Annotated in this window: 48 protein-coding genes and 2 tRNA genes (2 of these 50 cut by a window edge); 21 read left to right on the top strand and 29 right to left on the bottom strand. The window is 44.9% G+C overall.

Features of this window, described 5'->3' with window-relative positions; genetic code table 11:
- The 6 genes from AC1DFM_RS30955 to AC1DFM_RS30930 form a co-directional block, all read right to left on the bottom strand.
- On the bottom strand, positions 1 to 1,048 hold the 5' portion of the coding sequence (locus AC1DFM_RS30955; protein WP_477080655.1) for an MFS transporter. The gene continues 227 nt to the left of window position 1, outside the view; 1,048 of the gene's 1,275 nt are visible here — the first part of the coding sequence; the start codon lies at positions 1,046 to 1,048; its stop codon lies off the left edge, out of view.
- A gap of 157 nt (positions 1,049 to 1,205) precedes the next feature.
- A complete protein-coding gene (locus AC1DFM_RS30950; RefSeq protein ID WP_477080654.1) occupies positions 1,206 to 1,832 on the bottom strand; it encodes an ABC transporter ATP-binding protein in 627 nt (208 codons plus the stop codon).
- On the bottom strand, positions 1,816 to 2,619 hold the full coding sequence (gene lpxA, locus AC1DFM_RS30945) for an acyl-ACP--UDP-N-acetylglucosamine O-acyltransferase (protein WP_477080653.1): 804 nt from the start codon (positions 2,617 to 2,619) through the stop codon (positions 1,816 to 1,818). Before lpxA ends, AC1DFM_RS30950 begins: the two co-directional genes overlap by 17 nt.
- A 5-nt stretch (positions 2,620 to 2,624) precedes the next feature.
- Positions 2,625 to 4,040: a bifunctional UDP-3-O-[3-hydroxymyristoyl] N-acetylglucosamine deacetylase/3-hydroxyacyl-ACP dehydratase gene (locus AC1DFM_RS30940; protein WP_477080652.1), complete on the bottom strand. Its 1,416-nt coding sequence runs from the start codon at positions 4,038 to 4,040 to the stop codon at positions 2,625 to 2,627.
- A gap of 42 nt (positions 4,041 to 4,082) precedes the next feature.
- Complete coding sequence (gene lpxD / locus AC1DFM_RS30935) at positions 4,083 to 5,132, bottom strand: UDP-3-O-(3-hydroxymyristoyl)glucosamine N-acyltransferase (protein ID WP_291928564.1); 1,050 nt, start codon at positions 5,130 to 5,132, stop codon at positions 4,083 to 4,085.
- Positions 5,133 to 5,199: 67 nt separating this feature from the next.
- A complete protein-coding gene (locus tag AC1DFM_RS30930) occupies positions 5,200 to 6,444 on the bottom strand; it encodes an HD domain-containing protein (protein ID WP_477080651.1) in 1,245 nt (414 codons plus the stop codon).
- A gap of 345 nt (positions 6,445 to 6,789) precedes the next feature.
- On the opposite strand from AC1DFM_RS30930, the gene porX reads away from it, so the two are divergent.
- From porX to AC1DFM_RS30900, 6 genes are all read left to right on the top strand, one after another.
- Positions 6,790 to 8,343 carry a T9SS response regulator signal transducer PorX gene (gene porX, locus AC1DFM_RS30925; protein WP_477080650.1) on the top strand — a complete coding sequence of 518 codons (1,554 nt, stop codon included), beginning with the start codon at positions 6,790 to 6,792 and terminating at the stop codon, positions 8,341 to 8,343.
- Positions 8,344 to 8,454: 111 nt separating this feature from the next.
- Entirely contained in the window at positions 8,455 to 8,799 is a 345-nt protein-coding gene (locus AC1DFM_RS30920) for a hypothetical protein (RefSeq protein WP_477080649.1), read from the top strand.
- Between the two features lie 24 nt (positions 8,800 to 8,823).
- A complete protein-coding gene (locus AC1DFM_RS30915) occupies positions 8,824 to 9,585 on the top strand; it encodes an MBL fold metallo-hydrolase (RefSeq protein ID WP_477080648.1) in 762 nt (253 codons plus the stop codon).
- Between the two features lie 72 nt (positions 9,586 to 9,657).
- Positions 9,658 to 10,626, top strand: a complete 969-nt coding sequence (locus AC1DFM_RS30910) for a ComEA family DNA-binding protein (protein WP_477080647.1) — start codon at positions 9,658 to 9,660, stop codon at positions 10,624 to 10,626.
- A gap of 12 nt (positions 10,627 to 10,638) precedes the next feature.
- Positions 10,639 to 11,778 carry an acyl-CoA dehydrogenase gene (locus tag AC1DFM_RS30905; RefSeq protein WP_477080646.1) on the top strand — a complete coding sequence of 380 codons (1,140 nt, stop codon included), beginning with the start codon at positions 10,639 to 10,641 and terminating at the stop codon, positions 11,776 to 11,778.
- 526 nt (positions 11,779 to 12,304) lie between these two features.
- The gene (locus AC1DFM_RS30900; protein WP_477080645.1) at positions 12,305 to 13,078 is read left to right on the top strand and encodes a c-type cytochrome; all 774 of its coding nucleotides are present in this window, start codon (positions 12,305 to 12,307) and stop codon (positions 13,076 to 13,078) included.
- A 118-nt stretch (positions 13,079 to 13,196) separates the two neighbouring features.
- Here AC1DFM_RS30900 and AC1DFM_RS30895 read toward each other — a convergent pair whose 3' ends face one another.
- The 11 genes from AC1DFM_RS30895 to AC1DFM_RS30845 form a co-directional block, all read right to left on the bottom strand.
- A complete protein-coding gene (locus AC1DFM_RS30895) occupies positions 13,197 to 13,484 on the bottom strand; it encodes a hypothetical protein (RefSeq protein ID WP_477080644.1) in 288 nt (95 codons plus the stop codon).
- Between the two features lie 55 nt (positions 13,485 to 13,539).
- Entirely contained in the window at positions 13,540 to 14,784 is a 1,245-nt protein-coding gene (gene clpX, locus AC1DFM_RS30890) for an ATP-dependent Clp protease ATP-binding subunit ClpX (protein WP_477080643.1), read from the bottom strand.
- Positions 14,785 to 15,132: 348 nt separating this feature from the next.
- Positions 15,133 to 15,837 (bottom strand): ATP-dependent Clp endopeptidase proteolytic subunit ClpP, encoded by a 705-nt coding sequence (gene clpP / locus AC1DFM_RS30885; protein ID WP_291928596.1) that lies wholly within the window; start codon positions 15,835 to 15,837, stop codon positions 15,133 to 15,135.
- Entirely contained in the window at positions 15,827 to 17,206 is a 1,380-nt protein-coding gene (gene tig / locus AC1DFM_RS30880; RefSeq protein WP_477080642.1) for a trigger factor, read from the bottom strand. Before tig ends, clpP begins: the two co-directional genes overlap by 11 nt.
- Before the next feature lie 510 nt (positions 17,207 to 17,716).
- Complete coding sequence (locus tag AC1DFM_RS30875; RefSeq protein WP_477080641.1) at positions 17,717 to 19,063, bottom strand: DUF1565 domain-containing protein; 1,347 nt, start codon at positions 19,061 to 19,063, stop codon at positions 17,717 to 17,719.
- Positions 19,064 to 19,136: 73 nt separating this feature from the next.
- Positions 19,137 to 20,435, bottom strand: coding sequence for an IPT/TIG domain-containing protein (locus AC1DFM_RS30870; protein ID WP_477080640.1), 1,299 nt, complete (start codon positions 20,433 to 20,435; stop codon positions 19,137 to 19,139).
- 31 nt (positions 20,436 to 20,466) lie between these two features.
- The gene (locus AC1DFM_RS30865; RefSeq protein WP_477080639.1) at positions 20,467 to 22,296 is read right to left on the bottom strand and encodes a RagB/SusD family nutrient uptake outer membrane protein; all 1,830 of its coding nucleotides are present in this window, start codon (positions 22,294 to 22,296) and stop codon (positions 20,467 to 20,469) included.
- 28 nt (positions 22,297 to 22,324) lie between these two features.
- Positions 22,325 to 25,705 (bottom strand): SusC/RagA family TonB-linked outer membrane protein, encoded by a 3,381-nt coding sequence (locus AC1DFM_RS30860; RefSeq protein ID WP_477080638.1) that lies wholly within the window; start codon positions 25,703 to 25,705, stop codon positions 22,325 to 22,327.
- 283 nt (positions 25,706 to 25,988) lie between these two features.
- Positions 25,989 to 26,984 carry a FecR family protein gene (locus AC1DFM_RS30855; RefSeq protein WP_477080637.1) on the bottom strand — a complete coding sequence of 332 codons (996 nt, stop codon included), beginning with the start codon at positions 26,982 to 26,984 and terminating at the stop codon, positions 25,989 to 25,991.
- An 80-nt stretch (positions 26,985 to 27,064) separates the two neighbouring features.
- On the bottom strand, positions 27,065 to 27,610 hold the full coding sequence (locus AC1DFM_RS30850) for an RNA polymerase sigma factor (RefSeq protein WP_477080636.1): 546 nt from the start codon (positions 27,608 to 27,610) through the stop codon (positions 27,065 to 27,067).
- Between the two features lie 170 nt (positions 27,611 to 27,780).
- Positions 27,781 to 27,862: transfer RNA gene (locus tag AC1DFM_RS30845), tRNA-Leu, on the bottom strand.
- 206 nt (positions 27,863 to 28,068) lie between these two features.
- Between AC1DFM_RS30845 and AC1DFM_RS30840 the strand changes: the two genes are divergently transcribed.
- Entirely contained in the window at positions 28,069 to 29,292 is a 1,224-nt protein-coding gene (locus AC1DFM_RS30840; RefSeq protein ID WP_477080635.1) for an ROK family transcriptional regulator, read from the top strand.
- A 74-nt stretch (positions 29,293 to 29,366) separates the two neighbouring features.
- Positions 29,367 to 29,789 carry a VOC family protein gene (locus AC1DFM_RS30835; RefSeq protein ID WP_477080634.1) on the top strand — a complete coding sequence of 141 codons (423 nt, stop codon included), beginning with the start codon at positions 29,367 to 29,369 and terminating at the stop codon, positions 29,787 to 29,789.
- A gap of 108 nt (positions 29,790 to 29,897) precedes the next feature.
- Here the strand turns inward: AC1DFM_RS30835 and AC1DFM_RS30830 are convergent, their stop codons facing one another.
- Positions 29,898 to 32,186 (bottom strand): tetratricopeptide repeat protein, encoded by a 2,289-nt coding sequence (locus AC1DFM_RS30830; protein ID WP_477080633.1) that lies wholly within the window; start codon positions 32,184 to 32,186, stop codon positions 29,898 to 29,900.
- Between the two features lie 119 nt (positions 32,187 to 32,305).
- On the opposite strand from AC1DFM_RS30830, the gene AC1DFM_RS30825 reads away from it, so the two are divergent.
- Entirely contained in the window at positions 32,306 to 33,694 is a 1,389-nt protein-coding gene (locus AC1DFM_RS30825) for a S41 family peptidase (RefSeq protein WP_477080632.1), read from the top strand.
- 152 nt (positions 33,695 to 33,846) lie between these two features.
- On the opposite strand, the gene AC1DFM_RS30820 is transcribed toward AC1DFM_RS30825, so the two are convergent.
- Positions 33,847 to 34,269 carry a response regulator gene (locus AC1DFM_RS30820; RefSeq protein ID WP_477080631.1) on the bottom strand — a complete coding sequence of 141 codons (423 nt, stop codon included), beginning with the start codon at positions 34,267 to 34,269 and terminating at the stop codon, positions 33,847 to 33,849.
- Between the two features lie 136 nt (positions 34,270 to 34,405).
- On the opposite strand from AC1DFM_RS30820, the gene AC1DFM_RS30815 reads away from it, so the two are divergent.
- Genes AC1DFM_RS30815 through AC1DFM_RS30795 form a run of 5 tightly spaced genes read left to right on the top strand, consistent with a single transcriptional unit; the run spans position 34,406 to position 41,518 of the window.
- Positions 34,406 to 38,419, top strand: a complete 4,014-nt coding sequence (locus tag AC1DFM_RS30815) for a response regulator (RefSeq protein ID WP_477080630.1) — start codon at positions 34,406 to 34,408, stop codon at positions 38,417 to 38,419.
- A 4-nt stretch (positions 38,420 to 38,423) separates the two neighbouring features.
- On the top strand, positions 38,424 to 38,798 hold the full coding sequence (locus tag AC1DFM_RS30810) for a response regulator (protein ID WP_477080629.1): 375 nt from the start codon (positions 38,424 to 38,426) through the stop codon (positions 38,796 to 38,798).
- Positions 38,795 to 39,628 (top strand): CheR family methyltransferase, encoded by an 834-nt coding sequence (locus AC1DFM_RS30805; RefSeq protein ID WP_477080628.1) that lies wholly within the window; start codon positions 38,795 to 38,797, stop codon positions 39,626 to 39,628. The genes AC1DFM_RS30810 and AC1DFM_RS30805 overlap by 4 nt, the downstream gene beginning before the upstream one ends.
- Positions 39,629 to 39,647: 19 nt before the next feature.
- On the top strand, positions 39,648 to 40,220 hold the full coding sequence (locus tag AC1DFM_RS30800) for a chemotaxis protein CheB (RefSeq protein ID WP_477080627.1): 573 nt from the start codon (positions 39,648 to 39,650) through the stop codon (positions 40,218 to 40,220).
- A gap of 35 nt (positions 40,221 to 40,255) precedes the next feature.
- Positions 40,256 to 41,518 (top strand): hybrid sensor histidine kinase/response regulator, encoded by a 1,263-nt coding sequence (locus AC1DFM_RS30795; RefSeq protein WP_477080626.1) that lies wholly within the window; start codon positions 40,256 to 40,258, stop codon positions 41,516 to 41,518.
- Positions 41,519 to 41,554: 36 nt separating this feature from the next.
- On the opposite strand, the gene AC1DFM_RS30790 is transcribed toward AC1DFM_RS30795, so the two are convergent.
- From AC1DFM_RS30790 to AC1DFM_RS30765, 6 genes are all read right to left on the bottom strand, one after another.
- Positions 41,555 to 41,630, bottom strand: a tRNA-Ala gene (locus tag AC1DFM_RS30790).
- Positions 41,631 to 41,692: 62 nt separating this feature from the next.
- Positions 41,693 to 42,112 carry a response regulator gene (locus AC1DFM_RS30785; protein ID WP_477080625.1) on the bottom strand — a complete coding sequence of 140 codons (420 nt, stop codon included), beginning with the start codon at positions 42,110 to 42,112 and terminating at the stop codon, positions 41,693 to 41,695.
- On the bottom strand, positions 42,096 to 43,193 hold the full coding sequence (locus AC1DFM_RS30780; RefSeq protein ID WP_477080624.1) for a sensor histidine kinase: 1,098 nt from the start codon (positions 43,191 to 43,193) through the stop codon (positions 42,096 to 42,098). The genes AC1DFM_RS30785 and AC1DFM_RS30780 overlap by 17 nt, the downstream gene beginning before the upstream one ends.
- Before the next feature lie 19 nt (positions 43,194 to 43,212).
- The gene (locus AC1DFM_RS30775; RefSeq protein ID WP_477080623.1) at positions 43,213 to 45,342 is read right to left on the bottom strand and encodes a sensor histidine kinase; all 2,130 of its coding nucleotides are present in this window, start codon (positions 45,340 to 45,342) and stop codon (positions 43,213 to 43,215) included.
- 74 nt (positions 45,343 to 45,416) lie between these two features.
- Positions 45,417 to 46,067 (bottom strand): hypothetical protein, encoded by a 651-nt coding sequence (locus AC1DFM_RS30770; RefSeq protein WP_477080622.1) that lies wholly within the window; start codon positions 46,065 to 46,067, stop codon positions 45,417 to 45,419.
- Between the two features lie 86 nt (positions 46,068 to 46,153).
- Entirely contained in the window at positions 46,154 to 47,251 is a 1,098-nt protein-coding gene (locus tag AC1DFM_RS30765; RefSeq protein ID WP_477080621.1) for a ThiF family adenylyltransferase, read from the bottom strand.
- Positions 47,252 to 47,700: 449 nt separating this feature from the next.
- Between AC1DFM_RS30765 and AC1DFM_RS30760 the strand changes: the two genes are divergently transcribed.
- The gene (locus tag AC1DFM_RS30760; protein ID WP_477080620.1) at positions 47,701 to 48,435 is read left to right on the top strand and encodes a superoxide dismutase; all 735 of its coding nucleotides are present in this window, start codon (positions 47,701 to 47,703) and stop codon (positions 48,433 to 48,435) included.
- A 76-nt stretch (positions 48,436 to 48,511) separates the two neighbouring features.
- Here the strand turns inward: AC1DFM_RS30760 and AC1DFM_RS30755 are convergent, their stop codons facing one another.
- The 3 genes from AC1DFM_RS30755 to AC1DFM_RS30745 all read right to left on the bottom strand — a co-directional run bounded on the left by AC1DFM_RS30755 (position 48,512) and on the right by AC1DFM_RS30745 (position 52,382).
- Positions 48,512 to 50,134 carry an ArnT family glycosyltransferase gene (locus AC1DFM_RS30755; protein WP_477080619.1) on the bottom strand — a complete coding sequence of 541 codons (1,623 nt, stop codon included), beginning with the start codon at positions 50,132 to 50,134 and terminating at the stop codon, positions 48,512 to 48,514.
- Positions 50,135 to 50,271: 137 nt separating this feature from the next.
- Entirely contained in the window at positions 50,272 to 50,940 is a 669-nt protein-coding gene (locus AC1DFM_RS30750; RefSeq protein ID WP_477080618.1) for a phosphatase PAP2 family protein, read from the bottom strand.
- 11 nt (positions 50,941 to 50,951) lie between these two features.
- Positions 50,952 to 52,382 (bottom strand): LptF/LptG family permease, encoded by a 1,431-nt coding sequence (locus AC1DFM_RS30745; RefSeq protein WP_477080617.1) that lies wholly within the window; start codon positions 52,380 to 52,382, stop codon positions 50,952 to 50,954.
- 133 nt (positions 52,383 to 52,515) lie between these two features.
- On the opposite strand from AC1DFM_RS30745, the gene AC1DFM_RS30740 reads away from it, so the two are divergent.
- Positions 52,516 to 53,133, top strand: a complete 618-nt coding sequence (locus tag AC1DFM_RS30740; protein ID WP_477080616.1) for a hypothetical protein — start codon at positions 52,516 to 52,518, stop codon at positions 53,131 to 53,133.
- Here the strand turns inward: AC1DFM_RS30740 and AC1DFM_RS30735 are convergent.
- Positions 53,130 to 53,510, bottom strand: a complete 381-nt coding sequence (locus tag AC1DFM_RS30735; protein WP_477080615.1) for an START-like domain-containing protein — start codon at positions 53,508 to 53,510, stop codon at positions 53,130 to 53,132. The two genes, AC1DFM_RS30740 and AC1DFM_RS30735, sit on opposite strands and share 4 nt — an antisense overlap.
- A 363-nt stretch (positions 53,511 to 53,873) precedes the next feature.
- Between AC1DFM_RS30735 and AC1DFM_RS30730 the strand changes: the two genes are divergently transcribed.
- The 5 genes from AC1DFM_RS30730 to trmD form a co-directional block, all read left to right on the top strand.
- Complete coding sequence (locus tag AC1DFM_RS30730; protein ID WP_079473598.1) at positions 53,874 to 54,740, top strand: sigma-70 family RNA polymerase sigma factor; 867 nt, start codon at positions 53,874 to 53,876, stop codon at positions 54,738 to 54,740.
- A 171-nt stretch (positions 54,741 to 54,911) separates the two neighbouring features.
- On the top strand, positions 54,912 to 56,237 hold the full coding sequence (ffh, locus tag AC1DFM_RS30725; protein ID WP_477080614.1) for a signal recognition particle protein: 1,326 nt from the start codon (positions 54,912 to 54,914) through the stop codon (positions 56,235 to 56,237).
- Between the two features lie 109 nt (positions 56,238 to 56,346).
- On the top strand, positions 56,347 to 56,808 hold the full coding sequence (gene rpsP, locus AC1DFM_RS30720; protein WP_477080613.1) for a 30S ribosomal protein S16: 462 nt from the start codon (positions 56,347 to 56,349) through the stop codon (positions 56,806 to 56,808).
- A 159-nt stretch (positions 56,809 to 56,967) separates the two neighbouring features.
- Positions 56,968 to 57,492, top strand: coding sequence for a ribosome maturation factor RimM (gene rimM / locus AC1DFM_RS30715; RefSeq protein ID WP_477080612.1), 525 nt, complete (start codon positions 56,968 to 56,970; stop codon positions 57,490 to 57,492).
- Between the two features lie 79 nt (positions 57,493 to 57,571).
- Positions 57,572 to 57,671, top strand: partial view of a tRNA (guanosine(37)-N1)-methyltransferase TrmD gene (trmD, locus tag AC1DFM_RS30710; RefSeq protein WP_477080611.1) — the start only. 572 nt of this gene lie beyond the right edge of the window; the window shows 100 of its 672 coding nt (coding positions 1-100); the start codon lies at positions 57,572 to 57,574; its stop codon lies beyond the right edge, outside the window.

The raw sequence follows: 57,671 nt of genomic DNA, 5'->3' as shown, positions 1-57,671 counted from the left end.
GACTGAGAGACTGAATTCCACCCATTACCAGCCCAACGGCAGTAGCCAGTAGATAGAAATGCATCGCAGTTTGCATTTTATAACCTGCTATACAGATACCGATCCAGAGCAGTATAACGCCAATTATTACACGTAGATTTCCAAAGCGGGTAGAAAGACGGGCCATACTCCAGGCGCCGGCAATGGCTACAATCTGGATAATCACCACGGTAACAATCAGCATGGAGGCTTCGAGGTGTAATACTTTGCTGCCAAAAATAGTAGCGGCCATCATCACTGTTTGTACGCCCATACTATAGAAGAAGAAGCCACGCAGGAATCTCTTCAGCACTGGTAACTGTTTTACCTGTGCATATACTTTACGTAATTCGGAAAATCCTTCTGTTAATGCGCCTGCGCTATGCTTACTCATGGTAGCCACGCTGTCGGGAAGGCGGGCAAAGGTAATCAGCGCAAAACCGAACCACCAGAAACCTACCAGCAAAAAGGTTAAGCGTACCGGCAAGCTCTCATCCATGCCAAGTTTGGGGCCCAATACCACCAGCCCAAAGCCGATCAGTTGTAACAATACGCTCCCGATATATCCCATGCTGAAACCTCTCGCACTGATTCTGTCCCTATCTTCCGGAGCGGCAATTTCGGGGAGATAGGAATTATAAAATACCAGTCCGCCGCAATAACCTATGGTCGATAGCATGAAACAAATTACGCCCAACAACAGATTGTTGCTGTTGAAGAAAAAAAGCAAACTACAGGACAGCGATCCCAGTATCGTAAAGAAACGTAGGAAATTCTTTTTATTTCCCCTGGTATCTGCAATGGAAGATAGGATAGGAGAGGTAATGGCCACCAGCAGATAAGCCGCTGCCATGGTGTAATTGTACAAAGCGGAATTGACGAAATTCATTCCCAGAAAGGAAACGTGTTCTTTGGTCACCGCTAAAAAATAGATAGGGAAAAAAGTGGTAGTGATCACGAGGTTGTACACGGAGTTGGCCCAGTCGTACATAGCCCAGCCATTGATCACTTTGTTACTGGCAGTCTTCATATAGCGTATTTAGCTTTGTACGAAGATAATTGTCGTAGAGCAGAAAGCATAAAGCGGAAAGCAAAAAGCTATTAAAGCGAATAATGAACAGGAAAGAGCTGCACGGAAATAGTATCCCGCTCAGGTCACTCGCGACAATAGCTTTATGCTTTCGCCTTTATGCTTTTTGCTTATAATCCTGGATGTGAATATGTTCTTTGCACATAAAATACTCCTGTTCATCATTGGAGCTAACAATGATCAGGCGGTTGCCACCGTATTCGGTGATGAGTTGCTGATATACGGCAACGCCGGCGGCGTCAAGATTGGTACAGGGTTCATCGAGCAGTAATACGGGTCCATCGGAAAGGATGGCCAGGGCCAGCTTAATACGTTGCTTCATACCAGAGGAGAAGTTGCGTATTTGCTTGTGGGCGGCTTTTTCCAGTCCTACCATTTGCATGGCTTTCGCCGGGGTAATGCCGGGAAGGAAATTTTTAAACTGCTGATGAAATTCAATAATTTCTGTGAGGGTAAATTCTTCGATCAGCTCCAGGTAAGGAGCTGCGATGGTGCAATACCGGAAAAACGCATCAGGAGCGATGGGTTTTTCCGGTGTGCTATAAGTAACGGTGCCTTCATTGTGTTGAATGGCACCGCTGATTACTTGTAATAATGTTGACTTTCCTGAACCATTGGGCCCCAGAATGGCATAACGTTGTCCTTCACTAAAGGTGAGGGTTACACGCCGGAAGATCCAGTCGTAGTTAAAACGCTTACCTGCCTGGTTAAGAGATATCATCATTGTTGGTGCGGGAAGTATAGCCTCTCATAATACCACGTCCTGATTCACGGATGAACGACAGGATTTCATCTCTCTCATCGGTGGCAGGGAATTCTGCTTCAATGATGTTAACCGCTTTGGATAATTTAAAGCCTTTTACAAAGATGACGCGATAGATATCCAGGATAGAGTTGATTTTTTCCAGGGAAAATCCTCTTCTCTTTAATCCAACGGAGTTCACGCCAACATATGATAATGGTTCGCGGGCAGCTTTTACAAAGGGAGGTACATCTTTACGCACCATGGAACCACCGGTTACAAAGGCGTGATCACCTACTTTACAAAACTGCTGGATGGCTACCATTCCGGCCAGTACTACGTGATCGCCCACAGTGATGTGTCCGGCCAGGGTAGTGTTATTGGAAAATACGCAGTAGTTACCTACTTCGCAATCGTGTGCAATGTGGCTGTACGCCATAATCAGGCAGTTATTGCCGATTACGGTTTTCCATTTGTCTTTGGTACCGCGGTTAATAGTTACGTATTCACGGATAGTGGTGTTATCACCTATTTCCACGGTTGTTTCTTCGCCCGCATATTTTAAATCCTGAGGGATGGCAGAAATAACAGCGCCTGGAAAAATACGGCAATTTTTGCCGATGCGGGCTCCTTCCATAATAGTTACGTTGGAACCTATCCAGGTACCATCACCGATTTCTACATTTTTATGTATAACGGTAAATGGATCAATTTTTACATTAGGCGCAACTTTGGCGTCCGGATGTATGTATGTTAGCGGGTGAATCATTGCTATTATTTGCCTTCTCTTGTTTTTACAATTTGTGCGATCATGTCGGCCTCAGTAGCTACCTTATTACCGATAAATACTGTCCCCCGCATTTCTACAAGACCTCTCCGGATTGGGCTAAGCAACTCCATTTTCAGGATCATGGTGTCGCCTGGCACTACCTTCGATTTAAATTTACAGTTATCTATTTTCAGGAAATAAGTGTCGTAGTTTTCCGGATCTGGTACACGGTTCAGCGCCAGGATACCACCTACCTGTGCCAGTGCTTCCAGTTGCAATACACCGGGCATTACCGGATTGCCAGGGAAGTGGCCCTGGAAGAAGCCTTCGTTGAAGGTAACGTTCTTGACACCTACTACTTTTTCTTCACCCAGTTCAATGATCTTATCTACCAGCAGCATCGGATAACGATGCGGCAGCGTTCTTTCGATACGTGGGGTATCGAACACCGGTGGCTGATTTGGATCGTAAACAGGCACATCTTTATTGTGCTTGTTCTTTTTGATATACTCTTTGATTTTACGCGCAAACTCTACATTGGATGAGTGGCCCGGACGGGTAGCAATGATGTGTGCATTAATTGGATAACCAATCAGTGCCAGATCACCTACTACGTCCAACAGCTTGTGACGCGCCGGTTCGTTCGGGAAACGTAATTCAATATTATTCAGGATACCTTCTTTCTGTACAGAGATGGTTTCCCGGTTAAATACTTTGGCTAAACGGCTCAGTTCTTCTTCTGTTACCGGCTTGTCAACTACCACAATGGCATTGTTGATATCGCCACCTTTGATCAGGTTAAGCGACAGCTGGTATTCCAGTTCATGTAAGAAGCAGAAGGTACGGCAAGGGGCAATCTCTGTTTTGAACTCTTCAATACCCTTCATCTTAGCGTGCTGGGTGCCCAGTACCGGGGAGTTGAAGTCGATCAAACAGGTAATGCGATAATCTACCGCAGGCATCGCCACCATTTCTACCTTTTTCTTCTCATCATAATAACTGATGTTGGTATCAATAGTATAGTATACTTTTTTAGCATCCTGGTTTTGCAGGCCAATGTTTTCAATCGCTTCAATGAATGCGTAAGCGCTACCATCCATGATAGGAATTTCGCCACCATCCAGTTCTATCAGCACGTTATCCACACCTGTTCCCGCCAGTGCAGCCATGATATGCTCAATAGTACTTACTCTGGCGCCATTATGCTCCAGGGTAGTGCTACGGGTTGTTTCAACTACATAATCCACATCTGCTTTGACGATAGGTTGTCCTGGCAGGTCTACACGCTGAAATTTAATACCATGGCCGGGTGTTGCCGGCTTGAGTGTCATATTAACATAGGCACCTGTGTGCAAGCCAATGCCTGATAAGGTAATTTCGCCTTTCAGGGTATGTTGGTATTGCAACTGTTGATTTTCCATAATAAGCTAACTAATATGTAACTATTTGACTAGTAATCAATTTTATACACCTGCTCTTTCCTGCAGCAGCTGTTTTACCATCTCTTCCAGCTCTTTCACGCGCTTTTCAAGGTCCGGCAAATTTCTAAAAATTGCCTGACTTTTCAGCGAACTTTTATAGTCATACGCCGGAGAGCCTGTGAGAGAGGAGTTAGGAACGGTAATTGACTTCGACAAACCACTCTGTGCGTTGATTTTGGTACCATCTGCAATATGGATATGGCCTACCATACCTACCTGGCCGCCTATTACGCAGTTCTGGCCGATTTTGGTACTGCCGGAAACGCCGGTTTGAGCCGCAATAACGGTGTTGGTGCCAATGTCTACGTTGTGGGCTACCTGAATCAGGTTATCCAGTTTCACACCCTGACGGATCACGGTGCTACCCATGGTGGCTCTGTCGATAGTCGTGTTGGCGCCTATTTCCACATCATCATGGATGACTACGTTACCGATTTGAGGTACTTTTTTGTAGGAGCTGTCCGGCTGAGGGGCAAAGCCGAAGCCATCGCCACCAATTACGCAACCGGCATGCAGCATTACGCGGCTGCCTACAATACAGTTGTCGTATACTTTTACACCAGGATACAGGATGGAGTCGTTGTTAACGATCACATTATCCCCCAGGTATACGCCAGGATATATCTTTACGTTGTTACCCAGCACCACGTTTTCGCCCAGATAAGCGAAAGCGCCTACAAACACGTTTTCTCCCATTTTCACGGAAGCGGGCACATGAGAAGGCTGCTGAATACCGGACTTGTTACCAGTCAGGTATCTGTATTGCTCCAATAACAGGGCAAAGCTGCTGTAGGCATCTTTTACCCGTATCAGCGTCGACTTAATCGGACGTTCGATTACCAGGCTCTCATTCACAATCAGAATGGACGCGTTGGTAGTATATATGAATTCTTCATATTTAGGATTGGCAATGAAACTGAGCATGCCCTCGCCGGCTTCTTCAATTTTGGCGATGTTGCTCACCTTTACGTCCGGATTTCCCTCCAGCTTACCATCTAACATGGTAGCTAATTGTAATGCGCTAAACTGCATAGTTTAAAATTGTAATGTTTTCCAGGCTACACCGGATAGTATGAACTTATTCTTTAACATTTTATGTCTATAAAACGTTGTTAGCCTGAATTTTTGGATGACAAATGTAGAATTTTTTTACCGGTATCGCCAGAGTATGGCTAATCAGTGCATTGTCGATGGAGGAAATGTCTTTTACAGTTCCGTCTTTAAATAGGATATTAATCTTCTCGTCGTTAACGTTATAAGCCCTCAGCGTGGCTGCTCCGGAAAAAACAAAGTAATCCAGGTCAGCGCCTTCAATGCCCCACTTCTGTTTTACCTGTTCCTGCAATAATTGCTCCGCACTGCCATCAAATGCCTGGTTACTTAATACTACTTTTAGCAAGTTCCTGTTTATCAACCATTTACACAAAAGGGACAAAACTTTGTCCTCATGTGTTGCCCAAACTTTTATTGCGCCCATGATATCATAGTCGTCCAACAAACAAAATAACCGCAAACAATCCGGCTCCCGCTCAAAATTGTCTTTGGTCACTGTGTTATATAGGAAATAAGACAATGCCGGCGAACAAAACAGCTCTTTCCCTTCCTGGGCCAGCGCCTTGGCGCGGCTCAGAATCTTTACCAGCATGTTTTCCGCGCTCAGCACCGTTTTATGCAGATATACCTGCCAGTACATCAGCCGCCGTGCTATGATAAACTTCTCAATAGAATAAATTCCCTTTTCTTCCACCATCAGCTCCCCATTGTGAACCGTCAGCATTTTGATAATGCGGTCGTATCCAATGGTACCTTCCGCCACTCCCGTGAAGAAACTATCCCTGTTCAGATAATCCATCCTGTCTACATCCAGTTGGCTCGACACCAGCTGATGCAGGAATTTTTTATGATATCGTCCGTTAAAAATATCAAGTGTAAGTGTCAGGGCGCCATCCATCTGCTTGTTCAGGTCTTCCATCAGCCACTGGGAAATCTCTTCATGAGATACCCCCTCAATAATGCCATTCTCCAGGGCATGGGAATAGGGGCCATGTCCAATGTCATGTAGTAAAATGGCCATTTTAGCGGCTACCTCTTCTTCCGGGGTAATATCCGCGCCCTTGCTCCGGAGTTCCTGCAAGGCCATACACATCAGATGATAAGCACCCAGGCTATGATGAAATCGCGTATGCATAGCACCAGGATACACCAGTTGCGCCAGCGCCATCTGATGTATGCGGCGAAGCCGCTGGTAATATGGATGTGAAATGAGGTTAAAAATCAACGGGTGATCTATGGTAATAAAGCCATACACCGGATCATTAACAATTTTTCGCTTGCGTTCGGTCATTGCATTTAATTATACCTTTCAAACAAGGGGTATCCAAGCCTGAAATCCCTGGTGAGGGTGTGCAAAACTACACCATGAATTAATTATATGTAAATTTTTTACTTATAATGACGCTCTCCGTCCACGAAACCCCTATGACAGTAAAAAACAATTGGTAGGTTACAGGTAATTAAATGTTATGGACGCGAAGGTAAATAACTTTATCAGCCCGTTCGCTTTTTACTGCCATCATTTTACCCTGATCAGCTGTTTTTAACATATAATTACCGGCAAATGATTGACAGGGAACGATTTTTGCCAAAAAATAGGGGTAAATTTCTTTTTTATGGAACCTTAAATCTTACTATGAGCCAGATAAATATACTATGGGTAGACGACGAAATAGAGTCGCTAAAATCACAGATTATTTTTTTAGAAAGCAAAGGTTACAAAGTATCCGCCCTCACCAATGGGTACGATGCGCTTGAATTTCTGAAAGACCAGGTAGTAGATGTTGTGTTGCTGGATGAATCTATGCCCGGTATCACCGGCCTGGAAACTCTGGGTAAAATCAAGGAAATAGACCAGCAGATCCCGGTAGTAATGATCACCAAAAATGAGGCGGAAGATGTAATGGACGATGCCATCGGCTCCCAGATCACCGACTACCTCATCAAACCGGTAAATCCCAATCAGGTATTATTATCTCTCAAAAAAATAATTGATAACAAAAGACTGGTGGCCGAAAAAACCACCAACGCCTACCAGCAGGAGTTCCGCAGCCTATTCATGGCCCTCAGCTCTAACCCGGATTACAACGAATGGATGGACATCTACAAAAAACTCGTGTACTGGGAAATGGAGATGACCAAAGCCAACAGCCCGGAAATGCTGGAAGTATTCAACGCCCAGAAAACGGAGGCCAACAACGAATTCTCCAAATTTATCAGCCGTAATTACGGCGACTGGCTCCATCCCAAAGCGAAAGAGGCGCCGGTGATGTCGCACACCTTGTTCCGCGATAAGGTGGTACCTAACCTGGACCCCAATGTTCCCAACGTATTTTTGCTCATCGATAACCTGCGCTACGACCAGTGGAAGGCGATTCTACCTACTTTCCAGGAGTCGTTCCGCCTGGTAGAGGAGGAGTCTTTTTACAGCATTTTACCTACCAGTACCCAATACAGCCGTAATGCCATCTTTGCTGGCATGTTGCCCATAGATATTGAACATCGCTTCCCCCAGGAATGGAAAAACGATGACGAGGAAGGCGGGAAAAACATGTACGAAGAACATTTCTTTGCCGCCCAGCTGAAGCAACTGAAAATGGACCCGCGGTTTTCGTATACCAAGGTGACCAATCACGCTGACGCACAAACGATGCTCAACAATATCCACAATATGCTGGATTATCCACTGAGCGTAATTGTATACAACTTTGTGGATATGCTCAGTCATGCCCGCACAGAAATGGAAGTACTAAAGGAATTAGCCGGTGATGAGGCGTCTTACCGCTCTATAACCGCCAGCTGGTTTGAGCATAGTCCGCTGCATCAGGCCCTGAAACGAATCAGCGATAAGAAAATAAACCTGATCATTGCTACCGACCATGGCAGCGTACGGGTGAAAACACCGGTAAAAGTGATCGGAGATAAACAAACCACCACCAATCTTCGCTATAAACACGGCCGTAATCTGAACTACGAAGCCAAAGAAGTATTGGCCTTCAGAGATCCCCGCGATGCTGGCTTACCTAAGCCTAACGTCAATTCTTCCTATATTTTTGCCAAGGGAGATGGGTACCTCTGCTATCCAAACAACTACAATTACTTTGTAAACTACTACCGTAATACCTTCCAGCATGGCGGCATTTCCCTGGAGGAAATGATTGTGCCGTTCGCGAGAATGGTGACGAAATAGCAGAAAGTAAAAAGCTATTGTCCCGGAGATATAAGCGGATGAAATTTGCACCCATCAATCGCGACAATAGCTTTTTGCTTTCCGCTTTCTGCTTTTTGCTATTTTTGCTGCATGAACCTAAAGATTACTCCAAACAACCTGACCAAGCTGGAAAAGATTTTTGAGGAAGCCAAATATGTGCTGCGCTTTGAAAAAGGTAGTTTCCTTTCCGGTTACTGCATCCTGGAACATAAGAAGGTGGTAGTGATCAATAAGTTCCTGAATCTGGAAGGCCGTATCAATACCCTCATTGATATTTTAACCACATTACCACTCGATGAAGAAATACTGACGGCAGAGTCACACAAACTGTACAAGCAAATTCAGTCCAGCAGACCGGTTCCGGAAGCAGGGACTGATGAGCCGGAAACACCGCAAACACCGGAATCACCGGAATCCGAACAAACAGCAGAATAGGTTAAACAGTCAAATGATTTTGGGATGAAAGTTACATTCTTAGGTACAGGTACATCGCAGGGAGTTCCCGTTATAGCTTGTGGTTGTGAAGTGTGCGCCTCGCCGGATAAAAAAGATAAACGTTTAAGAAGTAGTATCCTGATTACTGCGCCCGCAGGCAATATTGTAGTGGATACCACACCCGATTTCCGTTACCAGATGCTCCGCGAAAAAGTAGGACACCTGGAAGCGGTGCTGATCACCCATTCCCATAAAGATCATATTGCCGGCATGGATGATATCCGCGCCTTTAATTATTTTCAGCAAACAGCTATTAATATATACGCCACTGAGTTTTCCCAAAGCGTGATCAAACGGGAGTTTGCCTATGCATTTGCGGATTTTAAATATCCCGGCATTCCGGAAATAAACCTGCGCACCATTGGCAGCGAGCCTTTCGATATCAATGGGCTCACCATTACCCCGGTGCAGGTAATGCACCATAAAATGCCGGTAATAGGCTTCAGGGTCCACGATTTCACCTATATCACAGATGCCAATTATATTGCGCCCGAAGAAAAGGAGAAGATCCGGGGCTCAAAAATATTGGTGCTGAATGCCCTGCGCAAAGAAAAACATATCTCCCATTTTACGCTGGAAGAAGCCATTGCATTAGGGAAAGAGCTGGAGGTACCTGAAGTATACTTTACACATATCAGCCACCAGTTAGGACTACACGAAGATGTGTCCAAAGAGCTGCCCACCGGTATGGCCCTGGCTTATGATGGGCTCACGCTAAAAATTTAAATCCATTCTATTTCTATTAACAAAAGCGCCACACGGGAAGTGTAGCTTCACGGCAAATGATTGTTAACCCATATGTGGAAATCTTTTGTCCGCGGATACCTGCGTTTTTCACGCCGGGAGCGGTACGGCATCTTCCTCCTGATAGCGGGGATGTTGCTAACATGTTATACCCCCGACCTGCTTTTTTACTTCCAACGGCGTATACCCGTAGGCGATAGTAGCGATTTAAAAGCGGCCGTACAGGCCTTCGAGGCAGCTAATAAGGCTCCCGCCACTACCAATACGCTGTTTTATTTTGATCCCAACACTTTGTCGGTGGCCGGATGGCAGCAACTGGGCGTGTCAGAGCGAACAGCGCTCACCATTACGAAATACCTTTCTCACGGTGGCTATTTCCGTAAGGCTACAGACCTGACACGGATTTACAGTTTGCCCTCAGCCGCGTGTGCGCAACTGATACCTTATGTGCGGATAGCGGAGAAGAAGGAGGAAAGGGTTTGGGAGAGACGGGAAAGCAAGGGCAATTACCGGCGCTACGGGGCTTTCCAGGGGCCTTCCTCCTTTCCCGTCAAAAGAGATTCAGCGGGATGGCATCATAAAGAAGCGGTTTCGTTTGCCCGTTATCGTAAGAAAGAGGCGGCGGTCATTGATATTAATACGGCAGACACAACGGTCTGGCAAACGTTGCCGGGCATAGGACCGGGCTTTGCACGCCGGATAGTTACGTTCCGGGATCGCCTGGGAGGCTTCTACGCGGTGGCCCAGGTAGCCGAATGTTATGGGTTGGCAGACTCTGTATTTCAAAAAATTCAACCTTTTTTACAGATCGGTAATAGTTCTCTAATAAAACTAGACCTCAACCTCACAGATGAAAAATCTTTGGCGGCTCACCCGTATATACGCTACAGATTGGCGCGGTTAATAGTACAGTATCGTAGTGCCCATGCGGGTTTCAAGGCAGTGAGTGAGCTCCGCACGCTGCCGTTGGTGGATGAGATTATTTATCGTAAAATTGAACATTACATCGAACTCAAACCTTAAAGCCACACGTTCATGAATTTTGAGCCAACGGAAATGCAACAACAGATTGCACAAATGATCCGGGATTTCGGAAAGACAAATATTCAGCCGCACGTGTTGGAATGGGACGAAAACCAGGAATTTCCACTACATGTATTTAAAAAACTGGGGGAACTGGGACTCATGGGCGTGCTGGTGCCACAGGAATATGGTGGCAGCGGATTAGGATACCTGGAATATGTAACGGTAGTAAGTGAGATCTCCCGTATTTGTGGCGCCATTGGATTAAGTGTGGCAGCACATAATTCTTTATGTACCGGTCATACCCTACAATTCGGCAATGAAGCGCAGAAACAGCGCTATCTGCCTAAGCTGGCCAGTGCAGAGTGGATTGGGGCCTGGGGATTAACAGAACCCAATACCGGCTCCGATGCGATGAATATGAAATGTGTGGCAAAGAAGGATGGCAACGACTGGGTGATCAATGGTACCAAGTGCTGGATCACGCATGGTAAAAGCTGTGATGTGGCCGTAGTAATAGCCCGCACCGGCGATGTACGTGATAGTCATGGTATGAGTGCTTTCATTGTAGAAAAAGGAACACCTGGTTTCAGCGGCGGTAAGAAAGAGAATAAGCTGGGTATGCGGGCTTCTGAAACAGCAGAAATGATATTTGATAATTGTCGTATTCCTGCAGAAAACATGCTGGGAGTGGAAGGAGATGGTTTTATCCAATCTATGAAAGTATTGGATGGCGGTCGTATTTCCATAGCGGCATTATCGTTGGGGATTGCCAAAGGCGCTATGGATGCGGCTTTGAAATACTCCAAAGAACGGCATCAGTTCGACAAGCCGATTGCCAGCTTCCAGGGTATTTCTTTTAAACTGGCGGATATGGCCACGGAAATTGAAGCAGCTGAATTATTAACTATGCAGGCCGCTGATATGAAAAACCGGAAGGTGAAAATGACGCAACAGGCTGCCATGGCCAAATACTACGCTTCTGAAGTAGCGGTAAGAGTGGCGAATGATGCAGTACAAATATTCGGTGGATATGGCTATACAAAGGATTTTCCGGTGGAAAAATTTTATCGTGATGCAAAATTATGCACCATTGGAGAAGGAACTTCGGAAATTCAAAAGATCGTAATTGCCCGGGAAGCACTTAGATAGAATAACGATTTTGCTATTGATTCTGATTAATTTGAAGTAGATGTATTTTTTTAATTTAATGAAAGATAACTGATGAGCCGCTCATCATTTTTTAAAATTAATTTAATATTACCCCTTTAGTGTTATTGTATATTGCAAAAGGAACGTTAAATTTGGGTTAATTCATCACTCTTTACCGTTTATCAACCTTAACACACAAAATCAGGAAAGATTTGAAACACTTTTACGCAATGAGAAGCACCCTGTAATACGGGTGCTTTTCTATACCGGGTCTGGCTGGTTTATCCCATGTGAAGACGCTTCGTAAAGTAAAAGAGATATAAGCCTGTAATCCACGTTATGATTCTTCCATAATTCAGTAGTTCTACTGAAGCCAGTAATATTTATCCCTATTACTTTTGCTTTCTAAATTATCCCAGTTGTTATGTTCTCCAAAATACTTAAATGGGCCGGCAGGATATTGCTTGGTCTGGTGTTAATCTGTGCATTAACTTATGCGGTTTTTTCCTTCCTTTTTCGCCAACATGTGAATAAGTCCTACGCAGTGCAGGTGAGAGACATCCCAATCCCGGAAGATTCGGCTACTATTGCCGCCGGCAAGCATCTTTATGAAATTAAGGGTTGCGGAGAGTGCCATGGTACTGACTTACGTGGGCGGTTGATCGTAGATGACCCGGGTTTGGGGCGTATTGCCGGAACCAATCTTACCTATGGTAAAGGAGGGCTTTCGGCGGACTTTGACAACAAAGCCTGGCTAAGGGCGATGCGGCACGGTTTAAATGCCGAAAACAAGACTTTATTGCTGATGCCCTCACAAGAGTTTGCCCGGCTGGATGATCACGATATAGCGGCTATAATCGCGTTTTGTAAAGCTCAGCCCAAAGTGGATACGCCTAACATCCCAACGGAGATAGGGCCAATGGGCAAAATACTGTCTGTAATGGGCAAAATTCCGCTGTTTCCGGCTGAAATGATAGACCATAGCCATCAGCAGCCAGCGTTGGTAGCGAAGGCGCCTACGGCAGATTATGGGAAGTATTTATCGGCTTCCTGTACGGGCTGTCATAAACCGGAGTTGACAGGGGGAGATAACCCTGTTCCGGGAGGAGCGCCGGTAGCCAATATTACCAGCACCGGTCATGTGGGCAAATGGTCGAAAGAGGAGTTTATTACCGCCCTGCGTACCGGAAAAACACCGGAAGGAAAACAATTGCTGGTGAAAGATATGCCCTGGACAATGACTGCCCAGTATACAGACGACGAATTGATTGCTTTATATCTTTATCTGAAAACATTGTAAAAACAATTACGAATTTCAAATTACGAATTACGGCTTTCGGAGAAGATAGTAAACGCGAAAGTTATTCGCTATGCTCTTCTCTGAAAGCCGTAATTCGTAATTTGAAATTCGTAATTCTCTATTTTTTATCCTTGTTGAAGAAGTCGGATACTTTATCCTTTGCTTCTTCTGCCCAATCTTCTGCCTTATCTTTTACATTATCCAGAAAATCACCTGCCTGATCCATCAAACCAGCCTTTTTTTCTCCGGCTTTGTCTGACATTCCTGCAAACCAGTTATCCACTGTACCTGCAATAAAAGGAGGTAATTTGCCTTTCACATATTCTTTGATCACATCAATGGATTGTGCTGCCTGTTCGGCGGTCAACCCGGCTTTTTCCTGTAATTGCTGAATGAGTTCCTGCATAAATAGAGGTTTTATGATTAGAGATAGTGTAGCCATACCGGTATTCCGGTCATGGTTATGCTACTTTCAGTTTCACAAGGGTGGACTGCTCCAGTTTTGACTGTGCATATTCCCTGGTCAGGTGGAAGGTAGTTTCATTTGCAGAAGGTAACTCATACATAGCATCGCTCAGTACTACTTCGCAGATGGAGCGTAATCCACGCGCACCCAGTTTGTATTCCATGGCTTTGTCTACAATGTAGTCGATCGCTTCTGCTTCTACCTGCAAATCGATATTTTCCACCTTGAACAGTTTCTTGTACTGTTTAACGAGTGCATTTTTCGGCTCTGTTAAGATGGCTTTCAGGGTATCTCTATCGAGTGAATTCAGATAGGTAACCACTGGCAGACGTCCCAGTAATTCAGGAATCAGACCGAAAGATTTCAGGTCCTGTGAGTTGATGTAACGCAGGATCTGTTTTCTGTTTTCTTCTTCTTTTTCCTTGTTAACGGTAAAGCCGATAGAATGTGTTTGTATTCTTCTGCTGATAATCCTTTCCACACCATCAAATGCGCCACCGCAGATGAAGAGGATGTTTTGTGTGTTCAGTTTGATCAGTTTCTGCTCCGGATGTTTACGACCGCCCTGTGGAGGTACCAGTACTTCTGTACCTTCCAGTAATTTCAGGAGGCCTTGTTGTACACCTTCACCGCTTACATCGCGGGTGATGGAAGGGTTATCGCTTTTACGGGCAATTTTATCGATCTCATCGATGTAAACGATGCCACGTTCAGCAGCTTCCACATCGTAGTTACATACCTGTAACAGGCGGCTGAGGATACTTTCCACGTCTTCACCCACATAACCGGCTTCTGTAAATACGGTAGCATCTACAATGGCAAAGGGTACGTTTAATTGTTTGGCGATGGATTTAGCGAGGAGGGTTTTACCGGTACCGGTTTCTCCCACCATGATGATATTGGACTTTTCAATTTCCACTTCATCGTCACCTATCTGCTGATTGAGCCTTTTATAGTGGTTGTATACCGCTACAGCGAGTATTTTCTTGGCATCATCCTGTCCGATAACATATTCGTCCAGGAATTTTTTCATGTCCATTGGTTTGGACACTTTAGGCGCGAAGTGCGGCGCCGCTGCTGAAGGAGCTTTCTTGCCAGGAGGAAACAGTTCCTGGTCAATTATTTCCTGCGCATTGGCTACACAGTTTTCACAAATGTGTCCTTCCGCGCCAGCTATCAATATCTGCACTTCTTCTTTAGAGCGGCTGCAAAAGGAACAACGAATTTTTGATTCTTTCATTTCGGAATAGATTATTTTTCTACGAAACTATCTGGCCTGCCGTGATAATGCAGGGTTACAAATTTACATTAAATAGCGTAAAGCATAAAGCCGGAAGCCCAAAGTTAGCATAAGCACAAAAGCAAAGGGTTTCGTAGCAACAGGTATGGAAAAAATATCATATCACCCCAGCTTTTAGCCGTTGGCTATCAGCTTTTAATGATAGCGGACGCTATTTGATAAAAACTTAAAATTTTAAAAGCTCAAAACTATTGAAGCGAATGATGCTAGCGACATGTACTAAAAAACCGCTATATCATTCGCTACAATAGCTTTGAGCTTTATGCCTTAAGCTTTAAGCTTTAAGCTTTACTGTGGTGTATCCAGATTTTTCTTTGGATTCTTCTGGAGTACGTCATCGATGATGCCGTATTCTTTCGCTTCATCCGCAGTCATCCAGTAGTCACGGTCAGAATCTTTTTCCACTTTTTTCACTGGCTGTCCGCAGTGGCTGGCAATGATTTCGTTCAGTTCCTTTTTCAGTTTCACGAACTCACGTGCAGTGATTTCGATATCTGAAGTCTGGCCTTCTGCACCGCCATGAGGCTGGTGAATCATTACACGGGCATGCTTCAGCGCAGTACGTTTTCCTTTAGCGCCGGCTACCAGCAATACAGCGCCGAAAGAGGCGGCCATACCGGTACAGATAGTAGCGATTTCAGGAGAAACTACCTGCATGGTATCATAGATACCTAAACCAGCATACACACTACCACCGGGGCTGTTGATGTACATCTGGATATCGCGGGTACGATCGGAAGACTCCAGGAACAGTAACTGCGCAGTAATTACGTTTGCTACGTAGTCGTTTACCGGATCTCCGAGGAAAATAATACGATCAGCCATCAACCTGGAGAAAACGTCCATCTGTTGCATATTCAACTGACGCTCTTCAAGGATGTAAGGAGTCAGGCTGTTGAACTGGTTGTGGCTTTTAGCATAACTATCTACTACCAGGCTGCTGATTCCCCGATGCTGGATGGCATATTTTCTAAATTCATTATTAATGTTCATGATGGTGATGTTTATGAGGTAAATTAACAAAATCTTCTGCTTTGATTTCCTCTTCTTTCACGTTCACCTTTGCTTCAGCCCAGTCAAATAACTTGGCAGTGATCATTTCACGGTAAGTCTGGTCTACAAATTTTTCATCCTGTAACAGGCGATCCAGGTAGCTGTCTAACCATTCTGCTCCATCAGCAGCGGCGCCGCCATAGTAGCCTAATACTTTTTGTTTGGCATTTTCTTTCAGTTCTTCGAAAGAAACTTCCAGTTTATTTTCTTTAACCAGTTTATCGCTGATCAGTGTCCAACGCAGTTGGTGGTCGAAACCAGGGAATTCTTTGTCCGCTTCTTCTGCAGTTTTAGGTTTTTCACCACCTACCTGCAACCAGCGTTTGAGGAAATCCTTTGGTAAATCCATTGGGGTTTCGTGTACCAGTACTTCAAACAGGTCGTTGTGAAGGTGGTTACGGCTTTCAGAATCCCAGTATTTACCGATTTCTTCTTTCAGTTTAGCGCGGAAAGCTTCTTCTGTAGTGATTGCTTCTCCCGGATAAACTTCTTTGAAGAACTCTTCATTCAGTTCTCTTTTTTCAATCAGACCTACTTTAGTGATGGTCAGTTTGAAATATTTCTGCGCTGCTTCTTTATCAGTTGTTTCGAAGCCCAGATCTTTCAGTATCCAGCCCAAACGTTGCTCATCAAAAGAAGTAGCTAATTGGAATACAATGCTGTCTTCATTCTTTTTGCCCTGCAGTTCTGCCTGGATAGCAGGTGAGAAGTATTTAACCAGTAATGCATTTTCTTTTACAATACCGCCTTCTACTACATTGCCTTTTGCATCTGATTCTTCGAATTTAACGTTAATCACGTTATCTTCTGAAGTAATTGTTTCTGGTTCGGTTGTTTTTCCACCTTTCAGCTGTAAACGTTGTACCTCGTCATTTACCATTTCTTCGGTAACAGCTACTTTATATTTGGTAAGGGTGGTTTTGTTGTTTTCCAGTGGAGTAATTGCGAAACTTGGTTTCAGACCAACTTCAAATTCGAAGGCATAATCAGCAGGCTTGTTGAAATCCAGATCTTTTGCCTGTTTTTCCAGAGATAATGGCTGGCCAAAAATTTCCAGCTTCTCTGTCTGTACATAACCCATCAACTCTCTTTCAACAGTTTTCAGGATTTCGTCACCAAAGATAGCCTGACCGTGCATTTTCTTTACCATACCAGCAGGGACCATTCCTTTACGGAAGCCAGGTATGTTTGCATTTTTGCTGAATTGCTTTACTGCTTTGTCAAAATTAGGAAGGTAGTCTTCCTGGCTCACTTTCACAGTGATCTTATCGTTCAATAAACCAATGTTTTCTCTCGTAACGGTTGCCATAATTGAATTGTATAAAAGTGTTCTTTAAGAAGCAATAATAATTCCTTATTTATTTTTCTGCCATGAAGTCACACGGGCAAGTAGGAATGGCAGAGGACTTTTGTTGAATAAAATCAGGTGAAACTGTGTCTGAACAGGACTACCGTGATAATGAAAGTGAGGGAAAGCATAGTATTATCACGTTGCCATATTGACGCATTGCCACATAACATTATATGTACGGCTGGGCGGAACGCATGCTGTAAAGCAACAGATCCAATTGCCAGCCCTGTTTGCCGGCTTTTTCCACATCCGTGCGTTTTCGTACCTATTTCCTAATCTAACCTTTTTCAAATATAAACAACTAGTTTCCAGTTAGTTGTAAATATCGGTCAACTTTATGATCGCGCGAAGATAGCTAAATTTATTCTGTTTTCAGGGAATTCCGGACCAAAGAAACAGGTCCCGGGATTTTACAAAAAAGGCAGGCCCCTTCCGAAAAAGAGGCCTGCCTGCATATTATTTTAGCTTTTACTTCCGACGGATCGTTGCCTTTGCATCACATTGGCAGGCAGCTTGCCAATCGGCCAGCTTCGTATATAGCTGCCCGTTCCAGATCCACTGACCTGACCCCTTAATAAAATACCTGTTATCGTCGATGATGTTATCATGACCACTGCTGCTGTATTTGTGAATAAATACATCGCTGCTATCACGGGCGTAAATGCGATTACCCCGGATCGTATTCCGGATGCAGTTCTCGGTCAGCCGGATTTCGCCTTCCGTTTCGCCGTTATGGCCTTTTACTTTGTTATTGTACTTCAGGGTGTTATTGACAATCCTATTGCCTTCGGCCCTGCCATTGTTATATCCTACATAACCGCCCATGTCTATCCCCGCCAGCCAGCAATTGTAAACCAGGTTATCACGAACAATGCAATTCATACTGGGGAACTGCTGGTTTTCGCTGGCCAGGCTGATACCCCGATCACTATCGTAGATTTTGTTTCTTTCAATAGTTATACTTCTTGCCCCATCCACATAAATACCAATGGCCCCGTGCATATCACCGGAAGGACGAATGGGCCCGATAGACGCATCTACATTATACAACACATTATCACTGATCACCCCATTGCGGGCAAAGTTCACGGTTGAATCAGGATTGGCCCAATAGCCACCAGCCGCGTCAATGCCAATGTTTTCGCAATTGTAGATTTTATTGTGGGTAACGAAAAACGTATCTACGTAACCGTTAATGGTCAGATTTTCACTATAGCCTGTTTTACAGTCGTGGATGATATTGCCGGTAATCGTTAGTTGTGTAATCGGGGCGGGACTGTTGCCCAGCACAGAAATAGCATGAGCGCTACGGCCTTTTTCCGGTGCTACTTCGTGTGCAATATCATGTATTTCATTGTTCCTCACAATAATGTGACTGCCGGCGCCTTTTACCACAATCCCATCAGGGAACCCGCTGGCGGAATTACTTTTAAAATTGCTTACTTCAAAACCATCCATGATCACCCAGCTCACATTGTTGATGGTAACCAATCCTTCAAAGCCATTCACCGTAAGGGTGCTGCCATTGATCACAGGTTTTTCCCCTGTATAGGCTTTGAGTGTAATGTATTGCCCCTGGCTGCCAGAGCGGGGAAATACCACTTTTTCTGCATAGTTGCCGCCGCGCACCAGTACTACATCGCCTGGCATGGCTTTGCTTAAAGCATAACTGATGGTTTGAAGGGGAGATTGTTTACTGCCGGTATTTTGATTGTTGCCATTGCTAGCTACGTAATAAGTAGCTGGCGGAGCGCTGTAGGTAAGCGCGGGAGCGGCCAAAAACAGGGCCGTCCATAAGGATTTAAGTAGTTGCATGGTATGAGTCCGTTCGTAATAATCTAAAAAAGACCAACCTGACAGGCATTGTCACCTGTCAGGTTGGTGAGCATCAGCGGGAAATAATTTTCCTGATGCGATAGTTGACTGCGTCTATCACGTACACAACACCGTTGTCGCCTACGGTCAGTCCTACCGGTACATTGAATAACGACAAACTGGCCAGACCATCTGCATATCCTTTTGAAGAATTGCCGGCATAGGTGGATACATTCCAGGTATTGGCTTCAATGAAACGAACACATTGATTTGTATTATTGTCGCCGCCACCATAGGAACTACCGCCATTACCGCCAATATAGAGGTTATCGTTTTTATCAATAGCAATGCCCCAGGGGTGATCAAATTTGGCAGCATTGCCAGGTCCATCTACCAAACCTGTTTGCCACATCGTTCCTGCAATGACGGTCATTTGTCTGGTGGTAGCATCTACCCGACCAATAAATGAACGGCTGTTATCTACTCCATAAAAATTTCCTTTGCTGTCTATTTCAATGGCACTGAGGTTTTGGAAGCCACTGGCCACCTCGGTGAGGTTGCCATTAGCAGGATCGACTTCAAGGATTTTACCTGGACCAAACTGGGCTACATATAGCTTCCCATTACGTTTGTCAATCGCTACATCCACGATATCACCCACACCGGCAACGGTGCTCACGATGCCATCTTTGGAAATTTTGCGTAATGCACCATTCCAGGTATCGGCTACATAAATGTTATTGTCTTTATCGATTTCTATACCGTAAGGGTGATTAAATGTGGCTTCTGCCACAGGACCGTTCCAATTTCCGCCGCTGGTATTGCTGCCTGCTACTGTACTCACTTTACCATCAGGTGTTATTTTACGGATATTGTTGTTGGCGCCATCAGTTACATACAGGTTACCGGCGGCATCGTGTGTCATGCCTTGTCCGTACTGGAAGTTGAATTTGGCAACGGCGCTGTCGCCGTCTTTATAGCCGGATATTCCGGAACCCGTCATGGTACTTACATATTGCGCCGGCAGGTAATTGAAGTCCGTTGTGCTTGTAACGCTGGTACCGTTGATGGTAATGGTGACTTTACCGGAGCCGGCTCCTTCCGGTACGAGGAATATCAGCCGGTTGGCAACTGTACCGGTTACAACGGCTCTAACTCCGTTTACCAACACGGTTACGCCCGTGGTATCGTTATTGAAATTGTCTCCATATACCAGTATTTCTGTGCCGGTACCACCTTTCATTGGAGAGAATTTTTCAATGACGATGGGAGCGCCGTTGTTGTGTCCCTGCACCTTATCTTTTTTGCAGCTTGTAAAGAGTAAAGGTAATCCGAGTAACAGCAACAAACGATATTTTATGATAGCGTTCATATGATTTTCTTTTTAGGAATGAATAAAACTATTACCAGCCTGGATTCTGCACCAGTGCAGTATCACGAACAATTTCAGATTGTGAAATAGGGAAGAGATACATCTTCTTATCAAACTGACGTGTTTGTAAAAGTGTGCGTTGGTAGAAGCCTGTAAATCCAAATCCCTGATCGTTATCATCGGCATCGAAATTCATTCCGTATATTTTCTTAAAATCATCGTTGTCCATGTCTTTCCGACGGGCGCGGGTCCACCAGTGGTCACCGCGTTCGAAGGCCATTTCAATCATGCGTTCGCGAAGTATATGTTTGCGCATTTCGGCTTTGTTGCCTATTGCTGCCGGATATACCTGTTCAATGGCAGGTACGCCGGAACGTGCGCGGATCTTGTTCAGATAAAGTGCGATATCGGGATTGCCTGGATCGGACTCATTGAGGGCTTCTACGTAATCGAGTAAAATGCCTGCATAGCGTGTAATGATGAAAGGCCGGTAAGGACTGCTCCAGGCGTAGGCGTTGCCAGCGGGGCTAACACCTTTGGCAATGAGATAGCCGGGGAAAGCATATCCCACTGCTCTGCGTCCGGCAGTGCCGCGGTAGTAGAATTCAATTCTTCCCTGTCCGTTTTTGTTGCCATCGGAAGAGTAGCGGTTGCGGTCATCTGCTGTAGGGGCGGCAATTACTGGCCTTTTGTTATAACAGATACTTGCATAAAAGCGTGGTTCACGGTTGGCATACATGTTCCAGTCGCCGGCTGCATGGCCCCAGCTTTTATTATTGGGGTCACCGGAAACCGCAAACCCGGTTTCCTGGTACTTAGAAGTAGGATCAGTGATCCATTTTCCATCGTTCATATAGTAGGCATCTACCGCATTTTGAGTGGCTGCAAATAATTGGAAACCGCCTGGATAGGCTGTACAATCGTGGTCCCAGTAGTGAGGGTTCCAGTTGGCGCAGGAGAAAATAATTTCATTATTCCAGGGTGTCAAAAAAACGCCGGTGTATGATTTGAAAGGATCAAATGTTTCCCCGTCGTCTTCATTGGTATACAGTTTATAAACACCCAGATCAATGACTGCCTTGGCAGCGCTGGCAGCTGTGGCCCATTTGGATGCATCAGCTTTGGTAGGTGCCAGTGGATTTCCCTGCTTGTCGCGGAAGTTGGTAAAGTCCGGATTGCCGTTCCAAAGCGGACTGGCAGCCCATAAAGCAGCTTCTGCTTTGATAGCAAGGCAAGCACCTTTAGTAGGCTTGCCATACCAGGTAGAAGACCAGGTAAGCGGTAGGCCTGCTGCTGCTTCATCCATGAGCTGATTCACGTAATTGAGACATACATCAAAAGATGCGCGGGGATATTTATTGAAATCATCATTCAGGCCCAGCGTATTATCTAGTTTAATAAAAGGACCATAACGTTTCAATAGGTTCCAGTAATAGTATCCACGGAGGAATTTTACTTCTGCCTTGTATTGTTTTTTCAGATCATCACTAAGTTCCTGGGTAGGTACTTTATCGATATTGTTTTCAAATACAAAGGAAGAACGAATGGCAGTATAGCAGCCACCCCAGACATCCCACATGGTGGTGGAGGGGCTCCAGTTGCCATCATTTATTTTACGGGCGTTTGTTCCGGGTATAGTGATGTAACTGTCTTCTGTGATGCCTAACATATAAGCGCCTTCATTTTCTCCAAACATCATATAGCCGTATATGGTATAGAGATAAGATTCTGCCTGTTTCCTGGTTTTCCACACCAGGTCCTCTGATAAAAGACTATCCGGCTGCTTGTCCAGGTAATGGCACGAAAGAAAAGCGCTGAAAAGTGGTAATAGCAATAATAGCTTACAAATATTTTTCTTCATGATACTGCTGTTTTTGACCCAAAGCCGGTTAGAAATTTGTTTTGATACCGAAATTGATTGAGCGTAATGGCGGGTAGCCGGTACCGTTAGGTTGGTTCAATTCCGGATCCCACATTTTGAACTTGGAGAAAGTAAGCAGGTTTTGACCAGCAGTATATACATACAAAGTCTGGAGTCCTATTCTTTTTAATAGTTCCGGGCGGAAGCTATAACCAAACTGTACATTTTTCAGGCGTATATAGTCTGCGTGACGCAGCCACCAGGTACTGTACTGGTAGTTGTTGTCGCCGGGAGTGGCTATGCTGAGTCTTGGATAAATAACATCCTGGCGAGGATTATCTACTGTCCACCTGTTCGTTACTTCTGTATAAAGATTGGCAGAAGTAAGGCCTCCCATGAAAGGAACGATTCCTCTTGCATTGTTATCCAATGCGCCGGTACTGGCGATGAGCATGATATCTACCTTAGCAGCACCCTGGAAGAAACCCTCGAGGTGGAAACCATGGAAGTCTAATGCCAGGCCCGCACCATACATGATTTTAGGAGAGGAGGTGTTACCGATGGGTACCATGTCATTGGCATCAATTACACCATCGTTGTTGATATCTTTGTATTTGATATCACCCGGACGAACAGTACCAAATTTTTGTATTGCATGTTTATTGATATCGGCATCATCTGTAAATAATCCTTCAGATACCAGTCCTCTCAACTGATTGTACTGTTGACCAACATTGGAAAGCCATGGGTACAACGGGGTAGGTTCGTCATTATTGATGATTTTATTGGTGGCATAAGTAAAAGTGCCATAAACATTGAACTTCAAACTACCTATCTTATCCGTATAATCCAGTGATCCATCTATACCTTTGTTATCCATGACTCCCAGGTTTGCATACACTGGTGCTGTATTACCCAGGAATGCCGGGAGAGAAAGCCGGTTAATTAGAATCTTCTCTCTCCGTTCTTTGAAGACGTCCACTGTAAGATTCAGTTTGTTGAACAGTTCGAGGTCTACTCCGATATTTTGTTTGGTGGCAATTTCCCAGGAAAGGCCCTGTACTCCTATTTTGTTTTGATAAATGCCGTTATTGAAGCTGGGGGTATAGCCAAAAGAAATGCCGCCACCACCAGCATAAGAAGTGATGTAAGGGAAACGGTCGTTATTGACACTACCAATTTTATCATTTCCTACTTTACCCCAGGAACCTCTTATTTTCAGCATGCTGACAGCATGTTTAAGATTCGCAAAGAAATTTTCCTGGCTGATTACCCAGCCGGCAGATACAGAGGGAAACACGCCGAAACGGCGACCTTTCTCAAAGTTTTCAGAACCGGTGGCCCCCATATTTACCTCTGCCAGGTATTTATCTTTGTAGCCATAGGTAAGTCTTGCGGCGAGGCCCTGGTTACGGTAAGGAATACCACCAACAGCATCTCCGGCAGATCCGTTTGTTTTTTCCCGCATATTGTATAAGAACAAGCCTCCTACGCGATGTTTGCCATCAAACAGGTGATCATAAGTGATATTGGTTTCCAGGTACATGGTGCGTTGTACACTGCCTGTACCAGACTGGAAGCCCATAAAGTTATCGCCGTAGTTGGTTTGTATGTATATCAGGTTGCCCTGGGCATCGCGGCGGTAAGCCTGCCAGGTATCGATATTTTTGGTTCTGCGCAGGTCTGTTTCACTATAGGAGTCAAAAGAAAAACGGGCCGTAGCAGAAAGGCCTTCTGTAATAGCATCCAGCTTTTGATTCAGCGAAAAAACCGATTGCATAGTGGGCTTAAATTCACGGGAATATCCGCTGTTCTGCAATGAATTCACGGGGTTTACGCCCTGGTTGGTGATAGGGCCGGCCCATTTGCCATCAGGGTACCTGATAGGAAACAGGATAGGTGGCTGCATCATAGCCTGATACCAGGCAGTTTGTGCAGAAACACCCGGATAGTTAGCATTCACCATCATGGCACCGAGACTAAGGCCCAAAGTGGTACTTTTGCTCAGAGTCATGTCTATATTAGAACGGAAATCAAAACGATTATAGCCTACGTTCGAATTGTAGGGATTATCAGGGTTCATGCGATAGTTACCCTTCTGGTTAAAATAAGAACCGGAAACATAGTAGCGGGCAAAAGCGCCACCACCGTTGGCACTCAGGTTTACATTGGCACCGGGAGGGGACCAGTCTTTGTACATGGCATCTACCCAGTTTACATCGGGATACAGGTAAGGATCTACATGACTTCTGGTTTTTTCTATCTGGTCAGCGCTGAATTGTTCTTTACCCAGGGCCTCGTTGTATAACGTCATCCAGGTGGCGCCATCCACAAACTTAGGTGTCTGGGTAAGCCCGTTGATGCCGCTTTCTACTTTTGCTGCAATACGCGGTTTACCAGCTACGCCTCTTTTGGTAGTGATTAGTACTACGCCATTGGCGCCTCTGGCACCATATACGGCTGTAGCGGAAGCATCTTTCAGGAAGGAAACGCTTTCAATGTCTTCCGGATCTATATTACTCCAGGAAGAGGTCTGGTCATCACGTTGTACCCCATCTACCAGTACCATCGGGCTGGGGTTTCCGGTGAAGGTACTTACGCCGCGGATGTTGAAGGTGTTAGGTTCATCGTAACCGGGCTCACCTCTTGACTGCTGCATGAGTACACCGGCAACGCGGCCTCCGAGCGAGTTCGCCAGAGAGCGGGCGGGTGTTTTCAGCTGATCTACTTTAACGGTAGACACGGCGCCGGTTACACTGATTTTCTTTTGTGTACCATAACCTACTACCACCAGCTCATTCATTTTGGATACGTTGAAATCCATGGTGATTTTCAGGGCTTGTTTTCCTTTCACTACCACATCTTCAGGCTGCATGCCCATCATAGTGAAATGTAGGGTATCACCGGATTTAGCCAGGATGGTAAAGGTGCCCAGTTCATCAGATTGGCTGTTTTTACCAGATGATTTATTCACAATGGTAACGCCAATTAATGCCTGGCCTTTGGTATCCCATATCTGGCCCTTTATAGGGGCAGGTTGTTCCTGTTCTACAACGGGAACGACTACTACTGCTTTTTTCTCGGGTGCCGGCTGTTTGGCAATATAAATTTGATTGCCCTCGGCGTCAAAGCCCAGGCCTAGCGGCTGGAGCAGTTCTCCCAGTACTTCCCGGAGCATTTTGTTGTCGGCCTTCACAGATACTACGGATTCCTTGATCAGGGCAGTACCTGCGTAATAAAATTTGACATTCATCCTGCCTGCGATCGTAGTGAGGGCATCAGGCAGTTTTACGTGGGAGAGGTGCAGGGTCATGCGGGCATCCAGCTCATGCTGTCCGTAACCTTTTGCACAATACGCTACCATAACGGTGGATAACAGGCATCCTAGTACCAGCGTGGATATCCTCATAAACCTGATGAATAAAGAAAGTTGAAAGTGTAGTCCTCTTTTCATAGATTTGATAGTGAAAAATGATTAAGAAAATCCTGTTACTGCATCAAGGTTCCTACGCCCTGCAGTAATCGGATAAACAGACTTGACATTTTTTTTCCAGGGGCTGATAATTCCTCTTTCAGCCCCTTTTTAATTTTGGTTGACCTATCCTGGCATAACACGGTTTTTGTTGATGAACGAACTTCCGGCAAGCCTCACTGCTAGCTAATTCCGGATAAATGACTCCTTTGGCTTTACACTACTTTCCAGCTTTCATTAACGTGTATTTGTTCCCTGTTTTAGTGTACTTAAGTGACAGTATTTTCGTAATTTTTTTAATGGCGTCTTCAGGTGGTGTGTCGGCGAGATCGGCGAAGATGGTCATCTTTTCTATCTCCGCCGGCATCTCCAGTGTGATATCATATTTGTGTGACAGTTGCAGGGCTACGGCCGACATAGGTACATCGCGGAAGATCAGCTTTCCTTCTTTCCATGCCATGTCCTCGGCGGCAGCCGTTACTAATTCTTTTCTAAAGCTATGTGCCTGTTTATTGTAAGTAAGTTGTTCGTTGGCCCGTAATAGTGCAAAGGAGGCGGTATCCTGTTCCACTGAGATCTTCACCGTTCCGGTTAATACAGTTAGCTTAAACAGGTTGTAATCTGCATAAGCATTCACATTAAAGCTGGTGCCCAATACGTGGGTGGTCATGCCAGCAGCATTTACTGCAAAGGGATGCGCACTGTTAGGTGCCACTTCAAAATAGGCTTCTCCCTCCAGGCTTACGTGTCGTGGACCACGTTTGAATACTTTGGGATATACCAGTTTGGAATCTGCATTCAGCCAAACAACGGAGCCGTCGGATAAGGCCACCTGGGCTTTTTCTCCTTTGGTGGTCACTTTTTCAGTAAGCTGCTCTGGGTCCAGTACGTTCATTAGTGCAGTCCATTTTAATGAAACACCGTAACCCAGTAAAGCAGCTACACTGGCGGCAGCAGCCAGCCTGATAAATAACAGCCGTCTGTTGCCGTTGGTGGCGGAAGTAGGCTCAATTATACTTATTTGCGACAGGATGGAGCTTTTCATTTCCTGTTCCAGCTGTGCTTTATCTGTGGCGCTAAAAGAATCCAGTACGTTGGCTTCTTTCTCAAAATATTGGTAATACTCCCAAAGAAAACTGGCTTCTTCAGGGGTCGTTTTTCCGGCTAAATACTTTTTGGCGAGCGCTGAAAACGCAGATTTTTTGTCCTGGTCCATATCGGAAGTGCTCCTTTATGGTATATGTACCGAAAACGGACTAATCTCCCACGCCGGGCAAAAATTTATTTTAATTTTTTTTAAACGAGTAAGGTGAAGAGGTGGGTAAGACGGGTACGAAGATGCTGTACAGCCTTTCCCAGCTGGTTTTGAACAGTTTTTTGGGAGATGTTGAGGTGGGTGGCAATATCCCGGGTATTCATCTTCTCCTCATAGTACAGGTGAAAGATTTCCCGGCGTTTTTCGGGCATGGTATTAATCCAGGCATGTATCACCTGTTGGGTTTCCTTCTCGGCTAATGCGTTGTCGGCAGCATAGGGCGAGGTGGCAATTTTCTCGAATAACTCCATGAAAGCAGGGCCTGTAGCCTGTTTGGCCACCAGTTTATATACCTGGTAGTGTACCGCCATATGGAGATAGCCGCTAACGTTATCGATGCTCAACTGATTTTTCCGGCGCCAAAGGTCAGCAAAGATGTCTTGCAGTAAGTCTCTGCATTGCTCCCTGCTACGTAAACGCTTGTAGGCAGCATTGTACATAGATTCCCAGTAACGATGGTATAGCTCCTCAAAGGCGGAGACATCATCATTCCTGATTAATAACAGCAATTCCAGGTCACTCAGCATGATAAATTGATAACATCGAAATTATTCGGCACTCGGTCATCTAAGATATGGTTGGTCCCGAAATATAAGAAGGAATATAAGATTTTCAAAATGAAGTGGTAAATGGCGTTTACCTGTTGGAAAGGAGAAGAAAATCCAAACGGATTTATAAATAGCTGAAAATCAAAAAGTGCGGATGAAGGGACTCGAACCCCCATGCCTCGCGGCACCAGATCCTAAGTCTGGCATGTCTACCAATTTCATCACATCCGCAAAAAAAGTAAGATCTTTCCTTTGTGAGCTGGTTTTTTGCCGAGGGCTAAAATAGCCGATTATTTAGCTCAAAAAGGATTGCAAAGGTATTGTTTTTTGCGAATTAACAAAATCATTTATAAGATAACTTCTGCGTCGATTTTAAAAATAATTAGAATTAGCGGCTTAAATTGGAGATCAATTATTGTACAAGTCTATCTGATGCTATGGCTAAAACCTTTTTTGAAGAACTAAACAGTGCAGGAGCTACCGGTGTAGCCTACAAAAATATCAACCTAAAAAAGGCTGCCCTGGCCTATTTCGCTAACTCCGGCAACGCTACTATTGCGGATCTGTGTAAAGAGCTGAACCTGAGTACCCCTAAAGTCACGAACCTGGTCAACGACCTGATTACAGACGGACTGGTGATGGACTATGGTAAAATCGAGTCAACCGGCGGCCGTAAGCCTAACTTATATGGGCTGGTACCGGATTCCGCTTTCTTTATCGGAGTGGATGTAAAACAGGACCATCTCAACCTGGGCCTGTCTGATTTGCATAAAAACCTGGTCACTACTGTGGAAGGGCTGGCTTATGAACTGGATAACACAGAAGCTTCCCTGGAGCAGTTATGTCAGCTGATAAACAACTTCATTGACGGACTTTCTGTACCGAAGGAAAAAATCCTGGGGATTGGTATCAATATCGCCGGGCGCATCAACTACGCTACTGGCTACAACTATAGCCTGTTTTACTTTGACGAGAAACCCCTCAGTGAGGTGATTGCTACCAAAGTAGGCATCCGGGTATTCCTGGAAAATGACTCCCGGGCCATGGCTTACGGGGAGTTTTGCTCCGACCTGGTAAATGGAGAGCGCAATGTATTATTCCTGAACCTCGACTACGGTATTGGGATGGGCGTGCTGATAAATGGCGAACTATACTACGGTAAATCCGGCTATAGTGGGGAGGTTGGGCATATTCCTATGTTTGATAATGAAATTATTTGCCATTGTGGGAAGAAGGGATGTCTGGAAACAGCGGCTTCTGGCTGGGCTTTGGTGAGCATGTTTCGCGAAAAGTTGGCGGCGGGTTCTTCGTCTATGCTGTCACGTACGCATCAGTCGCCCGATGATATCCACCTGCACGACATTATAGAAGCGGCCAACAACGATGATATGCTGGCCATCGAACTGATTGCCAAAGTGGGAGAAAATCTGGGCAGGGGCGTGGCTTTGCTGATGAATATCTTCAACCCTGAACTGGTTATCCTCGGCGGCGCGCTGGCAGCAACACAGGATCATATCCGCCTGCCTATAAAGAGCGCAATGAAAAAGTATTCCCTGAGTTTGGTGAGCAATGATTCCAAGTTGAAAATGTCCAGTCTGGGCGAGCGTGCCGGCATTATTGGCGCCTGCTTGCTGGTTAGAAATAAAGTATTGATAAGTTAATTTGAGGAAGGTGTGGTTTTAAGTAACTTTATACACTTACCTGAATTCCATTTTCTTACCCAAAAAGATTTGTTATGTCGAACACACTAACGTCCTACCTCGTTTTTAACAACAATTGCCGGGACGCCATGAACTTTTATCATGATGTGCTGGGTGGAAACCTCCAAGTAATGACCATGGCGGATTCTCCTATGAAGGACCAGGTTCTTCCCGGAGCTGAAAATCTGGTGATGCATGCTTTTCTGCAGGCCGATGGATTTGCCATCATGGCTTCTGATGGTATGGTAGGAGCGCCCCCTGTAAATGGTGATTCCGTACAACTGGCGCTGGGTGTAAATTCTAACGAAGACGCAGATAGCATCTTTGGCAAACTGGCTGCCGGAGGTTCCATTCAAATGCCAATCCAGGAAACGTTCTGGGCGCATCGTTACGGGCAATTAACTGATAAATTCGGTATTCACTGGATGGTGAGCTACAACAAGCCAATGACGATGTAGCCATTAGCCATTAGCTTTTAGCTTTTAGCAAAATGCCGCGAAGATTAACAGATGATGTTCTTCGCGGCATTTTGCTAAAAGCTAAAAGCTAATGGCTAAAAGCTGTTTCTATTTCTTCTTCCTGAAAAAGGAAAATATTCCTCCTCCTCTCAGTTGATTTTTTTTCTCTGCTGCCGGATGAAATCCGGGATCGTTTAATACAATCAGATCTATTAATTTTTTGCAGGGACCAGTATCTCCTTTTCCTTCAAAAGCCAGTGCCATGGTGTATCGAATAGAGGATGCCTCGGTATCCCAGGCCCAGTTATTGGCAGCGTAAATGTTCACGCATTGCATGGCATAGTTGATACACTCATCATACTCCTTTTCACCCAGCCAGGCTTCGGCCATAAAAGCGTATACCCCAAACCGGTAGTTTGGTGAATTATCGGTGGTGTCGCCGGTGGCCATGATATCCAGGGTACGTTGCATATCGGCCAGGGCAGCTTTGTTGCGGCCCAGCTTCAGTGCTGCCTTCCCTCTGAAGTAATAGATTTTCATTTGTGAGATAACCGGCAATTGCGGTATGCCACCAATGGAAATACGGTTGTTGATAGCGCCAATGCAATGTTCATACTGGGCATTGTCGAAGTAGAGGTACATCAGGTTGAAATAGGCATCGCTGTCGTCCGGCTTTTCTATAAGGTGCGTTTCCAGCGCCAGTATACGCTCTGACAGATCATCTGCGCTATCGGTTCTGATAAAGGCACGCCCGGTTTTTATGCGGTCAATATTGTAAGTGATTGTTTGGCGATCGTATTCTTCCAGTTCCTCCATGTCGCGGGCAATCCAGCTGTTGTATTCGGATAGAATTTTTTCATAGAGATCCAGTGCTTCTGCATGGCGTTCCAGGGAACACAGGTCGTCGATCATGCGTTCGTGAATAGACACATAATACGTAAGCGGCAGGGCGTCTGTAAAATTCTCCAGGATGGTTTGGCGGTCTTCAATGGCTTCTGCCAGTTTACCCATGCTGTGATGGGCGTCTGCTCTGGATTCCAGCTGCTCCCAGAAGGGCGACATATTATAACCGATGGTATGTACATGTGCTGCTTCTACATAAATTCCTCCTTCATACAAGGCAATGCCATAGTTGTTACAACACATGGCGAAATGATGTGGATGGCCGGCATAAGAACTGCCTTTATTTTCATACCAGTAAGCATGATAAAGATCGAAGGCCTGTTTATAAACAAATCGTTTTAATGGCAGGGCCAGTTGCTTAACCTGGTTGTCTTTTTCCAGTTGAATAATTTCACTGAAAATAACGCCGGCTGCGTACCAGTCGTAAGGTACGGGATGTGCGATCTCCGGCCACTTCTCCGGAAATTGACCGTTTACTTTATAGCTGGTGTAATACCACCTTACTATGCTGAATGGGTAGGGCCGGATGGCCAGTGATTTTTCATACCAGGGAAGTGCTTCCTGGTAGCTGCCAATATTAAAAAACGCATTGGCGGTGTAGTGATAGAAGTAGGCTTCTTCCGGATATTGGGAGATATACCTTTTGCCGGTAGAAATCTGTTCCAGGGTGCCTTCGTCATGATCATCCCCATAAAACTGCTGCCAGAATTCGGCAGTGCCTTTGCAGAACTCCCTGGCCAGTGCGGCGTGGCGTACGCCATCAGCCAGCAGTTGTTGCACATGCTTCAGCAGGCGCAACATATCTTCCTTGCTATTTTCTCCGGCGGTTACCATGATTTGGAGCATGGCGGCGGCAAAGTCGTAATCGGCCAGCTCGAGTGCAAACCAGGTGGTCGATAGCAACCGGTTGTTGTACACGGTGCATTCAAAGGCTTGTTTATAATACTCCAGTGCGGCGGGCCGGTTGTCGGTATGATAATATACGTCGCCAATGCGGGTGTAGCATTGGAACCGGGCTACATTCAGCTGTGGGAGGTCATCTGCGTACAGCGACTCATACACCTGCAGGTTCCGGCGCATGTCGGCCAGTGCTTTTTCTGTTTCATTTTTCAGTACCCATACCTGGAACCGGTACAGTAATGCTTTGGTAGTCAATTCTTCATCGCCAACGGCAAGGAGAATGTCGCAGTCCTGAATGGCTTCATCTCCTTTATCGGTCATCACGTTGGCGCCCATGTAGGCACGGTGTACCCGCGCCTGTTGATGATCGGGGTCCAGTGTCAGCACCTGGCTGAAAGCCTCGTAAGCGGCTTCGTACATGGCGGTGACCAGGTCGTTGTTGTCGGTGGCTTTGGCGTTTTCCAGCTGCGATAAGCCCAGCAGCTGCCAGCCCCGGATTTCCCCGGGATGGTCTTGTAAGTATATTTCCAGCTTCGTTATTGCTTCGGTATATGCCTGCTCATTGTACAGCCTTTCCAGTTCGTCTAAATGCATATGCGCTTAATTAGGACGTGTAATTTATTAATAAAGGGCCACGATGATAAAAAAAATCTGAATAGTTCCTATATTTAAAGACCATTTTTTATCAGCCAGAAACATTCAAATCCTTTGCCATGAAAGCAATAACTGTATTGTTATTACTCCTGTGCAATACCATCGCGTATGCGCAGGAATGCGATTGCAGGAAGAAATTTGACAGCGTACAGGTCTATCTCAGAAAAAATTATGTAGGATTTATTGACAAAGTCACCCCGGCTACCCAGCAAGCGTATCTCGCTATGGTAGGCAAACTGCAATTGCAGGCGGCCACCATCAAAGGCGCTACCCACTGCCTGCTGCTGGTGAACCGGTACCTGCGTTTTTTTAAAGATCAGCACCTGGCGCTTCACATCGGTTATACACCGGTAAAAGAGAAAATAACCCTTCAGCCGCTGCAGCTAGATCAGTTGCAGCAGCAGCCTGTTACAGCGGTGGCAGGTATTTACCAGGCTGATAGTTTGTATAAAATCGCCCTGGTGAAAAATGTACGAGGGCTACGCAGTTATGCCGCAGTAGTCCTGGAATCTGCTGTGCTGGACTGGCAACCGGGGGAGGTGATTTTTGAACTCGCCCCCAGCGGAGGCGATAAGTTTGAGGTAATCAGCTACCAACATCACCGTGTTGATTTTGATACAGTTACCATTAACAAACAGCGGGACGGCCTGTCGGCCATGGGCTGGCAACGGGCGGGCAGCCATCGTCCGGCGCCACTGGAGGAAGCGCCTGCAATGGGGGATGCTCCTGCTGCCGCTTTCTTTTTCAGGCAGATAAATGACAGCACCGGCTATCTGCGCATCGGTAGTTTCGACGCGGCACAGTATTACCTGGCGGACTCCGTGCTCAATGCCAATGATGAATATCTCCGGAAAAATACCAGCCTGATCATAGATGTGCGCGGCAGCGGACAGGGAGCCGATAAACTCACGGAGCGCCTTCGCCCATTGATGTATACCCAACCCGTACGGATTATCGGGGCCGATTTTTATGCTACCCCGGATAATATCAAGTCCTGGAGCCACCTGTTAGACGAGCAGGCCGGCAAATTACCAGAGGAATATGTGGAGCAACTCAGAAATCTGATCCACCAGGGTGATGGCCTGCAGGGACGTTTAGTCAGCATGGGACCAGATGAAAACATGATCCTCCCATCTCCCTTACCTGTTCCCGCCAAAATCGGGGTCATCATTAATGGCCGGTGCAGCAGTACTACAGAACAGTTTTTACTGGAGGCTACACAAAGTAAGAAGGTAAAAGTTTTCGGTACCCCATCTATGGGAGCGCTCGATTACGCCAATGTAAATGCGGTAAAGTTCGCCGCACCGGCTTTTTCAATAGATTATCCTGTAACCCGCTCCCGCAGAGTGGCAGCCGGACAAGGCATTGATAACAAAGGCATTCAGCCGGAAGTGAAACTGGATTTCTATCATCCCGGATGGTTGGAATCTGTTGTGAAAAATTTATAATGCTGTAGTCATTAAGGATCGATTAACACTTAGCCGCATGATATTAACCACCTTTATAGCAACAAAGCATATGCTCAATGCATATATGAGGGTTTAAAAATAGTAACAATGGTAGAAAAGCCGCCTCACAATTCTTTGTGAGGCTTTTTTCTTTAAAATTGCTTTTGCTGGAGAATATTGGTGAGTATATGTGTCAGCTCATGCAGACTATTAGGCTTCGTCAGAAAATAAGCAGCACCCAGCTCCCGGGTTTCTTTCTTATCTGACTCATGTGAAGAAGTGGTATAGATGATAACAGGAATGTGTTTTAAATGATCCAACTGCTGTATTTCAGCAAGGAATTGTTTCCCGTCAACTCTGGGCATATTCAGGTCCAGGAATATCAAATCTGGGATAGGGTGAGTACTTAATTTAGTTAATGCGTCTTCCCCATTTGTAGCTTCCTGGTAAATAATATCCGGTGCCAGCTCTTTTAATACTTCACCAAATATCATCCTGTCGTCTATATCATCATCAATTAAAAGTACAGAGGTATATTTACAACTATCAGCCATATCTATTTTGAATAGAGACAAATCTATGATTTTGTTATTATTTTATTATCATTATAATTCAGTTTTGCCTGCCGTTTGGAATGAAATGTGCTTGAACCCGGTAAGCAATGCTGTTGAGGAATAATACCAGCATTTAAAACTAAACAAGCTCAGGCAGATGAAGAATTTTTTTATGCGACTTCCATTGCCCCGGAAGTTGATGCTAATAGCTGTAATACCACTGATTTGTCTCATCTATTTTGGCGTAGCGATATTTAATAAACAAAACGCAGATATTGATACCATTGATAACCTGGTCCGTAAAGTCACTACGGCAACGGCTATCATGAAGGTTGCAGATGAAATACATATGGAGCGCAGAAACAGCGTGAACTATGTATTACAAACCGGTAGCCTGAACGACCTGCTGACACAACGTGCCAAAACAGATCTTGCCATTGATGCCGTAAAAGGCCGTTTGCTGGCAAGCGACAGCCGTTTCTTCCAGTACTCACTGTTGAATACACTCCCCAAAAAGCGTAAAGACATCGACAATAAAAGCATGCCCCAACGGGAAGTACTGGATTATTATTCCAATCTTATTTTCCGTTTGAGCGACCTGGCCAATACCAATACACCGGATATTCCCGTGCTCAAGGGATTACAACAGGATATGAATGCGCAGTACCTGCTGGCACAGATGTCAGCCTATCAGGGCATGATACGCATGGACATCTATTACTTCATGTTGAAAAAAGACGTTTGGCCGGAAGATTTTGCCCGTATCGAAAATAATACGGACATGTATAATTCCCTTCGTGCAGAACTACTGGATAAAGCTTCTCCACAGGTAGTGAAAGATTTTCAGAAGATGGAAACCACCAACGAGTACACCATCACCACAAACTTCATCAACAGTACAATCGCTGCCCGTAAAATAGATACACTTTTCAACGCTGATTCCTGGTGGGATAATTCTTCTCTGGCAGTAGACCAAAGCAAACAATTACAGCGCAGCATCATGGATAAGGTAGGCAGAGATGCTAAAGTCATTTCCCAGAAGGAAAATGACCTGAAAACCCGCTACCTCGTTGCTCTCGTGCTGATAGTGGTATTGGTAATTGCTTTCGTTACCATCACCATCAAAAGCATCACAGATGGCCTCGAACTCCTGAGAGTGGCTGCGGTCAACATCGCCAAAGGAGTGCCGGGGTCGGCGCCCGAGATACATGCCCGGGACGCCATCGGCAGTCTGGCCCGTTCTTTTAGCGTCATTGATCAAACCAGTCAGGAGTTATCAGTGGCAGCTGATAATATCGGCAAAGGAAATTTCAATATTGATGTGAAACCCCGCAGCAACGATGATGTACTGGGACATGCCATTGTACAAATGGCCGTCGATCTCAAACAATTCCGCTACCAGAACGATCAGAAAATATGGATACAAACGGGATTGAATAATGTCAGTGAAACGTTATTGGGTGAAAAAGATCTGGGTACACTCAGCCAGGATGCTTTAAATGATATGGTACAATACACTGGTGCACAAACCGGGGTATTGTATGTCAGGTATGCAGCAGAGTTACATTTGTCTGCCGGTTACGCGCTGTCTCCGGAACACCCGGCGCCACGGGTGATTGAAGTGGGTAAAACCTTGCTGGGACAGCAGGTATTGGAGAAAAAAATACTTTATCTCGAAAAAGCCCCCAATGATTTTCTGCATATTGCCGGCGGCACCGGCGCCGCACAACCTGGCTACGTATTGATTATCCCATTGATTCACGCCGGAGTTACAGAAGGTGTGATGGAAATCGCTTCCCTCTACCCATTCAGTGAAAATGTGATCGACTTTGCGAAACAGGCTTCGGTCAACATTGCCATTGCGCTGCAAAGCACCAGGAGCCGTACCCGTCTGCAGGAATTATTGGAAGAAACCCAGGCGCAGGCAGAAGAACTGCAGACCCAGCACAGCGAACTGGAAAGCATGAACGTGGAGCTGGAATCACAGGCCCAGAAGCTGCAAGTATCGGAAGAGGAACTGAAGGTACAACAGGAAGAACTGATGCAATCCAACGCTGAACTGGAAGAGAGAAGCCGCCTGCTCGAAGAGAAAAATCAAATCATCGTAGAACGTAATCTGGATATACATAAAAAAGCAGAAGAGCTGGCCCTCAGCACCCGCTATAAATCGGAGTTCCTGGCCAATATGTCGCATGAACTGCGCACGCCGCTGAACTCTATCCTGCTCTTATCAAGACTGCTATCTGAAAACCATGACCTCAACCTCAATGGTGATCAGATAGAATATGCGCAGGTGATTAATAGCTCCGGTAAAGGGTTGCTCACGCTGATAGATGAAATACTGGATTTGTCGAAGATAGAATCCGGTAAAATGGAATTGGAATATGGGGATGTATCCATCGCAGATATCTGCTCCAATATGCAGGCGCTGTTTGAGCCAATGGCCAAAGAGAAAGGACTGCAGCTAATATTACATACCGCTGCCGGCGTGCCTGCTACCATCGAAACAGACCAGGTACGACTGGAACAGATTTTAAAAAATCTGTTGTCCAATGCCCTGAAGTTTACCGCACGGGGTTCGGTACGACTGGAAGTACAAACAACTGAAACACTGCAACAGATTCGCTTTGCTGTAAAAGATACGGGTATAGGTATTCCGGAAGATAAACAACAGGTAATTTTTGAAGCCTTTCAACAGGCCGATGGTTCTACCCGTCGCAAGTATGGTGGCACAGGGCTGGGCCTCTCTATCAGCCGGGAGCTGGCTAAATTGTTGGGTGGAGAATTAAATGTTGCCAGCGTAAGCAATGAAGGCAGTGAATTCTATATCACTATTCCGGTTACCCGCAAAGCAGTTGCTCCCGCCAGTGATCCTTTCGTACTCCCGTCACCGATAGTGGAATCGTCTGCTGTTGCATCAGATACGCAACGCTTCCTGTCGCCCACTATTCCGGAAGGCATTAGTGATGATCGCGGCCTTATTAAGAAGGGAGAACCTGTAATATTGATTGTGGAAGATGATACTAACTATGCTAAGGCATTGCTGAGCTTTACGCATGCGAGAGGTTATAAAGGCATTGTTTGTGTACGGGGAGATGAAGCCGCAGAAATGGCACGTATCTACAAACCTATGGGCATTTTGCTGGATATTCAGTTACCCATAAAGGATGGCTGGCAGGTGATGGAGGAATTGAAAAATGACCCGCAAACCAGACCGATACCCGTGCATATCATGTCTTCCATGGAAGTTAAAAAAGAAAGCCTGCTGAAAGGCGCGGTAGACTTTATCAGCAAGCCGGTAGACATGGAAAGCATGCAGCTCATTTTTGAGAAAATGGAGTTTGTATTGCAACGCTCTACTAAGAAGGTGCTGATACTGGAGGAAAATGCCAAACATGCCAAAGCATTGGCTTACTTCCTCGGTAATTATGAAGTGACTTCAGAAATCAGTGATAATGTGGCCGACGGCGTATCACTGCTGCAACAAAAAGATGTGGATTGTGTGATCCTGGACATGGGTATCCCGGATGAAAAAGCTTACGAAGCACTCGAAATGGTGAAAGAGATAAAAGGGCTGGAAAACCTGCCCATCATCATTTTTACCGGTAAGAGCTTGTCGAAATCAGAAGAACAACGTATCCGTCAATATGCCGATTCCATTGTGATAAAAACAGCGCATTCCTATCAGCGTATGCTTGATGAGGTGTCACTGTTTCTACACCTGGTGTCTGAGAATGCACCTGTTGCCGCAGGAGGTAATGGTAAAATGGGGATGTTGAATGAAGTGTTGAAAGATAAGACGGTGTTAATAGCCGATGATGATGTGCGCAATATCTTTTCTTTAACCAAAGCACTGGAGAAACACCAGATGAAAGTATTATCTGCTGTAGATGGAAAAGAGGCGCTGCAGCAGCTTAAAGAACATCCGGCAGACATTATACTCATGGATATGATGATGCCTGAAATGGACGGATACGATGCCATTGCCACTATCCGGAAAAGTCCCGAATGGAGAAACCTGCCGATTATTGCGGTGACTGCCAAAGCCATGATGGGCGATCGTGAGAAGTGTTTACAGGCAGGCGCCTCCGACTATATTTCCAAACCGGTAGATGTAGATCAGTTATTGTCTCTCTTACGGGTATGGTTATACGATAAAGCCATGAAATAGTTGTATGGAACAGAAACAGGTACTAATAGTAGATGATGATATGCGCAACATTTTTGCGCTGAAAGCCGTGTTGAAATCCAGGTCTATTCCTTGTTTATCGGCCGCTACGAGCGCGGAAGCGTTGCAGCTGTTATCCGCCAGTCACAACATTGGTGTAGTGCTGATGGATATTATGATGCCGGATATGGACGGGTATGAAACCATTGCTGCGTTGCGCAGCATGCCCTGGAATCGTACTTTGCCGGTGATTGCAGTTACCGCAAAAGCCATGGTAGGTGATCGCGAAAAGTGCCTGGAAGCAGGTGCTGACAACTATATTTCCAAACCCATTGATGTAGATGAATTACTCTTGCAACTACAACAATATTTATCCATGTGAATGTGAGCAGTAACCCGATAAGTGAGCCCGAAGTTAATTTGCTGTTGAATGATGTACTGGAAAGGTACGGCTACGATTTTACAGCATATGCACCCGCTTCTATTAACCGGCGGGTGAATCACCTCTATGTGACAGACCGCTTTCCCAGTTTTGCCGAATACCGTTATCGTGTTATTTCTGATCCGGCCTACGCACTGCGCTTTGTGGAAGAGATTACCGTGAATGTGACAGAGATGTTCAGAGATCCTTCATTTTATCAGGCTTTGCGTACACAGGTGTTGCCCATATTAGCTACTTATCCGTTTATTCGTGTCTGGCATGCGGGATGTTCTACAGGAGAAGAGGTCTATTCTTTTGCTATCCTGTTGAAAGAAGCCAGGCTGCTTCACAAAGCAGTGATCTACGCCACAGATATCAATGCCAGTGTACTGGAGAAAGGACGAAAAGGTATATTCCGGTTATCACAAATGCAGCAATATTCCCGAAATTACATGGAGTCAGGTGGCAGAGAAGATTTCTCCGCTTACTATACGGCTAATTATGAATATGCTAAATTCCGGGAAGACCTGGGTGAGAAAATTATCTTCTCACCACATAACCTGGTGACGGATGGTTCTTTTAATGAGTTTCAGCTCATCATATGTCGTAATGTATTGATTTACTTTAATAAACAATTGCAGGACCGGGTACTGACCTTGTTTAGTGATAGCCTTGAACAGCTTGGGTTTCTGGCATTGGGCAGTAAGGAAACACTTAACTTTACCAGTGTAACCGCAAAGTTCAGGCAACTGGAAAGCCGGGAGAAAATCTGGCGGAAAATGCAACTGTAATGATGAAACAATAGTCCTTATGATAACAGCGCCGTATTTAATTGTAATTGGTGGTTCAGCCGGAGGGCTCCAACCCATTTTAACATTGCTACCCGGATTGACCCATTCACTCAACGCCGCTGTTATCATTGTTTTACACCGGCAAAGCCACTACGAATCTGTATTAACGGAATTGTTGTCTTCCAAATCATTGTTGCCGGTGAAGGAAGCTGCTGAAAAGGAAGTACTGTTGCCGGGAGTCATCTATATTGCGCCCGCCGACTATCACCTGTTGATAGAACGCGATCATACGTTGTCGCTGGATGATTCAGAAAAAGTGAATTTCAGCCGTCCCAGTATAGATGTGACTTTCTCTTCTGCAGCGCTGGCCTATCGCAGTAATATGGCTGCCCTGCTGTTGTCTGGCGCCAATAGCGACGGCGCCGAAGGATTAATAGATGTACACGAGGCTGGTGGTACAACCGCTGTACAGGACCCAGCCACCGCAGAAGTAGATTATATGCCACGCCAGGCTATTGAGCTGGCGCCGGTAGATATCATCCTGCAGCCAGGCGAAATGGCCGGTTTTATTAATGAGATAGCCCGTACATAACAGGTATGTGGTGACCACTTAAACAAGTTTGACGTATGATTTTAATTGTAGATGATAAGCCGGAGAACATACTGTCTATCAGGAAAACACTCGAACTATACCAGTTTGAAGTAGATGCTGCTTTGTCGGGAGAAGAAGCGCTACGGAAAATATTAAAGCATAATTATACCCTCATCATCCTGGACGTACAAATGCCCAGCATGGATGGCTTTGAAGTAGCAGAAGCGCTTTCCGGCCACAGTAAAGCAAAGGATATCCCTATTATATTTTTATCGGCGGTTAATAAAGACAAAAGATTCATCGTAAAAGGATATGATTCCGGTGGTATTGATTATATCACCAAGCCGGTAGATCCGGATATCCTGTTGATGAAGGTGAAAACATTTTCCCGTCTCTACCAGCAATCGCAGGAACTGAAGCAAATGCATCAGTCGCTCAAGGAAGAAGTAGAGGTGCGCAAACTGGCGCAGGAAGCATTGATTGCGCATCAGCAGCAGGTGAATGAAATGCTGGAACAAAAAGTGCGGGAAAGAACAGAAGAGCTACGGGAGATCAACAAATCCCTGGAAGCCAGTAACCACGACCTGCAGCAATTTGCTTCTGTGGCTTCTCATGACCTGAAGGAACCCCTGCGTAAAATTCAGCTGTTTGGCGCCATTTTAAGAGATAAGTTTTTACAGATGGACCCCAGCGGCCTGTCGTATATGGAGCGCATTGTAGGGTCGTCAGAGCGCATGGCAAAGCTCATTAACGATCTGCTGAATTACTCCCGCTTATCCGTCACTAACATATACGAGGTAACGAACTTCAACCAGGTAGTCAAAGAAATTCTCAGTGACCTGGAGTTGATGATCACCGAGCGGAATGCCATGATATCGGTGGGACCGATGCCGCTTATTGAAGCTGTGCCGGGACAAATACGGCAGGTGTTCCAGAATATCATCAGCAATGCGCTCAAGTTTTCCCGGAAGGATGTTCCCCCGGTTATTGATATCAGTGCGGAAGTGGTGACCGATTTAAACCCTGATAGTGCAGCCTTTGCCCATGGTCAGTATTGTCGGGTTGTAATCCGTGACAACGGAATAGGATTTAATGAAAAATATCTCTCGAAAATATTTACCATATTCCAGCGCCTGCACGCCTCTGAGTTGTATGAAGGAACCGGCATTGGGTTGGCCATCGCCAAAAAAGTAATAGACAAACATGATGGTATTATTACGGCCAGGAGTAAGGAAGGAGAGGGGGCTACCTTTGTGATGGTATTGCCGTTGCGGCATGGGAAAAACAATGAAGCATAAAAAAAGCCTGTAAATCTTACGATCTACAGGCTTTTTTGGTGGAGGATAGCGGGCTCGAACCGCTCACCTCAAACATGCCATGCTTGCGCTCTACCAGATGAGCTAATCCCCCGTATGTCAAATTTCCCCTTGCGGGAGTGCAAAAATATATTTTTTATTGTAAACACCAACATTTTATAAAAAATCTTTGAAAATTCCTTCTACGGTTTCTTTCAGATCCTTTAGTAGTAAGGGTTTACGGAGCAATTTTATCACCATTGGATTGGCGTTGGTGCGGGTAATATCGCTATAATCCAGGGAAGACGACACCATTACGATGTGGCACTGCGATTTTACTTTGTGTGGATAAGCATCAAATGCCTGCAAAAATTCAAATCCATCCATCTCCGGCATTTGTATATCCAGGAGGATAACAGTAGGAGGTATTTTGGGTAAAGCGATATTGGAAGAAAGAAATTCCAGGGCCTTGTTGGCATTGGCAAATGAAAGTACCGTTCTGCTGATTTGTTGAAATCCAATCAACTTCTCATGCAGCAATAAATCAATCTCATTGTCATCAATCAATATGACGCGCAGGTCAGGTATCGAATTCATTTCTGTTTGGGATGGTAATTTCAAATTGGGTGCCTTCACCATATTTAGATTCTACATTGATAGTTCCTCCGATTTTGCTGAGTGCTTCTTTCACAATGTATAAACCGATACCACTGCCCGGTTTATTATTGTTTTTGGAACGGAAAAACATCTTGAAGATATTATTCAGGTGTTCACTCAGAATTCCGATACCGTTATCACGTATGCAAATAGTGGCTTTGTGCGGCTCTACTTTCACGGCCAGGTTCACCATCGGATTGGTTTCGTCCGGTTTTTGGTACTTAACAGCGTTCGAAATAAGATTGTTTAAAATAACACTGATCCGGAAGGTATCTCCCCTGAATTCTATCCCCTGTTCTACCTGGGTCTGGAAGCGAATGTCTGTATTCTGTGGCTTAAAGGCGGTGATACAGTCATTTAACAGGTTATTGAAATCAATTTTCTCGTATTCTACTTCTAAACGGGAATTACGGTAGTACTCTATGATCTTCTGTATAAAATCATCCAGTTTCAACACACAGCTTTCCACCATGTTGATATACCCGTTGGGGTCCACCACGGAGTTGTCGAGCCGGGACAGGTTGATGATACCCAACACCGACATCAATGGGGAACGCAGATCATGCGAGGTAGAGTAGATGAAGCGGTTTAACTCATCATTGGTTTTTTCCAGCTCTTCGATCTTTTCCCGCAGTTGCTTACGGGTGCGGTAGATCTCGTAGGCGTTGTTGATGGTTTTATGCAGCTCGTTTTCGTCCCATGGCTTTTTGATATAGGAGTAGATGTGACCTTTATTGATGGCATCTATGATATCTTCCACATCCGTATAGCCCGTCAATAAAATGCGCATCGGATCGGGGAGGACATCTTTTATTTCATTAAAAAATTCCACACCGGTAGATACGGGCATTTTCTGATCAGCGATAATGATATGCACCATGATCTCTTTCAGCAGCAGTTTCCCTTCCTGCGCCGAGGTAGCCGTATAGATTTCATAACTTCTCCGGAAACTCGCTTTGAATGCGTTGAGGTTATGAATCTCATCATCTATGTATAATATTCTAATGCGGTTTTCTCTCATTAAAAGACCTTATGGTTAATTACGATAAATGGTTTGATATGTCCAGTGGTAAATATATAATAAATTCTGCTCCTTCTCCCGGGGCTGAGTTTACGATAATTTTACCCTTATGCTTCTCTATAATACTGAACACAATAGATAATCCCAGCCCGGTACCTTCGCCAACATCTTTGGTGGTAAAGAAGGGGTCAAAGATCTTTTCCCTTACTGCTTCCGACATACCAATACCGGTATCTTTGATCGTAATCACAATAAAGGAATTTTCCTGTGCTGTTTTTATAGAGATGAATTCGTTGTGATGTTCTTTCTTGGTTTTAATAGCATTCAATGCATTAGAAAAGATGTTCATAAACACCTGATTGATTTTCCCTGCATAGCATTCTATTTTCGGCAAGCTGGCGTAGTCCTTAATGATGTTTACATAAGGAGGAATAGCATTGCGCAACAGCACCAGTGTAGAGTCAAGTCCTTCATGAATATCGATAGACTTCACATCACTTTCATCCAGCCGGCTGAAGGTACGTAATCCTTTTACGATTTCTGCGGTGCGGGCGGCCCCGTCTTCGATTCCTTTTATCAGAGAAGAAATTTCTTCGTGTATATAATCGATGTCGATTTCTCTTTTGAATTGAGCAATATCCGCCAATGTTTTAGGAACATCGCTACTGGTGGGCAATTCATCGTAGCGATTCAGTAACTCTCTCAGGTCTGCGATATCCAGTTTCAACGGTTTGATATTGGATGTCACGAAGTTGATAGGGTTGTTGATTTCATGGGCAATACCGGCCGTCAGCTGACCCAGCGATGCCATTTTTTCTTTTTCTACCAACCGGGTTTGTGCATCTTTCAGGTTAGTCAACGCAGTATTCAATTCCAGGTTAGTGGCCTGCAGGTCTTCCGTTCTATCTTTTACCTTGGTTTCCAGTATGATATTTTGTTCTCTTACCAATCTTTCATTTTCCTGTGAAATAGCCAGTGCCATTTGTTGGGAAGCTTCTTTTTCTGCTTTGAAAACGTTGATCTTATGGGCCAGCGCAAAGGACAGTAGCAGTACTTCACAACCTGATCCTATCTGTAGCGCATAGTAAGTAAAGTTATTATACGGCAGCACATTGAAATTGCGGAGTACGAATATGAAGATGCTGATCAGAAATACCGACCAGGCCAGCAGGAAGAATCTTGCGGCATTAATGCCCTTCAGGCTGATACGCCACGCCACCACAAAAGCCATGGTAGCAGCCAGGAAAGCGGCTATTTGTACCAGTATCTGCGCGTAGGTGTATTGATCTGTGAAAGTAGGAACGAAGCAAAGGAGATATAATCCTATCACCACATTCAATAGCTTATGCCCGAGTGGGTAATTAATTTTGGTAGATAGGAACTTCTGTATAAATATCACCGCTGTCAGTCCATTGAAGATGGGCACCAGCACAGTAGCATGCATCGCCAGCCAGGAGCTGTTGGGATACAGGAAACGGAAGGAATAACCCTGTAGCGTTACCTGCGTGAGCCCCACGCAAATAATATAGCTCACATAAATGAGATAGCTATTGTCGCGGGTGGAGATGTAAATAAAAAGATTGTAACATGCCATGGCGATAATAACGCCCACGTATATACCAAAAATCAGTTCCCTTTTATTGTTTTTCTCATATACGGTTTCGGGGGTACCCAGGTAAATAGGTAGCTGTAATTGCTCACCAGCCCTCACTTTCAGATAGTATTCCCTCGTTTCATTGGTGGGAACCTGAATTTTAAATTGATAATTCTGATGATCATAGCCCCTGTTTTTATAAGCTGTGAATTCTCCCAGCCGGGTGCTTTTAGTACTTCCATCCGGTAATATTTCATACAGCGTAATATCATCGATAATCGGATATTCTACTTCCAGTAACAGCTGTGCTGACTTAGTACGATTAATAATGGAAAATCTTGCCCACTGGGTATAAGGGGTGATCTGGAGATTGGGTACTTCCTGGCCGGAAGGTTTAAATTGTTGTTGCCTGACGCCGTCTAAAGTAAGTACATTATCCTTGTCGGTATATAATGAAAGAGCCCCGCCTATCTGTATCAGTGCCTTACTGTTGTTGTACACAACAGGTTGTGCTGTTGTTGGAAACAGGAATAGCAGGGTAAAGATTGACCACAAAACAACAATCTTAGACAACATCAATTAATGAGATTATGAGGCTTTAATTTAAATTTATTTTTTTAGTTGTTTGTTCAGATGGTAGCTTGCGCGTGTGTAGGGATTTTAAGGCTGTAATTCACCTCGTATGATCCCTTTGGTCCGACTTCAATTTTTGACTGAATAGGATTTTCCCGCAAATCAGCGATCAGTAACTTTTCTTTAGGATCTGCATAGGGCAGTTCATAAGGGTCGGTGATCACCATCGCGGTAGCCAGGAAGTCATCTTTCGGATAGAAGAACGTACCATTATTGCCTAGTGATTCATCAATAACGAAGCCAACACGTTTGCCTACCCGGGTGGTGATAGGCGCACACAATACATGATAGGTATCTATCGGTAACTGTGCCCCCAGTACTACACCTACTCTGGCCAGTACCTGGCTGCCAATTCCCATTCCTGCTACTTCTTTTGAATTCCACATGCCACAGATTTCAGCACTTCCTTTTTTTACGTAAGAGTAGATCTTTTCGTCGTATTTGCCAATCGCCGTTTCAATGGGGAGTGGTAATACGCCGTCTGCAATCTGAACACGAGCTCCCCCATATGTCTTGGTACGTGTTTCGTCCTCAACAATGATCACTATCGTGTTTTCGTGTTGCATCCAATCTGCGCTGCCGGAGGTTACCTGGGCGATGCCGAAATAAATTTCCAGCAACTTGAGGTGACCGGTATAAAATCTCATACAAGCCTCAGGGTCATCCGGAGCCCTAAATACCCTTACATTAATCATGACATTTCGGAATAGCGCTTATACAAGGCATAAGTATGTTAAACAATCAACTGCTCAAAATCTATGTAATACCTGCCTGAGCTTTTTAGCTGATCCAGGGCGATTCGTCGACATGTATCGGCCACCAGTGCGCCTCCCAATACTACGGAAGAAGCCAGTTGTGGCCAGGTTGTAATGGTTTTACCAATTTCACCTAAAGAAAATTTAAATCTGGCGGAAGCGTTCTCCAGGGAAAGCATTGGGGTGAAGATGGGCAGCTTTTCCGCATCTGTGAGGCCTTTCAGCGTGGCAATGTCTACTTCCGGAATCAGCCCGTGCATCAGTGGCCGATTCGGTTCCAGATCAAAGCGCTCAATATCAAGCATTCCCCGGTCATTCATTTCCATGATCACAGGAATCCCTAATGCTCTCGCTTTTATTCTACTTAACAGTTTAATATCTACGCCGTCACACTCTTCCACAAAAATATCCAACTGGCCGCCTGCTGTAAAGAAATCGTCCATATTGGCTTCTGTCATCCCGTCTTTATAAATCTTTACTTTAATAAAAGGGTCGAGCTCTGCTATTTCACGGGCGGCAATCACCACCTTAGAGGTTTGCAAATTATGTACCCCGGAGCGAATCCGGTTCATGTTGGTCAGCTCCAGGGAGTCAAAGTCGGCCAGACGCAGTTCTCCACAGATCCTTTCCATTGCCAGTGTTAATGCGATCGATTGCCCAACTGATAAGCCAACAATGCCAATCTTCTTCTTTGACAACACCGCAATTTCCGCTGCTGTGATTTTATGTTGGTTCCGGCTGGTTCGTAATTCAATAAAATCGGCCTCATCCACGAGATGAACAACGCGGTCTATCCAGGAATAATATACCCATACCCCAAAATGATCTATGGGAGTTTCCCCCAGGTAAGCCTTTACCTGTTCATCATATTCCTCCGGCGTCAGGCGCTTAGTAGGATTCCTGATTTTCATCAGCTCCTTCAATTGTGAATAAATGTTATCGTTAATACGGATTTGCGGACGGGATTTTAAAAGGGCTTCAAATGCCTGAAGATCTTGTGCTTGCTCTAAATCGTAAAAAACAGGCTGGTAGTCGTTACGCTCATCCTGTTGTAGCCTGATGTACTCTTGTATCATGTTTCCTGCTTTATCGCGGTAGTGCTCGGTTTTGCTCGCACTGAATTAGTTATATCGTTGTGAACAGCAAGCAACTCTCATTGCTCCATAATTTGCCTCTTGTCAAGATGTTATGTAGTCGGTTATTACGTTGGCGCATTGGCGGGTTAATGAACAGGTGACTAGTTTACCTGCCAGGCCCGGGATAAATATGTCTGGCAATCATAAAGTTAACTACAAACCATGCTTGTAATCAAGATATGAATGTAAGGTAAAATAGTAATTTAATGTGAAAACTACCCAAAAGTTTTCCTTTAATTTGATATTAAATTCCTGTTTTTATACTTTTATCTTAGTTTTAATATCACTTTCCATCTCTTCCCACCAATAAGATTTGGTTTAATATTTGAGGCCTCTTGCACCTGACTTCGATCTTTATTACACTCTAATATATATTAAAAATAGTAAATATGGATAAGAGAGAATTTCTCAAGCTTACCAGCCTTGCCGGCGCCGCCATTCTGAGCGGGCCATTGAGCAGCCTGGCCTCTTCCTCTTCTTCAGTATCCGGCCAGCCGGCTTTTGCCGATCCTAAAGCACCCTTTGTTCTTCCTGCTTTACCCTATGGATACGATGCACTGGAACCCAACATCGATAAACTCACGATGGAAATTCACCACGACAAGCACCACGCTGCCTACGTGAAAAACCTGAATGATGCGATTGCTGGTAGCACATTCGCCAGCCTTACCCTGGAGGAAATCCTGAAGAAAGTAACGGATAAGGATAAACCAGCCATTCGCAACAATGGCGGCGGACACTATAACCATTCGCTTTTCTGGACATTATTGTCGCCCACTAAGCAAACGCCTTCTGAAAAAATGAAAGCGCTGATCTCTAAAGATTTCGGTAGCTGGGAAGCCTTTCAGACCCAATTCAACGATGCCGCCAAAACCGTTTTTGGTTCCGGCTGGGCATGGCTGATTGTAACTCCAGGTAAAAAACTGGTCATCACCAAAACGCCTAACCAGGACAATCCGCTGATGCACAACATCGTGAAAGATAAAGGCACGCCTATTCTGGCCCTGGACGTATGGGAACACGCTTATTACCTGAAACACCAGAACAAGCGCCCGGAATACATCGACGCATTCTGGAATGCTGTTAACTGGGATGAAGTAGAAAAGCGCTATAACGCAGCATAAAACAATCGTTACTAAAAATACAGAAGCCCTTCCGGTTACCGGAAGGGCTTCTGCTGTATATAGGTGTCTGGAACGGTTACTTCCGTTTCAGGAATACAAATCCATTCTTTTCTCCAATCACTTCCAGGTTAGGATGCTGCCGGTATGGCTCACTATCCGTAATACGGCAAATGAAATACGCCGGTTTATCTATCTGCCCATTCAGCAACCAATCCAGGTTATAATAATTCTTATTGGTATGTGGCTGTTCCCGGGTATAGTAGTGTTGTGCATAACTGTGATACCCCAACGCTTTTACGTATACATCTTTGCCCTGCAGGGAAATGAAATAGTCAATAGCAGCCCGTTGGGAATACGCTTCTATCTTAGGTACAAAGTGTACAACGGTCACCTGTATCACCACAATGGTGCTAAGGAACAGACAGAGCAGGCCTTTCGTAATCTGTTTACGTACCAGCAATACACCGCTGATGATCACTAAAATCATATAGCCGATCCCGTAAGCCGACTCCATCACTGACCACGGAACAACTGCCTGCAGATTGGCCAACGCAAACTTGTCACCGATGTATGGAAGGAGCATATCCTTATACACGCCTACCAGCGGAAGCACTGCTATGGCCAGTCCCAACACCAGGCCGATAAAAAATATCAGGGCAATATTCCAGCCTTTTAAGAGCTGTCTGCCTTCTGCAATTTTATACACCTGCCATGCCGCGAGGAAAGACAGTGGGAAGTAACACAGCGAAGAGTAGTGTACAATCTTGGTTTTAACGATAGAGAAGAGAATCAGTACTACCCAGAATAATACCCACATCCATACTTTGAAATCCTTCATTTCGGCGGCCGCAGGCGTGGAATAGATGGTTTTCTTTCTGCGCTGTAAATAACCGAACAGAAAGGTGCTGGCCGGGAAGCAGCCTATGAGCAATACTATCCAGTGGTAGAGGAAAGGTCCTCCATGACCGGCATCTTCAGTTGTCAGCAACCGGATCTGGTAAGCCACAAACTCATTAACAAACCACCAGCCATGCGCCACTATTTCATAACCAAACCACAGGAGGGTGGTGAGACTGGCAAATAAGGCAATCAGCCCCAGGTGAGCAAAGCCGATACTGATTTTACCCTTGTTCCAGAGCCAGTATACCAGCAACGTGAGCAAGGCTACAAGGATGGCCACAGGGCCTTTTGTCAGTACAGCCAGTCCCAGGAATAAACCGCTGAGCATCGCCATTCTAAAGGATTTGCTGTTATAAGCAACCCGATAGGCAAAGTAAATGGAAAGGAAAATAAAGAAGTTAAAAGTAGGGTCAATGATGCCCGACTTGAAGTAGAAGTGTGGTAACCAGGAGCCGGCATACACCAATGCCCACCAGAAACCCAGTTTCTCATCTACCAGTCTTTTACCGATAGCAAACAGACTTACAATAGTAGCAATACCAATAATGGCATTCGGAAAGCGTGCAGCGAAATCATTTACGCCAAAAATCATCATACTTCCCACCTGCATCCAGATGAATAATGGTGGTTTTTCCCAGAAAGGACGGAAGTCGATTTGAACCTGGCTATAGTTGTGACTTACTATCATTTCCCTGGCTGCTTCCGCAAAATTAATTTCGTCCCAATCAAACAAGTGTACAGCGCCCAGAAATGGTATAAATAGCAAAGCCGCTACCAGGGCAATCAATAGATATTTCATTAACAGTTTTTATCGTTGGCACAGCAGGAGTAGCTATAAATACAACGGATTTGCAAATAGATGCAGCGAATGTTATTATCCGCTTACTTATCTATCTGCAAATCCGTCAGTAACGCGCTCCTGTAATTTCTTTTTCTTTAGGTAGTTGTATTAGCTTGTAATACAGCCTCAGCACATACTTCAGGCGATGACGACCTGAATTTAAAAAATCCATATACGGTAATCGTACTTAAGGTGCCCACAATACTTCCCACGTATACATCAGCGAAGAAATGCTGCGCCAGATAAATACGGGAATAAGCGGCACACAGCGCCATTCCTATTAACAGTAATCCCAGTTTTTTATTACGTGAGATCACCGCCAGGAAGCTGAACATCCCGAATGCAGCAGCAGAGTGTCCGGAAGGGAAACTACAACTGCTATGCACTGTTACCCATTTTACGGTATGTACAAGGGTGGCCGTTTCATCGCCAAAATAGCTGATGGGCCTTGGTGCATTAAAATAATGTTTGGCTACCTGCACAACGAGGGTCACCAGCAGTAATACTGCCAGTCCAATGAAAAATAGTCTGAATCTTTGTGTCACCAGCATCAGAAACAAAACTATTCCAAACATAATACCGTCGCCGAGGTAAGTAAGCCCCGTGACAACCACATCCGCCCAGCCGGAATGTTCTCCGTTAATACTCAGGAATAATTCCCTTTGGCTGTAGGTTGCCAGCAACACTCCGCCTACTATGACCCATAGTAAGAAGGGCAGAAAGAAGTATGCATTCTTTCTGAACAGTGTAAACAGCGTTTTCAATTCTGTAGGTTTTAAATTGTAGGTTGTTTTTTAAATCTTCGTAAGAACTTTTTTACTTCTTGAATAACGCGAAAATAATACTCTTTATTAAAAAGCTGTGAATCATTCATGGCTTTAACAATTAGGAAACCTGCAATAGGCAATAGCACTATATTAGATAACCACATGCCGGACCATGTAAACATCACACCACTTTTCGCCATTTTCTCGCCGATCATGAAAAATACGTTAAATATCACAAAGAAAATCACCGCAAACACCAATGGAGTGCCCAATCCGCCTTTCCGGATAATAGAGCCCAGAGGGGCGCCTATCAGGAACATCACCACACAGGCCGCAGCCAGGGTGAATTTACGCTGCCATTCCACTTTATGCTGGACAATAAGATTGTGTTTATCTTCATACTCCAAAGTAGGCTGATCCAGGGCGCTCACCGTTTCCCGCAGATTTTGTTCTGATCTTTCCAGTACAGAACGACGGCTTTTTTCCGGCACTATTTCTTCAAAATGTTTCACTTTCAGCGGAGGCGCAGTGGCAGCCCAAGCGCTGTCTTTCCATTTGAAAAACGGATACCGCACAGTTACATACGCATTAACGGTTTTGCTGAACTGTTTTTCGGCTTTCTGCATGGAGTCAATGGCCATATCCAGCTGCCGCACATTCAGCATTTGCTGGTTAGAGGCAAACAGGTCCATGTTTAACCGGTTAAAGGCAAAAGAGCTGAGGTCAAATGCTTTACTGTATTTCTTAAATCCTTGTCTGATCATGTCACCAGGAACGGTATAACCGCGGTTACCTCTTTCCTCGTATCGCCAGCCGTTTTCCAGCACAAAGTACAGGAAGCGTTTGTTGGCGGTGAGTACCATTTGTCCTTTCTCCGCCAGGATCACGGCATTACCGTTTTTATGATCAATGATCATGACCTGGTGGATGGTTTGATTGTCTTTATCTTTCTGCGCTACTTTGATGGTGTAGTCAGGAATATCTTTATAAAAAACGCCGGCTTTAATGTTAAATGCCGGTTTGGAATTGGTGATATCGTAAAGTAAAGATTTGGCTTGCAGGTTAGCTACGGGGATCACATAGTTGGCAAACAGGAAGGCGAGGACACCTATCACCGTACAAACAAACAATAAAGGGCGTATAAAACGCAGCAGTGAAATGCCGGAAGACTTCAACGCTACCAGTTCAAAGCTTTCTCCGAGGTTACCAAAAGTCATGATAGACGACAGTAATACCGCCAGGGGAAGGGCAAGGGTTACCAGCGTGGCGCTGGTATACGAAATCAGCTGAATAATAACACCGGTATCCAGGCCTTTACCCACCAGGTCATCCACATACTTCCAGAGGAACTGCATTACCAGCACGAATAAGGTGACAAAGAAGGTGGCAACAAAAGGACCCAGAAACGTTTTGATAATGAGTTTGTCGAGTTTTTTCACTGATAATGTGGTATTAAAAAAATTGGAATCCCGATATTCGTATTTTACTATTTCAGGATGCTACTAAACGGCAAAGTTAGCACGATTTCACAAAGGAGTGTTAAGCCCTACCTGAAAATACCGTTAAAATTATATGGAAAATTTTGAATTAACGTCAGAAGAAGCCACCATTGTGGGTAGCACGCATTTTATCCAGTTGAAAAACAGCGCAATAGAGAAAGTAATGGGTTTGATGGGAAACCTGGAGCGGGCGCTCGCGGCGTACGACCGGGACACTAATTTCCCTTTTCAGCCGGAATGGTTGTTACAGGGAGGTAAAATTTCGAGGGGAGAGCAGTATAAAGGGCTACCATGGGTAATGCTGGATTATCCCCGGTTTTTCCATAAAACAGGCATTTTTGCATTTCGTACCATGTTCTGGTGGGGGCATTACTTCAGCGCTACCCTGCATTTGGCGGGTAATGTAAAAGTGCATTTCAGCACTGCCTTAATAAATGCTTATTCGAAGCTGGCGGAGGCCGGATTTCAGGTGTATGTACAGGAAAATCCCTGGGAGCATGATTTCGAAAATGGGAATTACTGTTTCATAGACACGCTTAGTTTAGATGAGTGGGAAACGTTGGTTAGCCGTCACGATTTTATTAAGTTGGCTAAACCCTTCGTGCTCAGTCATTGGGGCGAAATAATTACTGATGTAGTGAAGGCTTATGCTACGCTACTCAATGTACTTGACAATCAACGCGGTGCTTAGCTGCCGATGCGGTGGAAGAGATCTTTCACCTGGTATCCCCATAGCTGACTTTGGTCCTTTATTTCTTTCTTCTCAGCGAAATCTTTTACTACCAGGATAGTTTCATTCGTTACTTCAGAAATTTGTATACGGAACTCAAAATATTCTTCCTTGGGTGCATGCGTCCAGTGCAGCCGGATGTACTCGTCTTCCTCTTGTTCCAGGACTTCTGCTTCTTCAGCAGTGCCATTCCAGGAGAAGGAAAAAACATTATCCCTGAAATCAACTCTATCTGCAAACCACTCCTGTAAACCAGCGGGTGTAGATAAGAATTCATACAGGATACCGGGTGAGCACCGTACCGGAAATTCTAACTCATAAAGCACTTTCTTAGACATCTCTCAAATAATTAGTAAATCAATATCATCCAGTTGCAATTATAGAAAATATTTTACTCTGTCAAAATAATTTACGGTTTTTTTTTAAAGAATGCATAAAAAGTTTATACGCCTTAGTAAAACTATATATATTATCGTTTTAATAAATATCAAAATTTAATATATGGGAATGCCTGCTGTTTCGCCTTTATAGTGGCGAATTTCCACGAGAATTGCAAGCTCTTAATGATCAATCGATTTTATTTGTAAATGATCTAAAAACAATAGATTTTTTTTGGTTGCTTTCTAAAAAAAGTTATTTTTGTCAGGCATTCATCAAATCTTAACTTTTTCTTAACCTGTAACTGTTCCGACTCTATGTCAATGCGCCAACTTAAAATCACTAAATCCATTACCAACAGGGAGTCTCAATCCCTGGAAAAGTATTTACAGGAGATTGGGAAAGTGGATTTAATTACGCCGGAAGAAGAGGTAAACCTGGCTATCCGGATCAAGCAGGGCGATCAGAGAGCGTTGGAGAAGCTTACCAAAGCCAATCTTCGCTTTGTGGTATCTGTTGCAAAACAGTATCAGAACCAGGGCTTGTCGCTCAGTGACCTGATCAACGAGGGGAACCTCGGGTTAATTAAAGCTGCTCAACGTTTTGATGAAACGCGCGGTTTTAAATTCATTTCTTACGCCGTATGGTGGATTCGCCAGTCGATCCTGCAGGCATTGGCAGAACAATCCAGGATTGTTCGCCTCCCGCTCAATAAAGTGGGCCTGAGTAACAAGATCAGCAAGGCTTATTCCCAACTGGAACAGGAATATGAAAGAGAACCATCTCCCGATGAATTAGCCACCATCCTCGAAATCAACACGGAAGAAGTGGAAGCCACCCTCGGTGTAGCTGCCCGCCACGTATCCATGGATGCGCCGTTTATTGATGGAGAAGATAATTCCCTGCTGGATGTACTCGAAAATCCGAACGCTGTCAGCGCCGATGAAGAACTGGATCACCACGATTCACTCCGCCGCGAAATAGAACGTTCCCTTTCCACGTTAACGGACCGTCAGAAAGATGTGATCATGCTGTACTTCGGTATTGCGGTAGAACATCCGATGTCCCTTGAAGATATTGGCGAAAAATTTGGCCTCACCCGCGAACGCGTACGCCAGATCAAAGACAAAGCCATTACCAAATTGAGAACTACCTCCAGAAGTAAGTTGCTCCGCAACTACCTCGGATAATTGATATAATTTTTTAAGATTAGCGAAGATAGATGAGGAAAAAGCCTCTTCTGTCTTCGCTAATCTTTTTTTATCACTGGATAAGACCAACCAGTAAAATCACTTAAATCCTGTTTTCCGACAAAATCCCGTAAAAAAATATACTTTTGCAATCCGTTTAAAATACCAACAATGTTTGAATCATTATCAGAGAGACTCGATTCCGCGTTTAAACAGCTTAAAGGGGAAGGTCGGATTTCCGAAATTAATATAGCCACTACTGTTAAAGAGATCCGTCGTGCACTGGTAGATGCGGACGTGAACTATAAAATAGCCAAGGAATTTACTGATAAGGTAAAGGATAAAGCGCTGGGTGAGAAGGTATTAACTTCCATTTCTCCCGGACAGCTGATGGTGAAAATCGTAAAGGACGAACTGGCAGAACTGATGGGTGGTACTGAGGCCGAATTTGACCTCAAAACCAATCCTACTGTCGTGTTGATTGCAGGTTTGCAGGGTTCCGGTAAAACCACGTTTTCCGGTAAACTGGCCAGTTTCCTGAAATCCAAAAAGAACAAGAAACCTTTACTGGTAGCAGCAGATATTTATCGCCCTGCGGCGATTGATCAGCTGAAAGTGCTGGGAGAGCAGATCGGTGTAGAAGTATATAGCGAGCCGGAAAATAAAAATGCGGTGCAGATTGCTGAAAACGCGATCAAACACGCAAAAGCGAATAATAACAACGTGATCATCATCGATACCGCCGGTCGTTTAGCGATCGATGAGGCGATGATGACCGAGGTAGCCGCCGTTAAAGCAGCGGTGAAGCCTCAGGAAATCCTGTTTGTGGTGGATGCCATGACCGGCCAGGATGCGGTAAACACCGCTAAAGCGTTTAACGAACGCCTGGATTTCACCGGGGTGGTACTGACCAAATTGGATGGTGATACCCGTGGTGGTGCTGCCTTGACCATCCAATACACAGTAGCTAAGCCGATCAAGTTCGTGAGCATGGGTGAAAAACTCGATACCCTCGATGTTTTCTACCCTGAGCGTATGGCACAACGTATCCTGGGGATGGGTGATATCACCACCCTGGTAGAACGTGCACAGGCGCAGTTCAATGAAGAACAGGCCAAGAAACTCGAAAAGAAAATCCGTCAGAACCAGTTCGATTTCGACGATTTCAAGGAGCAGTTACAACAGATCAAGAAAATGGGTAACCTGAAAGATCTGATGGGCATGATCCCTGGCGTTGGAAAGGCGGTGAAAGACCTGGACATCAGCGACGATGCTTTTAAGGGCATTGAAGCCATGATCAACTCCATGACGAAGGCTGAGCGTGCCGACCCCGATATGATCGACGGAAGCCGCCGCAAACGCATCGCGAAAGGGGCCGGAAAGGATATTCAGGACGTTAACCAGTTTATGAAGCAGTTTGAGCAAATGCGTCAAATGATGAAGATGATGAATAAATTTGGTGGCGGTGGTAAGGGTTTGAAAGGAATGATGCGTTAATACGATCAAATTGATATAAATTTTTTTTGCAAATATCAACTTAGTGGTTACATTTGCATCCCTAATTAAACAATATTTCCTAACTCGCAAAAAATAACTCGACTTATTTATGCCAGTAAAAATCAGACTGCAGAGACATGGCGCGAAAAAAAGGCCTTTCTATTTTATCGTAGTAGCCGACGCGCGCGCACCAAGAGATGGTAAATTCATCCAGAAAATTGGTACTTACAATCCTTTAACAGTTCCAGCTTCTATCAACATCGATACCGAAAAGGCATTGCGTTGGTTGCAGAAAGGTGCACAACCTACTGATACTGTTAGAAGAATCTTGTCATTCAAAGGTGTATTGTATTTGAAACACCTGTTAAGAGGTGTTACCTTGAACCTGTTCGACGAGCCTACTGCTTACCAAAAGTTCGCACAATGGCAAGCTGAACACGAACAAAAAGTTTCTGCCCGTCGTGACGGTCACAAGAAAGCTCGTATTGCTGCTCCAATCGTAAGAAAGGTAGAAGATACTCCAGCTCCTGCGACTGAAGCTCCAGCAGAAGGCGAAGGTACAGAAGCATAAAACGGCGACGTTTTAACAATACCTGAAAAAGGAAATATTTGCAACCGCAAATATTTCCTTTTTTAATTTTTGTGGAATCGATTTAGCCTTTGGTAATCAACCGCTAACCAGGCTGTTGAACCCTAATGGCTAACTCGCAGGACTAACCAGCAAAAGCTAATGGCTAATAACTATTTCAGTATCGGTAAACTCGCATCGGCGCATGGATTACAGGGCGACCTGGTGCTCAGGCACAGCCTGGGCAAAAAATCTTCGTTGAAAGGAGTGACCGTAATTTTCCTGGAAGAGCGGAAAAACAGCTTCATTCCCTACTTTGTTCAGCAGGTAACTGTAAAGGACACGGAAAGCGTGTATATCAAGCTGGAAGGCATAGATACCAAAGAAGCCGCGCATAAACTGATGCCGGCACAGGTATTTTTGCAGGAAGAGGACTTTAAGCAACAAACTGCTTCTTCCGCCCCCCTGGCCTTGCTGGGATATGCCGTGGAAGATCAGCAGTATGGCCCGCTGGGAACTATTGATGAGGTGATTGAAATGCCCATGCAGGTACTTGTTAAGGTATTTATCAAGGGCAAAGAAGCACTTTTGCCGGTGAATGAACAGTCGCTGGTTAAAATAGACAAGAAGAAACAGACCGTATTCCTGAATTTACCGGATGGTTTGATCGAGTTATACACCGAATAAGCTATCAGCTGTTAGCTATTAGCCGTTAGTGAATCGCTAAAGGCTAATAGCTAACAGCTAGAGGCTAAAAGCTAGTACGATGCGAATTGATATAATTACTGTATTACCAGAGCTGCTGGAAAGCCCGCTGTCTCATTCTATCATGAAAAGAGCGCAGGCCAAAGGCTTACTGGAAATAC

The organism is Chitinophaga sp. 05T412 (assembly GCF_056396465.1).
Note: the sequence above shows the minus strand (reverse complement) of the source record. Positions and strands in the feature narration are given on the sequence as shown.

Coding starts and splice junctions, on each gene's coding strand:
- AC1DFM_RS30950 (WP_477080654.1), bottom strand. CDS start 1,832: ATGATGATATCTCTTAACCAGGCAGGTAAGCGTTTTAACTACGACTGG.
- lpxA (WP_477080653.1), bottom strand. CDS start 2,619: ATGATTCACCCGCTAACATACATACATCCGGACGCCAAAGTTGCGCCT.
- AC1DFM_RS30940 (WP_477080652.1), bottom strand. CDS start 4,040: ATGGAAAATCAACAGTTGCAATACCAACATACCCTGAAAGGCGAAATT.
- lpxD (WP_291928564.1), bottom strand. CDS start 5,132: ATGCAGTTTAGCGCATTACAATTAGCTACCATGTTAGATGGTAAGCTG.
- AC1DFM_RS30930 (WP_477080651.1), bottom strand. CDS start 6,444: ATGACCGAACGCAAGCGAAAAATTGTTAATGATCCGGTGTATGGCTTT.
- porX (WP_477080650.1), top strand. CDS start 6,790: ATGAGCCAGATAAATATACTATGGGTAGACGACGAAATAGAGTCGCTA.
- AC1DFM_RS30920 (WP_477080649.1), top strand. CDS start 8,455: ATGAACCTAAAGATTACTCCAAACAACCTGACCAAGCTGGAAAAGATT.
- AC1DFM_RS30915 (WP_477080648.1), top strand. CDS start 8,824: ATGAAAGTTACATTCTTAGGTACAGGTACATCGCAGGGAGTTCCCGTT.
- AC1DFM_RS30910 (WP_477080647.1), top strand. CDS start 9,658: ATGTGGAAATCTTTTGTCCGCGGATACCTGCGTTTTTCACGCCGGGAG.
- AC1DFM_RS30905 (WP_477080646.1), top strand. CDS start 10,639: ATGAATTTTGAGCCAACGGAAATGCAACAACAGATTGCACAAATGATC.
- AC1DFM_RS30895 (WP_477080644.1), bottom strand. CDS start 13,484: ATGCAGGAACTCATTCAGCAATTACAGGAAAAAGCCGGGTTGACCGCC.
- clpX (WP_477080643.1), bottom strand. CDS start 14,784: ATGAAAGAATCAAAAATTCGTTGTTCCTTTTGCAGCCGCTCTAAAGAA.
- clpP (WP_291928596.1), bottom strand. CDS start 15,837: ATGAACATTAATAATGAATTTAGAAAATATGCCATCCAGCATCGGGGA.
- tig (WP_477080642.1), bottom strand. CDS start 17,206: ATGGCAACCGTTACGAGAGAAAACATTGGTTTATTGAACGATAAGATC.
- AC1DFM_RS30875 (WP_477080641.1), bottom strand. CDS start 19,063: ATGCAACTACTTAAATCCTTATGGACGGCCCTGTTTTTGGCCGCTCCC.
- AC1DFM_RS30870 (WP_477080640.1), bottom strand. CDS start 20,435: ATGAACGCTATCATAAAATATCGTTTGTTGCTGTTACTCGGATTACCT.
- AC1DFM_RS30865 (WP_477080639.1), bottom strand. CDS start 22,296: ATGAAGAAAAATATTTGTAAGCTATTATTGCTATTACCACTTTTCAGC.
- AC1DFM_RS30860 (WP_477080638.1), bottom strand. CDS start 25,705: ATGAGGATATCCACGCTGGTACTAGGATGCCTGTTATCCACCGTTATG.
- AC1DFM_RS30855 (WP_477080637.1), bottom strand. CDS start 26,984: ATGGACCAGGACAAAAAATCTGCGTTTTCAGCGCTCGCCAAAAAGTAT.
- AC1DFM_RS30850 (WP_477080636.1), bottom strand. CDS start 27,610: ATGCTGAGTGACCTGGAATTGCTGTTATTAATCAGGAATGATGATGTC.
- AC1DFM_RS30840 (WP_477080635.1), top strand. CDS start 28,069: ATGGCTAAAACCTTTTTTGAAGAACTAAACAGTGCAGGAGCTACCGGT.
- AC1DFM_RS30835 (WP_477080634.1), top strand. CDS start 29,367: ATGTCGAACACACTAACGTCCTACCTCGTTTTTAACAACAATTGCCGG.
- AC1DFM_RS30830 (WP_477080633.1), bottom strand. CDS start 32,186: ATGCATTTAGACGAACTGGAAAGGCTGTACAATGAGCAGGCATATACC.
- AC1DFM_RS30825 (WP_477080632.1), top strand. CDS start 32,306: ATGAAAGCAATAACTGTATTGTTATTACTCCTGTGCAATACCATCGCG.
- AC1DFM_RS30815 (WP_477080630.1), top strand. CDS start 34,406: ATGAAGAATTTTTTTATGCGACTTCCATTGCCCCGGAAGTTGATGCTA.
- AC1DFM_RS30810 (WP_477080629.1), top strand. CDS start 38,424: ATGGAACAGAAACAGGTACTAATAGTAGATGATGATATGCGCAACATT.
- AC1DFM_RS30800 (WP_477080627.1), top strand. CDS start 39,648: ATGATAACAGCGCCGTATTTAATTGTAATTGGTGGTTCAGCCGGAGGG.
- AC1DFM_RS30795 (WP_477080626.1), top strand. CDS start 40,256: ATGATTTTAATTGTAGATGATAAGCCGGAGAACATACTGTCTATCAGG.
- AC1DFM_RS30785 (WP_477080625.1), bottom strand. CDS start 42,112: ATGAATTCGATACCTGACCTGCGCGTCATATTGATTGATGACAATGAG.
- AC1DFM_RS30780 (WP_477080624.1), bottom strand. CDS start 43,193: ATGAGAGAAAACCGCATTAGAATATTATACATAGATGATGAGATTCAT.
- AC1DFM_RS30770 (WP_477080622.1), bottom strand. CDS start 46,067: ATGAGATTTTATACCGGTCACCTCAAGTTGCTGGAAATTTATTTCGGC.
- AC1DFM_RS30765 (WP_477080621.1), bottom strand. CDS start 47,251: ATGATACAAGAGTACATCAGGCTACAACAGGATGAGCGTAACGACTAC.
- AC1DFM_RS30760 (WP_477080620.1), top strand. CDS start 47,701: ATGGATAAGAGAGAATTTCTCAAGCTTACCAGCCTTGCCGGCGCCGCC.
- AC1DFM_RS30755 (WP_477080619.1), bottom strand. CDS start 50,134: ATGAAATATCTATTGATTGCCCTGGTAGCGGCTTTGCTATTTATACCA.
- AC1DFM_RS30740 (WP_477080616.1), top strand. CDS start 52,516: ATGGAAAATTTTGAATTAACGTCAGAAGAAGCCACCATTGTGGGTAGC.
- AC1DFM_RS30735 (WP_477080615.1), bottom strand. CDS start 53,510: ATGTCTAAGAAAGTGCTTTATGAGTTAGAATTTCCGGTACGGTGCTCA.
- AC1DFM_RS30730 (WP_079473598.1), top strand. CDS start 53,874: ATGCGCCAACTTAAAATCACTAAATCCATTACCAACAGGGAGTCTCAA.
- ffh (WP_477080614.1), top strand. CDS start 54,912: ATGTTTGAATCATTATCAGAGAGACTCGATTCCGCGTTTAAACAGCTT.
- rpsP (WP_477080613.1), top strand. CDS start 56,347: ATGCCAGTAAAAATCAGACTGCAGAGACATGGCGCGAAAAAAAGGCCT.
- rimM (WP_477080612.1), top strand. CDS start 56,968: ATGGCTAATAACTATTTCAGTATCGGTAAACTCGCATCGGCGCATGGA.